The 41,431-nt window shown below is 37.2% G+C and carries 35 protein-coding genes; 29 read left to right on the top strand and 6 right to left on the bottom strand.

Annotated elements, in window-relative coordinates; translation table 11 throughout:
• Positions 1-18: 18 nt before the first annotated feature.
• The 5 genes from HMPREF9144_RS01300 (at position 19) to deoC (ending at position 4,489) form a co-directional block, all read left to right on the top strand.
• Positions 19-549, top strand: coding sequence for an adenine phosphoribosyltransferase (locus tag HMPREF9144_RS01300; protein WP_006043988.1), 531 nt, complete (start codon positions 19-21; stop codon positions 547-549).
• A gap of 266 nt (positions 550-815) precedes the next feature.
• Entirely contained in the window at positions 816-2,654 is a 1,839-nt protein-coding gene (gene uvrC / locus HMPREF9144_RS01295) for an excinuclease ABC subunit UvrC (protein WP_006043987.1), read from the top strand.
• A 27-nt stretch (positions 2,655-2,681) separates the two neighbouring features.
• Positions 2,682-3,134 (top strand): D-aminoacyl-tRNA deacylase, encoded by a 453-nt coding sequence (gene dtd, locus HMPREF9144_RS01290; protein ID WP_006043986.1) that lies wholly within the window; start codon positions 2,682-2,684, stop codon positions 3,132-3,134.
• A gap of 4 nt (positions 3,135-3,138) precedes the next feature.
• The gene (locus HMPREF9144_RS01285; protein ID WP_006043985.1) at positions 3,139-3,489 is read left to right on the top strand and encodes a nucleotide pyrophosphohydrolase; all 351 of its coding nucleotides are present in this window, start codon (positions 3,139-3,141) and stop codon (positions 3,487-3,489) included.
• Positions 3,490-3,577: 88 nt separating this feature from the next.
• Complete coding sequence (deoC, locus tag HMPREF9144_RS01280; RefSeq protein ID WP_006043984.1) at positions 3,578-4,489, top strand: deoxyribose-phosphate aldolase; 912 nt, start codon at positions 3,578-3,580, stop codon at positions 4,487-4,489.
• Between the two features lie 333 nt (positions 4,490-4,822).
• Here deoC and HMPREF9144_RS01275 read toward each other — a convergent pair whose 3' ends face one another.
• Positions 4,823-5,125: a hypothetical protein gene (locus HMPREF9144_RS01275; RefSeq protein ID WP_006043983.1), complete on the bottom strand. Its 303-nt coding sequence runs from the start codon at positions 5,123-5,125 to the stop codon at positions 4,823-4,825.
• 239 nt (positions 5,126-5,364) lie between these two features.
• Positions 5,365-6,342: a polyprenyl synthetase family protein gene (locus HMPREF9144_RS01270; protein ID WP_006043981.1), complete on the bottom strand. Its 978-nt coding sequence runs from the start codon at positions 6,340-6,342 to the stop codon at positions 5,365-5,367.
• A gap of 89 nt (positions 6,343-6,431) precedes the next feature.
• On the opposite strand from HMPREF9144_RS01270, the gene polA reads away from it, so the two are divergent.
• From polA to HMPREF9144_RS01245, 5 genes are all read left to right on the top strand, one after another.
• Complete coding sequence (polA, locus tag HMPREF9144_RS01265) at positions 6,432-9,194, top strand: DNA polymerase I (protein WP_040595463.1); 2,763 nt, start codon at positions 6,432-6,434, stop codon at positions 9,192-9,194.
• 283 nt (positions 9,195-9,477) lie between these two features.
• A complete protein-coding gene (locus HMPREF9144_RS01260) occupies positions 9,478-10,725 on the top strand; it encodes a peptidase U32 family protein (RefSeq protein ID WP_006043979.1) in 1,248 nt (415 codons plus the stop codon).
• A gap of 26 nt (positions 10,726-10,751) precedes the next feature.
• Positions 10,752-11,216 (top strand): DoxX family membrane protein, encoded by a 465-nt coding sequence (locus HMPREF9144_RS01255; protein ID WP_006043978.1) that lies wholly within the window; start codon positions 10,752-10,754, stop codon positions 11,214-11,216.
• Between the two features lie 20 nt (positions 11,217-11,236).
• Complete coding sequence (locus HMPREF9144_RS01250) at positions 11,237-11,659, top strand: SufE family protein (RefSeq protein ID WP_006043977.1); 423 nt, start codon at positions 11,237-11,239, stop codon at positions 11,657-11,659.
• 149 nt (positions 11,660-11,808) lie between these two features.
• Positions 11,809-12,366, top strand: coding sequence for an RNA methyltransferase (locus tag HMPREF9144_RS01245; RefSeq protein WP_006043976.1), 558 nt, complete (start codon positions 11,809-11,811; stop codon positions 12,364-12,366).
• Between the two features lie 36 nt (positions 12,367-12,402).
• Here the strand turns inward: HMPREF9144_RS01245 and pncB are convergent, their stop codons facing one another.
• Complete coding sequence (gene pncB, locus HMPREF9144_RS01240; protein WP_040595461.1) at positions 12,403-13,623, bottom strand: nicotinate phosphoribosyltransferase; 1,221 nt, start codon at positions 13,621-13,623, stop codon at positions 12,403-12,405.
• 134 nt (positions 13,624-13,757) lie between these two features.
• On the opposite strand from pncB, the gene cysS reads away from it, so the two are divergent.
• On the top strand, positions 13,758-15,245 hold the full coding sequence (gene cysS, locus HMPREF9144_RS01235) for a cysteine--tRNA ligase (protein WP_006043974.1): 1,488 nt from the start codon (positions 13,758-13,760) through the stop codon (positions 15,243-15,245).
• 116 nt (positions 15,246-15,361) lie between these two features.
• Here cysS and HMPREF9144_RS01230 read toward each other — a convergent pair whose 3' ends face one another.
• A complete protein-coding gene (locus HMPREF9144_RS01230) occupies positions 15,362-15,679 on the bottom strand; it encodes a heavy metal-binding domain-containing protein (protein WP_006043973.1) in 318 nt (105 codons plus the stop codon).
• Positions 15,680-16,138: 459 nt separating this feature from the next.
• On the opposite strand from HMPREF9144_RS01230, the gene mutS reads away from it, so the two are divergent.
• Positions 16,139-18,808 carry a DNA mismatch repair protein MutS gene (mutS, locus tag HMPREF9144_RS01225; RefSeq protein ID WP_006043972.1) on the top strand — a complete coding sequence of 890 codons (2,670 nt, stop codon included), beginning with the start codon at positions 16,139-16,141 and terminating at the stop codon, positions 18,806-18,808.
• Between the two features lie 82 nt (positions 18,809-18,890).
• Here the strand turns inward: mutS and HMPREF9144_RS01220 are convergent, their stop codons facing one another.
• Both HMPREF9144_RS01220 and HMPREF9144_RS01215 read right to left on the bottom strand, forming a co-directional pair.
• Complete coding sequence (locus HMPREF9144_RS01220; protein WP_040595346.1) at positions 18,891-19,931, bottom strand: glycosyltransferase family 9 protein; 1,041 nt, start codon at positions 19,929-19,931, stop codon at positions 18,891-18,893.
• Positions 19,932-19,934: 3 nt separating this feature from the next.
• A complete protein-coding gene (locus HMPREF9144_RS01215; RefSeq protein WP_006043970.1) occupies positions 19,935-20,537 on the bottom strand; it encodes a DUF4254 domain-containing protein in 603 nt (200 codons plus the stop codon).
• An 817-nt stretch (positions 20,538-21,354) separates the two neighbouring features.
• Between HMPREF9144_RS01215 and HMPREF9144_RS01210 the strand changes: the two genes are divergently transcribed.
• The 17 genes from HMPREF9144_RS01210 (at position 21,355) to comJ (ending at position 41,314) form a co-directional block, all read left to right on the top strand.
• Positions 21,355-21,591, top strand: a complete 237-nt coding sequence (locus HMPREF9144_RS01210; protein ID WP_006043969.1) for an acyl carrier protein — start codon at positions 21,355-21,357, stop codon at positions 21,589-21,591.
• Between the two features lie 253 nt (positions 21,592-21,844).
• Positions 21,845-23,107 (top strand): beta-ketoacyl-ACP synthase II, encoded by a 1,263-nt coding sequence (fabF, locus tag HMPREF9144_RS01205; RefSeq protein ID WP_006043968.1) that lies wholly within the window; start codon positions 21,845-21,847, stop codon positions 23,105-23,107.
• Complete coding sequence (rnc, locus tag HMPREF9144_RS01200) at positions 23,097-24,065, top strand: ribonuclease III (protein ID WP_006043967.1); 969 nt, start codon at positions 23,097-23,099, stop codon at positions 24,063-24,065. The genes fabF and rnc overlap by 11 nt, the downstream gene beginning before the upstream one ends.
• Before the next feature lie 133 nt (positions 24,066-24,198).
• Positions 24,199-25,302, top strand: a complete 1,104-nt coding sequence (gene ychF, locus HMPREF9144_RS01195; RefSeq protein WP_006043966.1) for a redox-regulated ATPase YchF — start codon at positions 24,199-24,201, stop codon at positions 25,300-25,302.
• An 18-nt stretch (positions 25,303-25,320) separates the two neighbouring features.
• Positions 25,321-26,163: a prolipoprotein diacylglyceryl transferase gene (gene lgt, locus HMPREF9144_RS01190; RefSeq protein ID WP_006043965.1), complete on the top strand. Its 843-nt coding sequence runs from the start codon at positions 25,321-25,323 to the stop codon at positions 26,161-26,163.
• 1,145 nt (positions 26,164-27,308) lie between these two features.
• A complete protein-coding gene (gene leuS, locus HMPREF9144_RS01185) occupies positions 27,309-30,161 on the top strand; it encodes a leucine--tRNA ligase (protein WP_040595460.1) in 2,853 nt (950 codons plus the stop codon).
• A gap of 63 nt (positions 30,162-30,224) precedes the next feature.
• Complete coding sequence (locus tag HMPREF9144_RS01180) at positions 30,225-31,208, top strand: YitT family protein (RefSeq protein WP_006043962.1); 984 nt, start codon at positions 30,225-30,227, stop codon at positions 31,206-31,208.
• A 1-nt stretch (position 31,209) separates the two neighbouring features.
• Positions 31,210-31,788, top strand: a complete 579-nt coding sequence (locus HMPREF9144_RS01175) for a non-canonical purine NTP diphosphatase (RefSeq protein WP_006043961.1) — start codon at positions 31,210-31,212, stop codon at positions 31,786-31,788.
• A complete protein-coding gene (locus HMPREF9144_RS01170) occupies positions 31,788-32,678 on the top strand; it encodes a glycosyltransferase family 2 protein (RefSeq protein ID WP_006043960.1) in 891 nt (296 codons plus the stop codon). The genes HMPREF9144_RS01175 and HMPREF9144_RS01170 overlap by 1 nt, the downstream gene beginning before the upstream one ends.
• The gene (gene porZ, locus HMPREF9144_RS01165; protein ID WP_006043959.1) at positions 32,675-34,702 is read left to right on the top strand and encodes a type IX secretion system anionic LPS delivery protein PorZ; all 2,028 of its coding nucleotides are present in this window, start codon (positions 32,675-32,677) and stop codon (positions 34,700-34,702) included. Before HMPREF9144_RS01170 ends, porZ begins: the two co-directional genes overlap by 4 nt.
• The gene (locus tag HMPREF9144_RS01160) at positions 34,678-35,670 is read left to right on the top strand and encodes an acyltransferase family protein (RefSeq protein WP_006043958.1); all 993 of its coding nucleotides are present in this window, start codon (positions 34,678-34,680) and stop codon (positions 35,668-35,670) included. The genes porZ and HMPREF9144_RS01160 overlap by 25 nt, the downstream gene beginning before the upstream one ends.
• A 516-nt stretch (positions 35,671-36,186) precedes the next feature.
• Positions 36,187-36,315: a hypothetical protein gene (locus HMPREF9144_RS13735; RefSeq protein WP_006043957.1), complete on the top strand. Its 129-nt coding sequence runs from the start codon at positions 36,187-36,189 to the stop codon at positions 36,313-36,315.
• Positions 36,316-36,361: 46 nt separating this feature from the next.
• Entirely contained in the window at positions 36,362-37,447 is a 1,086-nt protein-coding gene (gene dcm / locus HMPREF9144_RS01155; RefSeq protein ID WP_006043956.1) for a DNA (cytosine-5-)-methyltransferase, read from the top strand.
• A gap of 5 nt (positions 37,448-37,452) precedes the next feature.
• The gene (locus tag HMPREF9144_RS01150; protein ID WP_006043955.1) at positions 37,453-38,904 is read left to right on the top strand and encodes a hypothetical protein; all 1,452 of its coding nucleotides are present in this window, start codon (positions 37,453-37,455) and stop codon (positions 38,902-38,904) included.
• The gene (locus tag HMPREF9144_RS01145) at positions 38,901-39,551 is read left to right on the top strand and encodes a DNA methyltransferase (RefSeq protein ID WP_006043954.1); all 651 of its coding nucleotides are present in this window, start codon (positions 38,901-38,903) and stop codon (positions 39,549-39,551) included. The genes HMPREF9144_RS01150 and HMPREF9144_RS01145 overlap by 4 nt, the downstream gene beginning before the upstream one ends.
• Positions 39,552-40,167: 616 nt before the next feature.
• Positions 40,168-40,740, top strand: coding sequence for a DUF6707 family protein (locus HMPREF9144_RS01140; protein ID WP_006043953.1), 573 nt, complete (start codon positions 40,168-40,170; stop codon positions 40,738-40,740).
• Between the two features lie 28 nt (positions 40,741-40,768).
• Positions 40,769-41,314, top strand: coding sequence for a competence protein ComJ (gene comJ, locus HMPREF9144_RS01135; protein ID WP_006043952.1), 546 nt, complete (start codon positions 40,769-40,771; stop codon positions 41,312-41,314).
• The last annotated feature ends 117 nt before the right edge of the window (positions 41,315-41,431 follow it).

Genomic DNA, 41,431 nt, shown 5'->3' with positions numbered 1-41,431 from the left:
ATATATAACTAATTGATAATGAATAATAAGATACTACTCGAAAATTTAAGATGTATTCCCGATTGGCCTATAAAAGGCGTAAACTTTCGTGATGTAACAACCTTATTTAAGTCGCCCGAAGCACTTAAAGAGATTATAGACGAAATGTACGAAATATACAAAGACAAGGGGATTACTAAGATTGTTGGAATAGAAAGTCGTGGTTTTGTTATGTCATCTGCACTTGCTTTACGACTCGGAGCAGGTATTGTACTCTGTCGTAAACCAGGAAAACTACCTTGTGAAACCATTCAAGAAAGTTATGCAAAGGAATATGGTATCGACACAATAGAGATACATAAAGATGCTATCAACGAAAATGATATCGTTTTACTACACGATGACCTACTTGCAACAGGAGGAACAATGCGTGCAGCATGTAATCTTGTAAAGAAGTTTAAGCCTAAAAAGATTTATTGCAACTTTATTATAGAACTTAAAACAGAGTTTCCGGACAGTCGCAATACATTTGATAAGGATATTGAAATATCATCGCTACTACAGTTTTAACCATATCGTCGCGAAAAAACATATTGATATTGTTTTATTGTTGGCTAATTATTTTATTGCACAAAGAATATTGTAACGAATAAAAATAACTTTGAAGGATAAATAAGATGCCAACAAGAAAACAAAAAAAGATATTTTTATCTAGAAAACAATGATATTGCTATTTATAAATAAGAACAAATAGGAGAAAAGGATATAAGAAAAAGTTCTTTGTTCCACGTGAAACAAGAAGCATATAAGTTATCTTAGAATAAGGAAGTTAGAGAATGACAAAAGAAGAAAACGAGAAACGATTAGCATATCTCAAAAATATAGTATCGAATTTGCCCAACAAGCCGGGTACATATCAATACTACGATAAGGAGCATACTATCATTTACGTTGGAAAAGCAAAGAACTTAAAAAATAGAGTATCATCTTACTTTCATAAAGAAACTGACCGTTTCAAAACAAAAGTATTGGTTTCGAAAATATACGATATTACTTACACCGTTGTAAAAAGCGAAGAAGATGCGTTATTAATAGAAAATCAGCTCATAAAACAGTACCAACCGCGCTACAATGTATTATTAAAAGATGGCAAAACTTACCCCAGCATTTGCATAACGAACGAATACTTCCCACGAATCTTTAGTACTCGCAACATAAACAAGCGCTATGGTAGTTTTTATGGCCCGTACAGCCACGTTGGAAGTATGCATGCTATATTAGAAATACTAAAGAAACTATATAAACCACGCACGTGTCGCTACCCTATTACTAAGGAAGGCATAGAACAAAAGAAATATAAACCCTGCTTAGAATACCATCTTGGCAACTGCGGGGCACCATGTATTGGCAAACAATCGTACGAGGATTATCAACAAAATATGATACTCGCACGACAAATTTTAAGGGGTAACACACGAGAAGTACAACGTTTAATGAAGGAGAAGATGGAAGAATGCGCTGCTGATTTGCGTTTTGAAGAAGCCGAAGTGTACAAGCAACGCTATATGGCATTAGAGAATTTCGCTGCAAAAAACGAGATTGTAAGCTATTCTATTGCCGATGTTGATGTCTTCTCCATAGTAAATGATGATAGCAAGAAGAATGCTTTTATAAGCTATTTGCACGTTACAAATGGTGCAATAAACCAGAGTTTCACATTCGAATATAAACGAAAATTAGACGAAACTGATGCTGAACTGCTCAACGAAGCCATACCAGAAATTCGTGAAAGATTTAAAAGTACGGCAAAAGAGATTATTGTTCCTTTCGAATTAGACTTCCATATAAAAGACGCAATCTTCCTTATTCCACAGCGAGGCGATAAGAAACGCTTACTTGAACTATCGGAAATGAATGCTAAACAACACAAATTCGACCGTCTAAAACAAGCTGAAAAACTTAATCCAGAGCAGAAACAAACTCGGTTAATGAAGGAGTTACAAGACCGTTTAAAACTTCCTAAGCTGCCATACCAGATTGAATGTTTCGACAATTCAAATATTTCTGGTACCGATGCAGTTGCAGCCTGCGTGGTTTTTAAAGGGTTAAAGCCATCAAAAAAGGACTATCGCAAATACAATATAAAGACTGTTGTTGGTCCAGATGACTATGCATCAATGCAAGAAGTAGTGAGACGACGCTACAAACGAATGGTAGAAGAAGACGCTCCCCTACCCAATCTTATTGTAACCGATGGTGGAAAAGGGCAAATGGAAGTTGTTCGCAAGGTTATAGAGGACGAACTGAAGCTCGAAATACCAATTGCAGGATTGGCAAAAGACGACCATCACAGAACCAACGAACTACTTTATGGGTTCCCACCACAAACAATTGGTATTCCAACCAAGTCTGAACTCTTCAAAGTTCTTACACAAATACAAGACGAAGTGCATCGTTTTGCCATTACATTTCACAGGGATAAACGCTCAAAACATCAGTTACACAGCGAGTTAGACGATATAAATGGAATTGGAATCAAGACTAAAGAGCTGCTTTTACAACACTTTAAGATTATGAAAAATATAAAATCTGCTGACATTCAAGAACTTACAAAGGTTATTGGAAACGCAAGAGCAACGCTTTTATATAATTATCTACACCCTAAAACAGAATAATTAAAATAAAATAAGTACATTTGCGATATGAGAATTGTAATTCAACGTGTAAAGCATGCATCGGTAACAATTGATGGAAATATAAAATCAGCCATTCAGAAAGGTTTACTTATATTACTTGGAATTGGTGAAGACGATGACGAAAACGATGTTAAATGGCTTGTAAACAAGGTTATAGGTCTGAGAATTTTCGACGATGAGCAAGGCGTTATGAATAAAAGTGTGATGGATATAGGCGGCGAAGCTCTTGTTGTATCGCAGTTTACGCTTATGGCAAGCTATAAAAAGGGAAATCGTCCAAGCTACATTCACGCTGCCAAACACGAAATCTCAATACCACTCTACAAGTTTTTCTGCCAAGAATTAAGCCGTGCAATGAGGAAAAATGTGGGCGAAGGGGAGTTTGGTGCAGATATGAAAGTAGAACTATTGAACGATGGTCCTGTAACAATATGTATGGATACAAAGAACAAAGAGTAACAGAATGGACAACGAAATAAGCATAAAAGAAGCACAAAAACTTGTAGATGACTGGATTCATAAGTATGGTGTACGTTATTTTAGCGAGCTTACCAATATGGCATGTCTTACCGAAGAGGTGGGCGAACTGGCACGTATAATGGCTCGTACATACGGCGACCAAAGCTTTAAACAGGGCGAAAAACACAATATTGGAGAAGAAATGGCTGATATATTATGGGTTTTAATGTGTTTAGCCAACCAAACTGGTGTAGATCTAACAGAGGAATTGCAAAAAAGTTTCGACAAAAAAACAAGACGAGACAAAGACAGACACAAGCAAAACGAGAAGCTAACACAAACTGAAAACACATAAAAAACAAGTCGTTACATTAGAAAACAGGAAATAACAACACGTTTTAGATTAAGTATTTTACACAAAATAAATTAAATTACACAGTGCTATGCAGAACAATAATAGTAATATTGGATACACAAGTAAGTACGATGAAATGCTGAAACAATACAACCTCGACATAACAGACGAGGAAGTAAAAGCAGCAGTAAAGAAGATTATTGAAGAGAAAGTTGCAGAAAACAATAACGTAGAGGTCAAGAAATTCCTCCTCGGAAGTGTAGAATTAACTACTCTCAAGACCACAGACACAGAAGAAGAAGTGCTCGCAATGGTCGAGAAAGTGAACAAATTTGCACAGGAATACCCTACTCTTCCACACGTTGGAGCCGTTTGTGCTTATCCGTGCTTCACAAAACTGATTGCCGATAGCTTAGAAATAGACGGTGTAGACATAACAAACGTAACAGGAAACTTCCCATCTTCTCAAACATTCCTCGAGGTTAAGACCATCGAAACGGCACTTGCCATCAAGGACGGTGCCACACAGATAGATATTGTATTACCTGTTGGCAAATTCCTTTCGGGCGATTATGAAGATGTTTACGACCAAATTAGTGAATTGAAGCAGACTTGTGGCGATGTCCCAATGAAGGTTATACTCGAAACTGGCGACTTAAAAAATGCTCGCAACATAAAGGCAGCCGCCCTACTCTCTATGTTTGCAGGTGCTAACTATATTAAAACAAGCACGGGTAAAGAGAAAATTAGCGCAACCCCAGAGGCTGTTTACATTATGTGTACGGCTATTAAGGAGTTCTACGACAGAACTGGCGTACAGGTAGGACTAAAGCCTGCAGGAGGCATAAACAGTATTATAGATGCCGTTATCTTTTATACCATCTACAAAGAAGTTCTCGGCGAGAAGTGGCTCACCAACTATTGGTTCCGTCTTGGTACCAGTCGTCTCACCAATTTGCTGCTCAGCGACATTGAAGGCAAAGAGGTTAAGTTCTTCTAAACCAGCGTTCAAACAATACGAAAATCCTGATTTCCACGTTGAAATCAGGATTTTTTATCTCTTAAATTCAATAGAACAGCATTGCTTTATATATACATTCATCAGAAGAAACGATAACATTGCAATTGATTTTATTGGGATTTCATAAAACCAAAAATACAGCAATCTCTCTTACCATAATAGTTTCAATACAATCAACTGGACACTATTAAATATTTAAAAAGATAGGAAGTAAACATCTATCATAGACGTCTACCTCCTACCAATATTGTTTTCACTTGCAAAATGTACGATTTACATCTTTCTACAATTGCTGGTATATACCATAAAGGGTTATTTTACCGTTACAACTGTGCCACCATTCACTCCTTCAACAAAGAGAGTTAATTCTATATCCGAGGGGCTTTTACCAATATAAGCCATAGCATAAGCTTTTTTGTGGCGTGCAATAGTAGTTTTTTCGATGGTTCCCCAATTATTAATCTTTATTATAGAAGCTTCACCTCCTGTATATTTTACTTCACCATAAGTTATACCCTCAGCCTCTAACTTAGTGTTATTGCAATACATAATAAGTTCATCTGTATAGTATCTTGCTACGATTGCTGTAAGAGGATTACTTATAGAAAACATCATAAATGTTGTAAAAATCTTTCACAAACATAATATTCGTATAACGGTTTGACCATCAACGCATTGCGAAAACCACTGTTTTGCATTCCAAAAGTATGGTTTTTACACAGCAAAAGTGGGTGTTTTGTGCTCCAAAACACCCACTTTTGCAACGCCAAATGGTATCTACCGTTTCTGTATAAATAATATTTACAAAATTAAAGCATATTTCTCACAAAATAGTAAGCAGCTATGGCACATACTTAACTCTTGCGTTGAATCACAAAATCCAGGTAAGCTTTCAACGCATCTGATATTTCTTCGTTGCAGACATAGTCAGAAATAAATTGTAAAGCCTCATTGTGCAATTCCAACATCTTCTTTTCTGCATATTCTATACCTCCACTTTCTTTTGCAAAAGCTACCAACTGGGCTATTTCATCGGCACTTACTGTTCCTTCTTTCACCTTCATAGCCAAGTTGAGCATATCTTTATTACCAGTAGATTTCAACGCATAAATAATGGGTAGAGTCAGTTTTCCTTCCAACATATCGTTGCCTGTGGGTTTTCCTATCTCGGTTGAATCGTAATAATCGAATATATCATCGCGTATTTGGAATATTATTCCGATATGCTGACCGAACTGTTTTGCAGCCTTAATAGCCTCATTTGATGCCTCTCCAGCCTTTGCTCCAATCTCTGCACAGGTTTCAAACAAGGCAGCAGTCTTCTGTTTTATCACCTCGTAATACACCTCTTCCGATATCTTTTGGTTCGAAATATTAGTCAATTGCAATATTTCTCCATTCGAAAGTGTACGTCCCAATTCTGCAAGGTCGCCTACAATTTCATCAGATTTTGTATAAGCCACATTCAATAGTGCCGTCGAAAGAATATAATCGCCTACCAATACCGACACCTTATTGTTATATATGGCATTCACAGATGCCTGTCCTCTGCGTTCTCCACTCTCGTCCACAACGTCATCGTGTACTAAACTGGCTGTATGAAGAAGTTCTAACCCTACTGCAGCATGTTGTGCAACAAACGTTACTGCACCAAAATTTTTCGCTATTAGTAGTGTTAATATAGGTCGCATACGCTTCCCTCCCCTGTTACGAATATGTTCTAACACACGTGCAAGTAAGCCATCGCTGTGCGTTAACGACTTGTTAAACAGTGAGATAAATTCGTTTAATTCCTGACTAATTGGTTTTTTTATAATCGACAGATAATCCATTGGAAAACTATTTTGATACAAAAATAATGAATTATATCGGTAATTATGGTATTTTTTTAGTAATTTTACCCATAAATAAGATTTATACAATGGACAAATTGTTTCTCATCGATGCGTACGCACTCATCTTTCGGTCGTACTATGCCCTTATTCGTAACCCTCGTATCACATCAAAAGGATTGAATACATCGGCAATTATGGGTTTTTGCAATACACTAAACGAAGTTTTAACAAAAGAAAATCCAACACACATTGCAGTGGCTTTCGACCACGGACTCACTTTTCGTCACGAGGCATATCCCGAATATAAGGCGCAGAGAGAGGAAACTCCAGAAGATATAAAGCTGTCTGTTCCCTACATAAAACAAATTCTTGGAGCTATGCATATACCTATCTTACAGGTAGATGGCTTCGAAGCTGATGATATTATAGGCACTATCGCAACTCAAGCTGGCAAAAAGGGTATCAGCACATATATGCTTACACCCGACAAGGATTATGGTCAGCTCATTCAAGAAAATGTATATATGTATCGCCCACGACACGGTGGAGGATACGATATTATAGGTACGCAAGAGGTGGAAGCCAAATATGGCATTCCCACCCCAGCCCAAGTAATAGACCTATTGGCACTTATGGGCGATACAGCCGACAATTTTCCTGGCTGTCCAGGCGTAGGAGAAAAAACTGCAGCAAAGCTTATCAACCAGTTTGGGTCTATAGATAATATGCTCGAACATACCAACCAGATCAAAGGAAAGCTAAGAGAGAAAGTGGAAGCTGCCGTAGACGATATTAAAATGTCGAAGTTCTTGGCTACCATTCGTACCGATGTTCCAATAGAACTGAACTGGGACGAACTGAAGATAGAACAGCCCGATGAGGACAAGTTACGCGAAATCTTCACCGAATTGGAGTTTAAAACACTTCTTAATAAACTTGTTAAAGGTAGTAAAGAAGTGCAAAAAACCGACAATTTACAGCTTAATTTATTTGCAGAAAATACGCCCGCTGGTGCAGACGAACCAAAAAAAGCCCCTTCTCGTGGTATTTCAGAGGTACACCACAACTATAAACTTATTGAGAATGAGGCAGAAGCGAAGAATATTTGTGATTATTTGTTTACAAAAGAATATCTCAGTCTAGACACAGAAACCACTTCGACAGATGCAATAGACGCAGAATTGGTAGGTTTAAGCTTTTCTGTTGCCGAACAAGAGGCATTTTATGTGCCCATCTCAGCTAATCGTGAAGAAGCTCAAAAAATAGTAAATATATTTAAACCTCTATACGAAGACGAGTCAATTCTTAAAATTGGGCAAAACATTAAGTACGATTACGAGGTGCTGCATAAATATGGTGTTACGTTAAAAGGCAAACTATTCGACACCATGATTGCACATTATCTAATTCAACCAGAGCTTCGCCACAATATGGATTATATGGCAGAGACTCTCTTAAACTATAAAACTATTCCAATAGAAAGCCTCATCGGCCCAAAAGGAAAGCACCAAAAGAATATGCGCGACCTACTTCCGAATGAGATTTACGAGTATGCTTGCGAAGATGCAGATATAACATTGCAACTGAAAAACGTGCTAGAACCAAAACTAAAAAGTGTAGATGCCGAAAAATTATTCTGGGAAATAGAAATGCCACTCGTGCCCGTTCTTGCCGATATGGAACTACATGGTGTGCGTTTAGACACAGCTGCATTAGAAGAAACATCGCATATTTTTACACAACGTATGAAGCAATACGAACAGGAAATATACGAACTAGCAGGCGAAAGTTTCAACATTTCAAGTCCGAAACAGGTTGGCGATATCTTGTTTGGCAAACTCCAGATTATGGAAAAGCCTAAGAAAACAAAAACAGGACAATATGTTACAAGCGAAGAGGTAATGGTTAGCTTAGAAAATAAGCACCCCATTGTACACAAAATACTGGAATACAGGGGTATTAAAAAGCTCTTAAGCACTTACATAGATGCACTTCCAAAACTCATAAAACCCCAAACTGGGCATATACATACATCGTTCAATCAGGCATTAACTGCAACAGGACGACTCTCTTCGAGCGATCCGAATTTGCAAAATATACCCGTACGTACAGACGATGGCAAAGAAATACGCAAATGTTTCATACCAGAACCAGGCTGCAAGTTCTTCTCTGCCGACTACAGTCAGATTGAATTGCGCATTATGGCGCATCTTTCTGAAGACGAAAATATGATGGAGGCATTCCGCGAAGGGGTAGATATTCATCGTGCAACGGCTGCTAAGATATGGCACGAAGACCTAAACGATGTTTCAGACATACAGCGAAAGAAAGCAAAACAAGCCAACTTTGGTATAATTTACGGCATTACAACCTTTGGTTTGGCACAACGTATGGACATAACAAACAACGAAGCGAAGGAATTAATAGCCGATTACTTTAAGACTTTCCCAAAAGTGAAAGCCTATATGGACCTTTCTATAGAAGAAGCAAGGCAAAAAGGATATGCCGAAACCATATTCCACCGTCGCCGATACCTCGCCGATATTAACAGTAAAAACGCTACTGTAAGAGGATATGCCGAACGAAATGCTATTAATGCACCTATTCAAGGGTCGGAAGCCGATATTATAAAGGTGGCAATGGTGCGCATTTGGCAACGATTTAAGCGTGAAAACATTCGCTCTAAAATGATTTTGCAGGTACACGACGAACTTAATTTCTCGGTATTTCCCGATGAAAAAGAGCGTGTAGAACGCATTGTTATAGAAGAAATGCAACAGGCTTATGCACTGAATGTCCCCTTAATAGCCGATGCAGGTTGGGGAGACAATTGGTTAGAAGCACACTAAATGCTTACAGAACAAGCAATATAAACAAACAATAGCAATGTTGTGCAACTTCAACAACGTTTGCATATCCATACTTCTATACTAGTATAACAATAAATACACGTTGCTACAACCATAGTATAATGTAGCTAAAGCATGGGTGCTAAGCTTATATGGCGGCAACATTTCGCTATTATTGCAGCAGAAAACTCCAAAGGCATAAAGCTTAAATTTACTGGTTTCACTCTTAAACTATAATTATTCTCAGTAATTTGTAGTAACTTTGCCTGCCTAAAAGATAAGTATGGATATACAAGAATATGAAATAATGGCTCCCGTAGGCTCGCGCGAAAGTCTCGCAGCTGCCATTCAAGCAGGGGCAGGATCTATCTATTTCGGCATTGGAAAGCTGAATATGCGCTCGCATTCTGCCAATCACTTCACCATAGAAGACCTGAAAGAGATTGCAGAAACATGCAACGAACGTGGCATTAAGACCTATCTCACTGTTAATACTGTTATTTATGGCGAAGATATTAGTACTATGCACGAGATAGTAGACGCTGCAAAGGCTGCTAATATCACCGCTGTCATTGTCAGCGACGTAGCTGTTATGGTGTATTGTCGCCAAGTTGGAATGGAAGTACACCTATCTACACAGCTCAACATATCGAATATAGAAGCGCTTAAATTCTATGCACAGTTTGCCGATGTTGCCGTTTTGGCACGCGAACTGAATATGGATCAGGTTGCAGAAATACACCGACAGATTGAAGAACAGGACATTCGTGGACCTCGTGGCGAGCTTGTTCGCATAGAAATGTTCTGCCATGGAGCTTTCTGTATGGCTATTTCGGGCAAATGCTATATGAGTTTGCACGACTCAAACCGTTCTGCCAATCGTGGACAATGCACGCAAATTTGCCGCCGTTCGTACACCGTTACCGACAACGAGACGGGCAATCAGCTCGAAATAGACAACAAATACATTATGAGTCCTAAGGATTTGAAGACCGTTCGCTTTATAGATAAAATGATGAAAGCAGGCGTTAGGGTCTTTAAAATAGAAGGACGAGCACGCGGACCAGAGTATGTTTACGAGGTTGTAACGTGCTATAAAGAGGCAATACAGAGCGTACTGGACGGCAATTACACCGAAGAGAAGAAGAATAAATGGGACGAACGCCTATCAACTGTATTCAATCGTGGTTTCTGGGACGGCTATTATCAAGGACAACGCTTGGGTGAATGGACCAAAAACTATGGTAACAAGGCTACAGAAAAGAAGGTTTTGGTGGGCAAAGTAATGAAATACTTCTCCAAACTCGGCGTTGCTGAAATAGCTGTAGAGGCTTCTGAGATTGAGAAAGGAGAGAAAATGCTCATTACTGGCACCACTACAGGCATTCTAAAGTTTGACGCAAGCGAGATTAGATACGACTTAAAACCTGTTGAAAGAGCAGAAAAAGGGTGGCGAGTGTCTATCCCCGTGCCAGAGAAAGTACGCCCAAACGACAAAGTATATAAGCTTTTAAAAACTAATATAGAGTAAAAATACAGCACAAAAGAATAGCAATTATGATAGATCTACGACAAATTGCCAAACTATTTCTGCGCCTTACTGTAGCTGCATCTATGCTTTCGGCAGTTGCCGACCGCTTCGGTATATGGCCAAAAGATGTATGTATGTGGGGCAATATGAACAAATTTGTTACCTATACTCAATCGTTAATACCCTATATACCTGCAAATGCTATTCCGGTATTGGCTTGGATAGCCACTATATTAGAGATTTTATTGTCTATTTGTCTACTTATCGGGCTAAAGTTAAAGTGGTCTGCATCGCTCACAGGACTAATGATTCTTACCTTTGCTATTGCAATGGCAACGTCTATGGGCTTTAAAGCTCCATTAGATTATTCAGCTTTCACCGCCTCGGCAGCAGCTTTCGCTATCCTATCGTGTGGTAGAGGAATATGGGAAGTAGACAATCTGTTTGGCAATAGATATAATAGGAGAGATCGCATTCAGATGATTAGATAAATAAAAAACATACTATAAAAATGACAATAAACGAAATTCAGGACGAAGTAATAGAAGAGTTTGATGAGTTTACCGAATGGATGGATAAGTATCAAATGCTTATCGACCTTGGAAACGAACTTGAAGGACTTAGTGCAGAATATAAAACAGAACAGAACTTAATAGACGGTTGCCAAAGCCGCGTATGGCTACAATGCGATATTAAAGATGGCAAACTGGTGTTTACAGCCGATTCTGATGCACTAATAACCAAAGGAATTATTGCACTTCTCATAAGAGTTGTAAGCGGACATACACCAAAAGATATTATAGATGCCGACCTTTATTTCATTGACCGCATAGGTTTACGCCAGCACTTGTCGCCAACTCGCAGCAACGGACTGCTATCTATGGTGAAAAAAATAAAGGCTTACGCATTGGCATATAGCATAAAAAACGAATAGAAAAGCTACATCTATAGATAGAATAACCGCTATCTATGGATAGAGAAAGTTACATCTATAGATATAGAAAGTTACATCTATGGATATAAAACGCTATATCTATGGATAGAAAAAGCTACATCTATAGATAGAAATACTGTAAATAGTAGATGAGAAAGTTACGTACTATAGAAATGAATCGCCTCTCGCTTGAGGAATTTAAGCAGAGTAGGAAGCTCCCACTCGTGGTTGTACTCGACGATGTTCGGTCGCTTTACAACGTAGGAAGTGTGTTCCGCTCGTGCGATGCCTTCCGTATCGAGGCTATTTACCTGTGTGGAATAACGGCAACACCACCAAATGCAGAAATACACAAGACGGCTTTAGGGGCTGAAAACTCTGTTGATTGGCAGTATTTCAGCAGTGCCGAAGATGCCGTAATGCAGCTAAAACAAAACAATTACTACGTTTACAGTGTGGAGCAAGTAGAAGGCTCAACGCCATTACAAACTCTTTCCGAACAAATATCGCCCATAACAAACGGCGCAGATGCTCAAAAGCACTACGCCGTAGTATTAGGAAACGAAGTTAAAGGTGTGCATCAATCGATTGTAGACCTAAGCGATGGCTGCCTTGAAATACCACAATTCGGCACGAAACACTCTCTAAACGTAAGCGTTACAGCAGGCATTGTAGTGTGGGAATTTGCCCGTGCATTGTTGTTATAAGCGTTTAGGCAGCCTAAAAACAAAACAATTGCTGCCCTACCCTATCATCATTTGCAAGTAAGCACACTTCTCTGGATTACCAAGAGTCTTACCCTTGTCGCACGAAAGCTTCACACAGTCGTGCCATTCACGGTTCTCTGTTATGCGCATTCGGGTGAGTTTAACGACAATATTCATTGGTTTCACGTTCTCAACATCGCAAGTTAAGAAGGTACCCATACCATAACTGTCTTTCACCCTACCATCTACATAGTTGTGAATATCTATAGCCCGGTCTATATTTAAGCCATTGCTAAACACCACTTGCTTTGTAGCGGGGTCTATTCCAAGCTGTTTATACTTTGCAATAATCTTCTCAACCTGTTCCTCTTCTACCCCACTGTCTACACGTAGTCCATTAAACATCATTGCCATACGCTTAGAAAGGTTACTGAAAAACACCTTATCGCCAAAGCAATCGTATAGATAAATACCATTATCGCCATCGTAAACATCGCTGAATTTGCGCATTACATTGAAGTTACATTCAAATATTCCGCTTACACATTCCTCGAATTCTATAATCTGATGGCTCATTGTTCCAATAGCAACAAGGTTGTATTGCATAGCAAGATAAACGTTGCTTGTTCCTGCAAAGCGTCCCGTCCATGGGTGAAAACCATCGTTATCGGTATAGCCACCCTGTTCGTATACCTCCTTCATAGTACGAATAACCATATTTTGGTGGTCGAACGACATACGACGACGCGTACCCATATCGCTTAAAATAAGTCCATTTGAAAGTATTTTGCGTGTTTTTTCCACACAACGTTCATACTCGTACTTAGGGTTATAGGTTTCTATATCGCCTTGAAGATTGTGCATTAACTCCGAAACAATACTCAAAATGGGCATCTCCCACATAATGGTAGAGAACCATTTTCCACGCACTCGAATATCTAAATGCCCTTCTTCATCTTGCGAAACTGTAAGTTCGTGTGGATTGAAACGATATCCACGAAGAAAAGTAAAGTACCATTCGGGCAGATAATACATACGTTTCTTCATAAAAGCAATCTCTTCTTCCGTAATAATAACACGAGGCATACACCCCAATTGTTCGTTTAGCAGCTCGGCAAACCCCTTTGGATAGATAGTTTCGTTACGATCAAAGAAGGTATATTCCACTTCGGCACGAGGATAAGTCTGCATTATGTAATACTGACAACTAAATGTATAGGCATCGTTATCGGTAAAATGTTGAATTATTTGTTGCATATTCTTTTCTAAAATCTGCCTCATTGTTAAGGCTTTATCCCGTGCAAAGATAATAAAACTTAATGGATAAGTAGGCTAACTCTTATTTATTTTGTACATTTGCACCTAATTTTAATGTTTAAAGAACATCAACAATGCAAAACTTAGTTATATATAATACGTTGCATCGGCAGAAGGAACGCTTCCAACCAATAGCCGCACCACACGTTGGAATGTATGTTTGTGGACCTACAGTGTACGGCGATCCACACTTGGGACATGCACGTCCAGCCATAACCTTCGACATTTTGTTTCGCTATCTACAGCATGTTGGCTACAAAGTGCGCTATGTTCGCAACATAACCGACGTAGGACACTTAGAACACGATGCCGATGAAGGCGACGACAAGATAGAAAAGAAAGCACGATTGGAACAGCTTGAGCCTATGGAAATAGCTCAATTTTATGCCAATAGATACCACGATGCTATGCATGCGCTTAACGTTTTGCCTCCATCTATAGAGCCTTGCGCTACAGGACACATAATAGAGCAAGAGGAGTTAGTAAAGGAGATAATGGCAAATGGATATGCTTACGAGAGCAATGGTAGCATTTACTTTGATGTTGCTAAGTATGACAAGGACCATAAGTACGGTATTCTGTCTGGACGAAACCTTAACGATATGATAAACAACTCGCGCGAGCTGAACGGCGTAGGCGAAAAGCGAAACCAAGTAGACTTTGCTCTGTGGAAACGAGCTATGCCTGAGCATATAATGCGATGGCCATCGCCTTGGAGTGAGGGCTTCCCAGGCTGGCATTGCGAGTGTACTGCAATGGGAAGAAAGTATCTTGGCAAGCATTTCGATATACATGGTGGCGGAATGGACTTGGTTTTCCCTCACCACGAGTGCGAAATTGCACAGGCTGTGGCAGCCCAAGGCGACCAAATGGTGAAGTATTGGATGCACAACAACATGATTACCATCAACGGACAGAAGATGGGTAAGTCGCTAAACAACTTCATTACGCTGGAACAGTTCTTTACTGGCAACCACGAAACCTTAGAACAGGCTTACTCGCCTATGACCATTCGTTTCTTCATTCTGTCTGCTCACTATCGTGGAACTGTAGATTTCTCTAACGAAGCTCTACAAGCTGCACAGAAAGGATACGAAAAACTAATGAATGGTATAGAGGATTTGAAGCACATTCAAACCGCTAAAACAAGCGACGAGAATACAAAACAGTTTGTTTCTACCCTACGCCAGAAGTGTTACGATGCAATGAACGACGACCTTATGACACCTGCCGTTATCTCAAACCTATTTGAAGCGTGCCACATAGTGAACCTTCTTATAGACCATAAGGCGCAAATTAGCGAAGAAGACTTAAAGGAACTCAGCGAAACTATGCATCTTTTTGCTTTCGATATACTTGGTTTGGTAAACGAACGTGGTGCCAACAACGATGCACGAGAGGCTGCTTACGGCAAAGTAGTTGATATGGTGCTCGACTTACGTGCGAAAGCAAAAGCCAATAAAGATTGGGCTGTGAGCGACCAAATACGCAACGCACTTGCTGAAGCTGGCTTTCAAGTAAAAGATACTAAGGATGGTGTAACGTGGAAATTAGATAAATAGGGCTGAATAGCCAACGGAATATAAAAGCGTAAAGCGGAGTTTATCAGGGATTCTTTCGCCCTCTTAACTCCGTTTTACGCTTTTATACTTTTTATTATATGTGTTTCGTAGAACTATTATATGCGCACTGCGGTGCCCGAACAAGCCACCATAAGCATAGAACCACCCTGCCCCACTGTTTCATAATCAATATCTATGCCTACAATAGCGTTCGCACCCAATTCTTGTGCACGTTCCATCATCTCCTTAATACACGTATTTTTACCTTCCAGCAATACACTTTCGTACGACTTGCTGCGTCCGCCTACAATGTCTCTAATACCTGCAAAGAAGTCTTTCACTATGTTTGCACCAATAATAGCCTCGCCCGTTACAAGTCCTTTGTACTCTAAAATTTTGTAACCTTCAATGTTTGGTGTTGTCGTAATAATCATAATCGTATCTTTTTTTACTAAAACTGGCAGTCTTTATAACCGCCTTACTCTCTTAACGGCATATCCCTCGAAAAATTGTAACTAATCGTCTAATCGTTAAAAAAAGCAGTACCATTTGACTATAAAAATGTTATTAGCATTCAGAAAAATAGCTACAGCATAACTATCTCTGTGTTTGAGACTTACAAAAGCCATATTTTCATCGTCTAAAAGTATGGCTTTTGCAATGTAAAAGTATGGTTTTTAGGTTGTAAAAGTATGGTTTTTGCATTATAAAAACCACACTTTTAAGATGCAGTATAGTAATTACTGTTATCGTGTTACAGAATGTAAAAGGAATAAAACAGGTAGTTTGGGCATATCTAAATAAATAAGTTATCGTTTGGAAAGTAAAACGAAAATTCGTATTTTTGCATTCTGCAAATTACGATAACCAAAGGTAAGAAAGGTAAAAGCAATATGGCAAAAGACAACAAAGGACTTACTCCGATGATGCGACAATTCTTTTCGATGAAAGAAAAGCACCCCGATGCGTTAATGCTCTTTAGGTGTGGCGACTTCTACGAAACGTATTGCGACGATGCTATAGAGGCTTCTAAAATTCTTGGTATTACTTTGACACGACGAAATAATGGTGCTGCAGCTGGCGATGAGATGGCTGGGTTCCCTCATCATGCACTTGATACCTTCTTACCAAAGCTTATTCGTGCCGGGAAACGTGTAGCAATATGCGACCAACTTGAAGACCCGAAGAAGAAACGAGAGGCTTTAAAGGGACAACGAGGCTTGTCTGCCGAAGACAAGATGGTGAAACGGGGTATAACAGAACTAGTTACACCTGGTATTGCTATGGGCGACAACGTGCTAAACTATAAAGAAAATAACTTTTTAGCAGCTGTTCATTTTGGAAAAGGAGCGTGTGGCGTAAGCTTTCTCGATATTTCTACAGGCGAATTTCTTGTTGGTGAGGGTACGTTCGACTATGTTGAAAAGCTCATTGGCAACTTCTCGCCGAAAGAAGTATTATACGAACGTTCACGAAAAGCCGACTTTGACCGCTATTTTGGTACACGAATGTGTGTGTACGAAATGGAAGACTGGGTTTTTACCGACCTTTCAGCACGACAAAAGCTGCTGAAACATTTTGGAACAAAGAACTTAAAAGGTTTCGGTGTAGACCATCTGAACAACGGAGTAATAGCTGCTGGAGCTATTATGCAATACTTAGAACAAACGCAACATACGCATATTAGCCATATAACGTCGCTCGCTCGCATAGAAGAAGAGAAGTATGTGCGACTCGACCGTTTCACTATTCGCTCTTTAGAGCTTGTTGCGCCTATGCAAGAAGATGGTTTATCGCTGCTTGGAGTGGTAGATAGAACCATAACTCCTATGGGTGGTAGAATGTTACACCGCTGGCTTGTGTTTCCATTAAAGGACGTAAAGCCCATTAACGAACGTTTAGACATTGTGGAATACTACTTCCGCGAACCTGATTTCCGCCATTGTTTAGACGACCAACTACACCGTATGGGCGACTTGGAACGTATTATTTCTAGAGTAGCAGCAGGCAGAGTATCGCCCAGAGAAGTTGTTCAACTAAAGAATGCCCTATCTGCCATACAGCCAATAAAGTCTGCTTGCTTATATTCTAGTAACGAAGCGTTGAAAAGAGTGGGGGAACAGCTGAACCTTTGCGAGTCTATTCGCGACCGAATAGAACAAGAAATAATGTCCGATCCACCACAGTTGGTTGCAAAAGGAGGAGTTATTGCACATGGTTTCAATGCCGAATTAGACGAATTGCGTTCTATCCGAGAGAATGGAAAGCAAGTTTTGTTAGACATTCAAGAGAAAGAAGCTGCTAAAACAGGTATTAATTCGTTGAAAATAGGCTTCAACAACATCTTTGGATACTATCTTGAAGTGCGCAATACCTTTAAAAATAAAGTACCACAAGACTGGATTCGCAAACAAACACTTGCACAAGCAGAACGCTATATTACTCCCGAATTAAAGGAATATGAGGCAAAAATACTAGGTGCAGACGAGAAAATACTAATTCTTGAAGCCCGTCTCTTCAACGAATTAGTACAAGATATGCAAGAGTATATTCCACAAATACAAATAAATGCCAATCTTTTGGCACGGCTCGATTGCCTGTTGTCGTTTGCAAACATTGCCGAAGAGAACAAGTATGTGCGCCCTATGGTTGACGATAGTATGGTGATTGATATAAAGAAAGGTCGCCACCCCGTTATAGAAACTCAACTCCCACTTGGTGAACAATACATTCCGAACGATGTATATCTTGACAACGAACAACAGCAAATTATGATGATAACTGGTCCAAATATGGCTGGTAAATCGGCATTGTTGCGTCAAACGGCACTCATAGTACTCTTAGCGCAGGTGGGTTGCTTTGTTCCTGCAGAGAGTGCACGTATTGGTTTAGTAGACAAAGTATTTACAAGAGTTGGCGCTTCTGATAATATTTCGCTTGGAGAGTCTACATTTATGGTTGAAATGACCGAAGCTGCAAATATTCTAAATAGTGTAACGCCACGTTCTTTAGTACTCTTCGACGAATTAGGGCGCGGTACAAGCACCTACGATGGAATAAGTATAGCGTGGGCTATAGTAGAATATTTGCACGAACAACCACGCGCAACGGCACGCACTCTCTTCGCTACGCACTACCATGAACTAAACGAAATGGCGAAAAACTTCCACAGAATAAAGAACTTTAATGTGTCGGTGAAAGAAGTAAATGGTAAGATTATCTTCCTAAGAAAGTTAGAGCGAGGTGGCAGTGAACATTCTTTCGGTATACATGTGGCTGATATTGCGGGTATGCCAAAGTCGATTGTGAAACGTGCAAACATTGTTCTAAAAGAGTTAGAAGCCGACAACGCACAAGTGGGAAGTGTTGGAAAACCATCAGCAGAGAAGCTTGAGAAGAGTAGGGAAGGGGTTCAGCTATCCTTTTTCCAACTCGACGACCCTGTACTAACACAGATACGCGACGAGATTATAGGATTAGATATTAACAACCTTACTCCTGTTGAGGCTCTAAACAAACTTAATGAGATTAAACGAATAGTGCTTCCAAACAGTAAAAACTAATAGAACGCTCAGTATCTATAGTTTTCAGAACTACAATACTGTATCGCTATTTAGTTTTAATTATAGTATAAAATAAACTAAATTATAAGTTAATTCTTTCGATAATGGTATTTGGTGCGATGCTTTGCATACATTCGAAGTCGGCACGATAGCACGGTTTGTTACCAAATACAGAACAAGGACGACATTCTAATTTAGTGTTTTGCACGGCATCTTCTGTTTTCTGATTCCAACCAAGGAACCCACAGTAAGGATGTGTAGCCCCCCAAATGCTTACAACACGTGTTCCTACAAGCGATGCAAGGTGCATATTGGCACTATCCATCGATATCATAACATCTAAATGACTCATTAATACAAGTTCGTCGTGTAGTCCGTGTAGCACTTCAGACGCACAAATGCAATGCTTATATTTTGTTGCCCACATATTTAGTACTTGTTTTTCTTCTTTTCCGCCACCAAAAAAGAATATGCGCAGACTTGTATAATTGGCAGAAAGAGTATTCACAACCTCTTCCATTTTATCTTTTGGATACATTTTTCCACCGTGGGCAGCAAACGGAGCTATACCTATCCAGCGCTCACCATCAGGTTTTTCACCTATTATATTAGGGAGTTGCGACAGCTGGTTGCCACCATTTGCAAACAATGAGGTAAAAGAAATATTTATAGGATAGCCCAATTTGCTTAATACTTCGGCATAGTTATGGAACGATGTGGGCTGTTGTTCCATTACTTTATGTGTTTTTCGACATAATTTACGCTTACCACTCTTATGCTTGTCAATGTGTGCCACTTTGTATCCAGACAACAAAAAGCGTGTTCTTATGTATTTTGTACGCAACACATCGTGAAAATCGGCAATGGCTGTAGGCTGTTTTGCCTTCAGCCTACCGTATAGTTGGTTTAGTCCTTTAATACCCTTATATTCGCTTTTTAAGTCGGCTGCAATAAAATCTACATTCTTTGACAACCCTGTGAAAAAAGCTTTGGCAAACGGACGGGAGAGAACACTAATGCGCAACTCAGGATATTGCTTTGCAAGCGAATAGACCACAGGTACAGTCATAGCTACATCGCCCATTGCAGAGAAGCGCATTATAATAATGTGGTCAGTCTTCACCTCTTACTTTTTGTAGAGTACAGGATTGGTTGCAGGGTCGTTATACATCTTCATTTGGCGATAAACTTTCATAAATTTACGCCCTGCTTGAATGTCATCGAGTAACTGGTCGATAGCCGTTCCCAGATCAACTTGCTGCTCGAGTAACACGTTTAGCTTATTCTTACATCTCTTTATATGTTCTTCCGAAGCATCTGTGCGCTCTGCTTGTTCGCGCATGTGATAGATTTTCAGTGCCAATATAGACAAGCGGTCTACTGCCCAAGCTGGACTTTCGGTATTGATAGTTGCACCTTCTTGTATTTTCACGTCAGAATAGAGCTGTCGAAAGTACGAATCAATTTGCTCTACTAAATCTGTCCTGTCCTGATTAGAACGGTCTATACGACGCTTTAAACTCATTCCATCTTCTGGAGCAATGTGCGGATCGCGGATAAGATCCTCAAAATGCCACTGCACCGTATCAATCCAGCACTTCAAATACAATCTATTCTCAATTGAATCTCTCTCGTATGGATTATTTATAGGTGTGTCTACATTATCCGTGATATGGTAATCGCGGATTGCCTGATTAAAAATCTCATTACAATGGTCTGTGAATGACATATTTTTTGTTCTTTTAATTTTTCTGCAAATATAGTTCAAATAAATCACATACACAAAATAAAAACACGGCATTTTACCGGTATTGCCGTTATTGAAACAAAATATAGGTTTAATTAATGGATTAAAGTGCCTGTTAAACCGTAAGCGAAAGTATTTAATAACGCATACAATGCATACAGAATGTAGAGATTTAAAATGCTTAAACACAACACGAATAATAGAAATAAGATAGTTTCATAAGAGTATTTAGCCATCTACGAAAGGCGTGGCTGAGAAAAGTTAGGAAAACTATAAGCAGTGTTCACAGGCATTCACCATTCGGATAGATAGCTCAGATATCTATAAAAAATCGTCAGAATTTAGTTGCTCTTGTTTTAGATATCTGTCACGTTCGTCTCAGATATCTGTCGTGTTTGTCTCAGATATCTATCAGTTACGAATTAGGCATCATAAAAAACAACAACTATATGCTCTCATTTATCTATTTCGGCAAAACCATTACTAAAAAGCTATAATGCTAATTCCAACACAAAAGACATTAAATTAATTTCATTTAGCAACTAAGACTTTAAAAATAATGCATTGGCTGAATTAGAAAATAGTAGAAGTAAGGTTCTAATCATACAGCATAATGTCTTGATTTAGCGCAATATAATAGCAAAAAGTATCATTTTTATTGCACAATTATATATGTTCTGTGCAAAGTAGTATGCATTTTTGAATAAAAAATTTGCGTGTATCGAAAATTTATCTTTCCTTTGCAGCCGAATTTTATAATTTAGAAAGTTAATAATAATAATTTTAAAACTTAACAATTATGTCAGAAATTGAATCAAAGGTAAAAGCAATTATCGTGGATAAGCTCGGTGTTGACGAAGCAGAAGTAAAGCCAGAAGCAAGTTTTACAAACGATCTTGGTGCTGATTCTTTGGATACAGTAGAACTTATTATGGAGTTTGAGAAAGAATTTGGTATTTCAATTCCAGACGATAAGGCAGAAAAGATTGTTACTGTAGGCGATGCCATTGCTTATATCCAAGAGAACGCAAAGTAAGAAGATACATAAATGAAGGTTGGGAGCTTCGGCTTCCAGCTAATTTTTATCTTTACATTCACTTATTTCTTACTTAGGGTTCGTTCATTCAGAGTCTAAGACAAGAATAAGAATTAAGGAGTTAAGCCAATCGTTTTACTTATGTTTCTAAATGTATGTAGAACTAATTGCTTAACTCCTTAATTTTATATCTGAAAAGAGAGCCTTATGCGTCTCGTACTATCACGATGACAGAATTTAAACTAATAAATTAATGGAATTAAAAAGAGTAGTAGTAACAGGACTTGGTGCAGTTACTCCATTGGGAAACAACCCTGAAGAAACTTGGAAAGCAATGCTCGAAGGTAAGAGTGGCGCAGCTCCTATTACTTATTTCGATACAACTAATTTTAAAACAAAATTCGCTTGCGAAGTAAAAGGGCTAAATATAAACGATTATATCGACCGTAAAGAAGCACGTAAGCTCGACCGTTATACACAATTAGCACTCATTAGTGCCATTCAAGGTGTAGAAGATTGTGGCATCGATTTGGACAAAGTAAACAAGAATCGCATCGGTGTAGTCTACGGAGTAGGTATTGGCGGTATAAAGACTTTTGAAGAAGAAATTAGTTATTATGCTTTGCATAAAGAAGCAGGTCCAAAATTCAATCCATTCTTCATTCCTAAAATGATTGCCGACATTGCTTCTGGACACATTAGCATACGTTTCGGCTTCCATGGACCAAACTTTACAACCACATCAGCTTGTGCATCGTCTACCAATGCAATCAGTCAAGCATTCAATTTAATACGTTTGGGTAAAGCCGATATGATTGTTAGCGGTGGAGCAGAAGCAGCTATTACCGAATCAGGAGTAGGCGGTTTCAATGCAATGCACGCTCTCTCTACTCGTAACGACGACCCAGAACACGCATCTCGTCCATTTTCTGCAAGTCGCGATGGCTTCGTTATGGGCGAAGGAGCAGGTTGCTTAATTCTCGAAGAACTAGAACACGCAAAAGCTCGCGGTGCTAAAATATATGCAGAACTAGTTGGTGAAGGCGAATCTGCCGATGCATATCACATCACAGCATCTCACCCAGATGGTTTAGGAGCAAATTTAGTAATGCAAGCAGCCCTCAACGATGCAGGATTAAAGCCTGAAGACATAGACTATATAAATGTTCATGGCACATCAACCCCCGTTGGCGATGTTTCAGAAATAAAGGCTATTACGCAATTATTCGGCGATGCAGCCTACAAACTCAATATTTCGTCTACCAAAAGTATGACTGGACACTTGCTAGGAGCAGCTGGAGCTGTTGAGGCAATGGCTTGTGTACTTTCAATTCAGAACGATATTGTTCCCCCAACAATTAATCATAATGAAGAGGATAAGGACGAAGAAATTGATTACAACCTGAATTTTACGTTTAATAAAGCAGAAAAACGCGAAGTGCGTGCAGCACTTAGCAATACATTTGGCTTTGGCGGTCACAATGCTTGCGTAATATTCAAGAAATATGCTGAATAAAATTATTGATAGAATAAAGCTCCCTTTCCGCAAGGAAAAGGAGCTTTATTTGTCATTATATAATATAATAGGTGTGCTTCCGCATAATCTTTCCTTTTACAAAACAGCCCTTTTACACAAAAGTGTGGCACGAAGGAACGACAAAGGCAAACCCGTTAACAACGAACGCTTAGAGTTTTTGGGAGATGCAATTCTCGATGCTATTGTAGGAGACATTGTTTACGAACACTTTCCTGGTAAACGAGAAGGTTTTCTCACTAATACTCGTTCGAAAATAGTACAGCGCGAAACACTAAATAAGTTGGCTAACGATTTAGGAATAACGCGTTTAATTTTGTCGAGTGGACATTCTCAGTCGCACAATAGTTACCTTGGTGGCAATGCATTCGAGGCTTTAGTGGGTGCATTATATCTCGACCATGGATACACAGCCTGTATGAAGTTTATGAAGAAACAAATATTAGGCGAACTTATAAACATTGATAAAGTGGCATATAAGGAGGTAAACTTTAAGTCGAAACTCATAGAATGGACACAGAAACACAAAATTTGCCTTGAGTTTAAACCTCTTTCGTTTGGTAAAGACAAGGAAGGTAGTCCCACTTTTTCATTCCAGGTAGTATTGGAAGGTATTGCTTGTGGCGAAGGAAGCGGTTACTCCAAGAAAGAAAGTCAGCAAGAAGCGGCTAAAGTTACACTTCAATACATTCGAAAGAACACAAAGTTCGCTGATAAAATATTCAAAGCTAAACAAAAGCGTATAGCTTTAGAACAACCAGAAGACCTTAGTGTTATTGAAACAACAGAAGATAATGTATCTGTTTTGCCTCTGAAAGATGACGCAGATGATGAATCTAATACATTTACCAACATAGAAAGAGAAGATTGCTTTTCTGGTATGGTGGCAGATGAGAAAGAAAACATTATTGCTAAAGCAGAAGCAGAGGCATTCGAATAATAATAGCTATATAAAGCAGTGCAAAATAGCTTTGCAATTTACAATAAGAATATAAAATAGTGCTTTTCAAAGCTTTTAGTATCAGAATAAAGCCGTATTTTTGCACTAAAAGAATATAAATGTTATTTAGAATATGGCATTAAAATGTGGTATAGTAGGTTTGCCTAACGTTGGCAAATCTACACTTTTCAATTGTTTGAGCAGTGCCAAAGCTCAGGCAGCCAATTTTCCGTTTTGTACAATAGAACCCAACTTGGGTGTTATTACTGTTCCTGACGAGCGTTTGAACAAACTCGCTGAGATTGTTCACCCGGGGAGAATTGTACCTGCAACTTGCGAAATAGTAGACATTGCTGGTCTTGTTAAGGGAGCCAGCAAAGGCGAAGGATTGGGTAATAAGTTTCTTGGTAATATTCGCGAATGCGATGCTATCATTCATGTAATTCGTTGTTTTGAAGACGATAATATAGTTCGTGAAGGTGGGGCAGCAGTTAATCCGATTGAAGACAAGGAAATTATAGATACCGAACTCCAGCTAAAAGACCTTGAAACTATAGAATCGCAGCTTGCTAAACAGCAAAAAGTGGCTGCAGCAGGCAACAAAGATGCAAAGACTATGGTTGCTGTTCTCGAAGCTTACAAAACTGTTTTAGAGCAAGGAAAGAACGCGCGCAGTGTGCAATTCGAAACTAAAGAAGAACAACTGGCGGCTCACGACCTTTTTCTTCTTACCACAAAGCCCGTTCTTTACGTTTGCAACGTAGATGAAAACAGTGCGAAAGAGGGTAACGAATATAGCAAGCAGGTTGAGAAGATTGCTGCTGAAGAGGGTGCCGAAGCTATGATTATTGCTGCAAAGACCGAAGAAGACATTGCATCGTTGGATAGTTACGAAGACAAGAAACTCTTTCTCGACGAACTTGGGTTAGAACAAAGTGGCGTAAACCGACTGATAAAGAAGGCTTATCATCTCTTAAATCTTCAAACATTCATTACTGCTGGAGAAATGGAGGTAAAGGCATGGACATTCCATAAAGGTTGGAAGGCTCCACAATGTGCTGGAGTTATACACACTGACTTCGAAAAGGGATTCATCAGAGCAGAGGTTATTAAGTACGACGACTATCTGAAATATGGTTCAGAAGCCGCTGTTAGAGAAGCAGGAAAACTCGGCGTAGAAGGTAAAGAGTATATTGTGCAAGACGGAGACATTATGCACTTCCGTTTCAATGTATAGTTTATGGAGGAATAAAGTATGCTGAATAACTTGCTTTATATAGCCTGGCAACCCAACGAATACCTTGTGCGCATTGGCTCAGCAGGCATACGTTGGTATGGAATGTGTTGGCTGGTAGGGTTTGCTATAGCCTATTTGCTTATGCGATGGCTTTTTAAACAACACAAAATAGCTAACGAGAAGTTCGAACCAATGTTTATGTATGTTTTTCTTGGTGCATTTATAGGAGCACGCTTAGGACATTGTTTCTTTTACGAACCAAAAGAATTTTTCGACTCTTGGCAGCATTTTGTTGAAATATTCCTACCTATTAAGTTTCTTGCTGGCGGTGGCTGGAAGTTTGTTGGCTATCAAGGATTGGCATCGCACGGTGGAGTTGTAGGACTGCTTATAGCGCTTTATCTCTACATAAAACGCACTAAGCTGAACCCATGGTTAGTCCTCGACTTTATGGGTATCTGTTCTACCATTACATCGGTATTCATTCGTTTAGGAAATCTTATGAATTCGGAGATTATAGGTAGAGTTACCGATGTGCCTTGGGCGTTTATTTTTTACGATGTTGATACCTATCCGCGACACCCCGGACAACTCTATGAGGCAATTGCTTACTTTGTTTTCTTCTGGATTATATTTCTCATTTACAGGAAATATCCTAAAAAGGCTGGTACTGGTCTTTACTTTGGGCTTTGCCTTACGCTTATATTCACTTTCCGTTTCCTCATTGAATTTACAAAAGAAGTACAGGTTTCATTCGAATCGAGCTTACCTATTGATATGGGACAAATACTTAGTGTGCCGCTCATAGCACTGGGTATGTGGGCTATCATACGGTCGAAGGGGAAAGAATATAACGAATAAGGTTACTCTATAAGCAAAAAACACTTTTAAAAACAGTGCATTCGCCGTCTAGAATTCCTATTTATCTATAGGAATTCTAGATTTTTTCGTCTTTCAAATACAAACTTTTTCTATTCTAATAATGGCTCAACAGAAAGGCTGATAGGGTTCTTTGGAAAAAAGATATAGCGTTACGAACGCTACTTTTATATAACACATTGGTGAACAACATATTGGTTTCCGAGATACTATAATAACACCTAAAGTAAAATATTGCAGAATTAAAACCAAATAACTCATTAACCACAATATGCATAGTTCTTATTACTGTGGTATTGTTTCTTAACATTGTTTATTTTCTTATCGGTATCTTGTCTGTCTTTCTAACTTAACGTAGCCCGCTACGCCTACATTGCTAAGACAGACAATCTACTCAACAATAAAACAAAATATGCTTAGGCTCTAATCACAGATTTGGATTAAATAATTCGTAATCTTCAGCTAAATAATTATCTTTTAAATACGATGATGTAGAGTTATAAAGGTGGTAGTTTTTTATGATATCTAATTCGCAACTGACAGATGTCTGAAAGGAACACGACAGATATCTGTGACGAACGCAATAGATATCTGAAACGAACGCAATAGATATCTGAAACAAAAGTATCTAATATCTATCTGATTTTTCTAAGCATTTGTGATATTCCATTCGACTTGTGGGTGTATGTGGACAGACAGTAGATGCAGCTCATAAAATATCTACTCATTTTCTACCTATTTTCTATAATGCTTAAGAATACTAAGTATATATTTTCTTATTTCTTACAACAAACTTTTTTATACTATAAAAGTTATGCCTTTGCATTGCAAAACAATTGTTTTTGGTAAACGCCTCATATTCTGTACAAATCTAAAACAATAAATGCGTCAAATTATAACTAACCAAAAATTCTCTAACCAATAATCTTTAACTGTTAGTTCTTTCCTGTTCTACACCAAATTAATTTGGTAAAAGACTTGTTATACCTATTAAAATTCGTAATTTTGCAACTTGGATAGTAACGCATTGTCATATAATGAACTAAACGATAGGGTAGGGGAAGCGTCTTCGCCTTACCAGTATTATGGTTCGTAAACAACGACATCAAAATAAAACAAACATAAGAATGGAATACAACTTCACAGAGATTGAGAAGAAATGGCAGAAGAAATGGGTTGAGAACAAAACCTATAAGGTTGTTGAAGATAAGAACAAGCAAAAGTTCTATGTGCTTAATATGTTTCCATACCCATCGGGAGCAGGTCTGCACGTAGGACACCCACTCGGCTATATAGCCAGCGACATTTACGCACGATATAAGCGTTTAAAAGGTTTCAACGTGTTAAATCCAATGGGATATGATGCTTACGGACTGCCTGCCGAGCAGTATGCCATTCAAACAGGACAGCACCCATCTATTACAACCGAAAAAAATATAGCCCGTTATAGGGAACAGTTAGACAAGATAGGTTTCAGTTTCGATTGGGAGCGTGAAGTGCGTACCTGCGATCCTGAATACTACCATTGGACACAATGGGCATTCCAACGTATGTTTGATTCATACTACGACTATAATGATGGCAAAGCAAAACCTATATCTAACCTTGTTCGCCATTTTGAAGAAGAAGGAACGCTTAATCTTAACGTAGCACAAGGCGAAGAAAAAACATTCTCTGCTCGCAATTGGATAAGTATGAGCGAAAAAGAACAGCAGGAAACGCTTATGAACTATCGTATAGCATATCTTGGCGAGACTATGGTGAACTGGTGTCCTGGTTTAGGAACAGTGTTGGCAAACGATGAAGTTGTAGATGGTGTAAGCGAACGCGGAGGCTATCCGGTTGTACAAAAGAAAATGAAACAATGGTGTTTACGTGTTTCTGCATACGCACAACGGTTGTTAGACGGTTTAGAAAATGTAAACTGGACAGACTCTATGAAAGAGACACAACGCAACTGGATTGGGCGTTCGGAAGGTACGGAAGTGGTATTTAAGAGCATTACACCCACAGCCGATAATGAGGAAATAGAACACGACATTACTATCTTTACAACCCGTGCCGATACTATGTTTGGCGTAACTTTTATGGTGCTTGCTCCAGAAAGCGAATTAGTTCCAGAGCTTACAACAGCCAAACAAAAGTCAGAGGTTGAAGAATATTTAGCATACGTAAAGAAACGAACAGAGCGCGACCGTATGACCGACCGTAAAGTTACAGGTGTTTTCACAGGTTCGTATGGTATTAATCCGCTAACAGACGAGAAATTACCTATCTATATATCAGAATACGTACTCTCAGGCTATGGCACAGGTGCCATTATGGCTGTACCAGCACACGACAGTCGCGATTATGCATTTGCCAAACACTTCGGTCTTCCAATACGTCCGCTTATCGAAGGCGCTGATGTTTCAGAAGAAAGCTTCGACGCAAAAGAAGGTATCGTCATCAATAGTCCAATAAAACCAGTTGAAGGAAGTTTCTCTTTGAACGGACTTACAGTGAAAGAAGCAATAGCAACAACTAAGAAGTATGTTACAGAGAGAGGATTAGGCAAAGTGAAAGTGAACTATCGTTTACGCGATGCTATCTTCTCACGACAACGCTATTGGGGCGAACCATTCCCAGTTTATTATAAAGATGGTATGCCTTATATGGTTCCAGAAGAATGTTTACCACTCGAATTACCAGCAATAGACAAATTTGAACCTACCGAAACAGGTGAACCACCATTGGGACGAGCTAAAATATGGGCTTGGGACGAAGAGAATAAGACTATTGTAGATAAAGAATTGATAGACAATAAGACCATATTCCCATTGGAATTGAATACAATGCCGGGCTTCGCAGGTAGCTCTGCTTATTATCTTCGCTATATGGACCCACACAATAACAAGGCTTTAGTGGGAAAAGAAGCCGATGAATATTGGCAGAATGTAGACCTTTATGTAGGAGGAACAGAGCATGCAACAGGACACTTAATATACAGTCGCTTCTGGAATAAGTTCCTTTTCGACTACGGTTATAGCTGTAAAGAAGAACCATACGAGAAGTTAGTAAATCAAGGAATGATACAAGGACGTTCTAACTTTGTGTATCGCATCAATTCAGACGACCATTCTAAAGCTCCTGTATTTGTAAGTTTCGGACTGAAAGATAAATACGAAACAACACCAATCCACGTAGATGTGAATATTGTTCATGCCGATGTATTGGATATTGATGCTTTCAAAGCATGGCGACCAGAATACGAAAATGCAGAGTTTATACTCGAAGATGGTAAGTATATTTGCAGTTGGGCAGTAGAAAAAATGTCGAAGTCTATGTTCAACGTAGTCAATCCCGACGTCATTGTTGAGCAATATGGCGCAGATACTTTACGTTTGTATGAAATGTTCTTAGGTCCAGTTGAAACAAGTAAACCATGGGATACAAACGGTATAGATGGTTGTTTCCGATTCTTGAAAAAGTTTTGGAAACTGTATCAGCAAGACTTAAACGACAACGAGCCTTCTAAAGAGTCAGTAAAGAGTGTTCATAAACTTATTAAGAAGGTTTCTAACGATATAGAACAGTTCTCTTACAATACTGCAATCTCTGCTTTCATGATTTGTGTAAACGAATTAGGACAACAAAAGTGTAATAATCGTGGTCTGTTGCGCAACTTAGTTATATTAATAGCACCGTTTGCACCACACATTGCCGAAGAACTTTGGCAACATCTTGGTGAAAATAACAGCGTTTGTAACGCACAATGGCCAACATGGAACGAGGCTTATTTAACAGAAAACGAGGTTCAACTCACCATTTCTTTCAACGGGAAAGCACGCTTCCAAATGACTTTCCCTATTGATGCAAGTAAAGAAGATGTTGAAACGGCAGCATTAAACGATGAAAGAAGTAAAAAATACATAGACGGTAAAACTATTGTAAAAGTAATAGTAGTACCTAAGAAAATTGTAAACATCGTTTGCAAATAGAATAAAAGCACATTCGTTGGTTTGAAACACAGCCACGAATGTGCTAAAACACATTATTAAACTATGACAATTAATCAGCAATTAATTAGAGACGAAATAAAAGATTACATTTTACTAACTCTTGGTTTAACGCTGTATGCGGCTGCATTCACAGTGTTTCTTATGCCGTATCAAATAGTAACAGGTGGTGTTACAGGTTTATCAGCCATTATTTTCTATGCAACACAGTTTAAACTCGAAAACACTTATATGATTATCAATGTAGTATTATTGGGTGCTGCACTGAAGATATTGGGTTTAAAGTTTATGATGAAAACCATCTACGCTATTATTGTGTTATATTTTATGCTAAAGTTTGCACAACAATTAATGCCAATAGATACAAACGGACACTTCGTAAAGATATTAGGCGAAGACCAAAAGTTTATGTCGCTCATTGTGGGGTGTTGCATTACAGGTACTGGAATGGCTATGGTATTTCTAAATGGTGGTAGTATGGGTGGTACAGATATAGTTGCAGCCTGTATAAACAAATATAAAAACATTTCGTTGGGACAGGTTCTAATGGCTGTCGATATCTGTATTATTGGTAGTTGTATGCTTTTTCCACAGTTTGGAACATACATTCAGCGTTTTTATAAAGTTATTTTCGGTCTTTGCACAATGTTTATCGAATGTTCTGTACTCGATTATATAATGAATTTAAGGCGCCAATCGGTACAATTTCTCATATTTTCTAAGAAGTATGAAGAGATTGCTAATGCTATTATGCAAGAGCGCGATCGAGGAATAACCATATTAGATGGACATGGTTGGTACACTGGAAAAGATGTTAAAGTAATTTGCCTAATGGCTAAACGTAGAGAAAGCCAATCTATATTTCGTATTGTTAAGATTATAGACCCATTAGCTTTTGTCAGTCAAAGTTCTGTAATTGGTGTCTATGGGGAAGGATTCGATAAAATAAAAGTAAATACAAAGAATGCTGAGAAAGTTCTTTCGCAAGTATATCCGAATAACAAAACGGAAATAACCAACGAACAATAAAATGAAAATAGTATTTGCAACAAACAATAAACACAAGCTTATCGAAATTAAAGATATTCTTGGAAACGACTTTAATATTGTTTCGTTAAAGGATATTGGCTGCAACGTAGACATACCAGAAACTGCCGATACGCTGGAAGGAAACGCAAGTATAAAGTCGCATTATATCTACAATAATTATCATTTTAATTGCTTTGCCGATGATACAGGACTTGAAGTAGATGCACTTAACGGTGAACCTGGTGTACATTCTGCACGTTACGACGAATATACCGACCACGATAGCGAAGCAAATATGCGCAAATTGCTCCGTAAATTGGGCGATACAACGAATAGAAAAGCGCACTTCCGAACAGTAATTTCTCTAATTATTGATGGTAAAGAACATCAATTCGAAGGTAGAGTAGATGGATATATTGCTACCAAAAAATCGGGAACGGAAGGTTTTGGTTACGATCCTTTATTTATTCCAGAGGGATACGATAAGAGTTTTGCAGAACTTGGAGAAGATATTAAAAACCAAATTTCGCACAGAGCACGTGCCGTTCGTAAACTCGCTGAATATCTAAAGCAATTATAATGAGTAAAAGTTTGTCTATTCTGCTGCCCACTTACAATTGTGATTGCACTGCACTTATCAGTGAATTGCAACGACAGTGTGTTGCAGAAGGGACAAATTTCGAAATTATTGTAGCCGACGATGCATCTCCTGACAAACGGTTTATTATAAAAAACAGAACCATTTCAAACCTTGATGGCGTTCGTTATATAGAAAGAGAACAAAATGTTGGTAGGTCTGCTATTCGCAATTATCTTGTTTCGCAGTCGTCAAAGGAATGGATTTTGTTTATTGATGGAGACCTTTCGCTCAACAATGCTAAATTTATACACAACTATTTGAAAGCCGAAGGCGATGTTATTGTAGGTGGTATTAATATTGTTGAAAATGAAAAAAGATGGGGAAACAATTTAAGATACCGTTACGAACATTCTTCAAAAGAAGCTATTAGTGCCGAAAATCGCAGAAAAACACCTTATCAACATCTTAGTACTAATTTTATTGCAAACAGAAAACTAATAGGAAAAAATCCTTATAACGAAGATATAAAACAATATGGTTTCGAAGATGTGTTGCTTGGAAAACGCTTCAAAGCATTAAACGCAAAAATAAACCATATTGATAATCCTGTACTATTCAACGATTTTGAACTTAACGCAGTATTTCTTTGCAAAACCGAAGAGGCTTTACGTACACTTTCTACCTTTCAAACAGAGTTAAAAGGCTATTCTAATTTATTAAAAATAACTGGAAAGCTACAAAAAATACACATTAGCTGGATAGGAGTGTGGCTTTATAAATTTTTGCATAAATCATTAAAACACAATCTTAAAGGCAATAATCCCAGTGTTTTTTTGTTTAATATCTATAAACTTCTTTATTTCTTACATTATAATTCTATAAGGAAATGACAAAAAGAATATACATACTTATATTTACTTGCTTACTCTTCGTACTACCATTAAGTTGTTTTGCCAATGCTACAGATACATGGAAAAACTATATGGCATATAGTAATGTGCAATGGATAGAAAAAGGTGGTAATATGCTTTATGTACTTGCGTCCAACGACCTATATTCTTATAACGAAAAGGACAATAGTATTCAAACATTCGATAAAGTAAATGGACTAAACGATACCGATATTGAATTTATAGCATGGAACAATGTTGCTAAATGTTTAGTTATTGCTTATTCTGACCAAAATATAGATTTGCTCACACAAAAAGGAGAAATTATTAGCTTGTCTGATTATTACAGAAAAACTATGACAGCTAATAAAAAAATAAATAATCTATATATAGAAGGACAATATTGCTACGTTTCAACTGGATTTGGTATTTTAAAAATAAATGTTAGTAAAGCAGAAATAAGCGATACTTACAATCTTGGTTTCAATGTAAACTATACTTATATAGAAGGAAACTATATTTATGCTGCAAGTAACGAACAAGGACTTTTTCGAGCTTTGCTTTCCGATAATCTTTTAGATAGAAATAATTGGCAATGGGTAGGCAACTATGTAGCACAAAATAAAACTATTGCACCCGAATTATTAGAAAAAGTAAAAGGTTTACAACCGGGTGGTCCTAAGTATAATCGTTTTTTCTTTATGCAATATCTTAATAATCGTCTTTATACAACGGGTGGAGCATTTGAACCAGGAGCAATAGGACTGAATCAACCTGGAACAATACAGGTATTAAAGAATGGCGAATGGGATATCTATCAAGACGAATTGGATAAAATAACGGGATATTACTATCACGATATGAACTGTTTGGCAGTAGATCCAAAGAATCCTGAACATGTATTTGCAGGTGGACGAGCTGGATTATACGAATTTTTGAATGGAAAACTTAAGCGATATTTCAATAAAGATAATAGCCTTTTACGTCCTTCGGTTCATAAAGGAATTGAGCTTGGAAACGATTATGTGGTAATACAAGGATTAGTTTTCGACCGAAAAAACAATTTATGGATATTAAATAGTGGTACCAAAACTACATCTTTATTAAAGTTATCGCCAGATGGAACTATGACAGACTATTCTAAACCTCAACTTATGAATAAAGGACTTAGTTTACACGTTATGCGTCGTCCTATTCTTGATAGTCGTGGCTTAATATGGTTTGTAAATAGTCATTACGAAGCCCCTGGTTTGTTCTGTTATAATCCAGAAACCGATAAGCTAAATGTTTATAACAACTTTAAAAATCAAGATGGTTCGTCTATTATGGTTATTCAAATGCGTTGTGTTGTTGAAGATGCATATCAAAATATTTGGATTGGAACAAATGTAGGACCATTACGTCTTACTACTGAACAAATGAAAAATCCTTCTGAAGCTATTTTCGAACAAATAAAAATACCACGCAACGATGGAACAAATCTTGCCGATTATTTATTGGCTGGTGTAGATATTTCGTGTATGGCTATTGATGGTGGCGGCAGAAAATGGTTTGGTACAAACGGAAATGGTGTTTATCTTATTAGTGCCGACAATATGAAACAGGTGCAACACTTCCTAAGCGACAACAGCAAACTTATTTCAAACAATATAGAAAGTATTGCCATTAACGATAAAACTGGCGAAGTTTTCATTGGAACCGATAAAGGATTATGCTCGTATATGAGTGATGCTACAAAACCATCTGATAATCCTGGTGGAGAAGAAACTTACGCTTATCCTAATCCTGTACGTCCAAATTACACAGGATTAATAACAGTTGTTGGCTTAGCTTTTAATTCCGATGTAAAAATAGTTACCACTAATGGCGTACTTGTAGCAAAAGGTACAAGTAATGGTGGTACATTTACATGGGACGGCAACGATTTAAATGGAAAACGTGTAGCATCTGGAGTTTATATGGTGCAAACATCCGACCAAGAAGGTAATAACGGAACAGTATGCAAAATAGCAATTGTGAATTAAAACAAAATAAACGCAAACACTGGATAGACTTATTGCGAGGTTTTTGTATGGTAGCTATATTGCTCGACCATACTGAAATATATTATACAGGCGACAACATTATTGGCTACAATTATTATGTAGCCAATGTGTTAGTCGCTTTTTTCTTTCTTTCAGGCTATCTTTTCTATAAAGATACACCGTTTTCGCTGCAACTGAAACTTAAAGCCATTGCACGATACTTATTATTGCCTTATTTTATCTTCACAACCTTTATTGCAATTCCTAAAGCTTTAGCACACGGATTTGATATTCCAGAAACTTTATTCTCTGTTCTTACAGGACAAGCATCGTGGTTTATAGCGGCTCTTATTGTAGCAGAAATTGTTTTTTCCACAGTGTTATGGGCATGCAAAGGTAAAACTTGGGGATTATTAACACTTTCTCTTGTAGCATCAGTTGGTTGTTATTTTCTTTCCACACGTTATTCCAATATTTATTGGCAAATAGAAAATGCTTGTATGGCACTCCCTATCCTTTGTTTTGGCTATTTCTACCATAAGTGGGAAAATGTTTTCCACCGTTTCCACAACCTATCATCATCTTTCTTTTTATTTATACTTTTAGTAATTATAAAAGTATATGAACATACGCAAGGCATAAGTTTACTTATAGAACCTATACAAGTAAACAATTGGTATGTATTTATTTTCGATACCTTTATTTGTACCTTATTCCTTGTTAGTTTGGCTAAACAGTTAGAAAGCGTTACTTGGTTAGAATGGACAGGACGTAGAAGTATTGTTTATTATTTCTTTTCTGGTGGCATACCACTCATTGTTTCTTCTTTATTGCAACGCATCGGTATGGGTTATTCTGGCGAATACTATCGTGTTCTTATTGCTTTCCTTCTTGTTTATGCCTTTACTTCCATTATAGCGTGGGCTATTTATCGCTATTTAGGATTTATTGTTCGAAAAAATAATTGAGTACAGGAAAGAAATAAAAAAGAAAAGCAGTCGTTTGAAGAAGTTCATATTATACTTCATTAACGTACCTGCCAAATGGATTAAGACAGGAAGGAGATACGTCTTAAACCTATACACCCAAAAAGTATTATATCAAGATTTTTAAAGAATAGCTTCAAACTCTTTGCTGAATTTTATCTTCCCCATTCCCTATGGATAAGGGAACTTGTGTCCAATAACCAGCCTATTTGTGATAAGTTGAGCAAAAAATAACAAATCGAACTTTCTCGTAGGGTTAAATGAGACACAAACAAGTTTTGAAACAAACAAGGTAATTGTTTGCGGAAATAAGGTGTTATATCACCTTTACCTTCCTAATAGAGTGCTATTTTTGCAATTTTACTAATTGTCCAAAAAGATAATATAATTTATATAGGATTATAGTCTTACTGCAAGTATTGTTGAAACTTTGCTATAGAAATAGTCATGGTTTGACAATTATTTACTATCTTTGCAACAAAAACAAACATAAAACCAATGAGGGAAATCCCGATTATTGAAAATGTGTTGCGTATGAAACACGCTGAAGAAATGCTTTCGTTTTGGTTAGTTGTCCAAGAAAATGCTATAACCTCAACCGAAAATCAAGTACAAAGCGTGTATTAGAGTTGGCGAAAAACACCATGCATTAACGAAACAGAACTATAATATTATGCCTCAAATAAAATCATATAAGAAATCATTCTTAATAGGTGCTTCGCTCTTTGCAAGTGCTGGAATAGATGAACAATATTTTAAAGATGTTGGTATTAATATTGTTGCAGCTAATGAATTGTTGCCTGAACGTGCAAAACTATATCAAGCGCAATATCCAAATTCAAAAATGATTTGTGGCAATATTTTGGATAAAAAGATTTTTAATGCAATGGTAGAAGCTACACCACAAAAGTTAGATTTTTTAATAGCCTCTCCTCCGTGTCAAGGAATGAGTGTAGCAGGGAAAAACCGAACATTAAAACAAATGCTTGCAGATGAACGCAATTTCTTAGTGTTTAAAATTATTGATTTTATAAATATAAAAAATCCTGATTTTGTTTTGATAGAAAATGTACCGACATTTTTTAAAATAGAATTGCTATTTCAAGATATGCCGATGAAGATTGTAAATATACTTCAAATTTTATATGGCGCTACTTATGTTATTAAACCAGAAATATTTGATGCTTCTGAATATGGCGTTGCCCAAAAACGTACACGAGCAATTATCAAAATGCACAAGAAAGGAACAACATGGGGGGAACCTCAAAAGTTAAAACAAGTAACTGTTAGAGATGTTATTGGAGATTTGCCAAGTCTTGAAGCAGGGGAAAAATCGGATATAAAATGGCATTTTGCACGCAAACATTCAAAAAAGCATATTGAATGGATGCGTTACACGCCGACAGGAAAAACTGCTATTGATAATCCTTTACATTATCCTGTAAAAAGAGATGGAACACGAATAAATAGTTATAAAACCACATATCGTCGTATGAAATGGGACGAGCCAGCACCCACTATAACTATTCGCAATGATGCAATAAGTTCGCAGTTGAATGTACACCCTGGAAGATTGAAACCAGATGGCACTTATTCGGATGCAAGAGTGTTGACTCCTTTAGAATTGATGTTACTTTCGTCTTTGCCCCCAAATTGGAAAATTCCTGATGATACTCCTGAACTTTTGATACGCAAATGTATTGGCGAATGTATTCCGCCATTACTTATTAAACAAATTGTTTCTGAAATCAATAAATAAAAAGAATGACTCTTCAAGTTGAACATCCTAAATGGATTTTATACAGACATACGAGTGATTTTACATTATTATGTGAAGTTGCCCAAATTCTTAAATCTTATTCAAAAACCAATATAACAAAAGCAGAGAAAGAGCGACTTAATCTACGTTTACGTGAATTGGGTTTGTATAATGAACGGAATCCACAATTACCGCTTGATGCTATTAATCACAAGATAAATCAATTGTCCTATTATATGTTTGGTTATCAAGCCAAAATTGATGGAGTTGATAGATTTATGTTTAGCCCATTGGGCAATCTATTACTGAAAAATCTTAATGACAAAGAAAAGTTAGCAAAGATATTTCTAACAATGCTTTGGGCTATGCAATATCGCCACCCACACGGGGGAACTGATAAGGAGTTTCAACTTTATCCATTTAGATTGATTTACAAACTGCTTTCTGATGCAAGATTAGAAAATAAACTCTATGCTTTTGAAGTAGCTTATTCTGTTGTATTTATTAAAAATGTAACAGTGGATATTTACGAAAATCTTGTGAATCAATTACTTGGTTTACGTAAACTTTCAAACAATGACTTGGCAGTAAAATTTCAAGAAGATAGACATGCTTATGTTAATTCTGCTTATGAATGGGATTATTATGTTTCAAAACTATTTCAAAGTGCAGGAGTATTAGAGAAAAGAAATGGCGAATTGATTTGTAAGTTGCAACATGGAAATACAGCTACTTTTAGAAAGGTAACTCGCAATGTAGTTTCTATTCCTAAAAATCTTGTTTCGCTTGTGAATGAGTTAGAACAACAATATTCATATCTTGATAAACCTTTATTCCTGAATGATACAGAACGCTTACAAATAGATATTATAAAAGAAATTTATAGTTTTTATCCAGATATATTGTTATCAGCAATTGGAGAATCAAAGGAGATGAGCAAACTCCTTGAACTCCCCAAATTGATAGAGCAATATTCCAATAATCCAGAAAACGAAACGGCTTATTTATTTGAGAATATTTTGGTTGAGGGATTCAATATGTTTTATAATGTAGAAGCAAAAGGAATTGGAGGGGCAGGACATACAGATATTGAATGTTTGTATTTGACTAAAAAGAAAAAATTTGCAGTGGAAGCCAAATCAACGGCAAATAAACTATTGGGTATAAGTATAGGCAGATTGCGTGAACATCGAAAAGAGATAGGCGGAGAATATACTATTGTTGTAACGCCACGATATGTTCCAGCCACAAAACGTGATATTATAGGAACACCTATTGTTATTATTTTAGCAAGTACCTTTGCCGAATATCTTTATAATTGCATAGACCATAATGTAAGAGAAATCGATTATGAAGATTTTGATAATATTATTGTCAATAATTTGGGTAAAGATATTAGTCGTAGTATTTCCACATTAACCATTTCAAAATTTGCCGTACGTAGGAGGGAACAATGATAACTATTAGTCAAGAAGATAATATGCAATTGATGTCAAGATACCCTGATGGATATTTTGACCTTGCTATTGTAGACCCACCATATGGGATTCTCAATAAAACGCCACGTGGGGGAGACCATAAATTTAATAAAAGTGAATATGGTCAATGGGATATAAAGCCTAGCAATGAATATTTTAAGGAGTTGTTTCGTGTTTCCAAAAATCAAATCATTTGGGGAGGAAACTATTTTGGACAATTGTGGGCAAGAAGTGAGTATAATAAAGGATTTATTATTTGGGATAAAAATCAACCAGAATCATTGAATAATTTTTCTATGGCAGAAATGGCATGGTCATCGCTCGACCGTCCCTCAAAGATTTTTCATTTCAGCGTGCGTAAGAATAGAAACAAAATACATCCTACGCAGAAACCTGTTGAATTATACGAATGGCTACTGAATATGTATGCAAAGCCAACAGATAAGATATTAGACACACATTTAGGAAGCGGAACAATAGCTATTGCGTGTTATCATGCAGGAATAGACCTTACAGCCTGTGAAATAAGTAAAGAATATTTTTTAAAAGCATTAGGAAAAATTAAAGAAGTTATTCCTGAAGAAGCGATAGAATTTCAAGAAAACAATTTCTCAATTACAGAATAATAAGGACTGCGAGTTGTGTAAAATATAATGATATATGTGCTTTAGATTTTAAAAAACTATTGTTTTGTCAAAAAAGCAATAGGTTTTGCCGTGTAAATGATATATTATTGCATGAGCCATTCCCCTTCATTCGGGCGGTTTAGTTTTATTTGCAAAGATAACAAAAAAAAGAAGTGAATGCAATAATTTGGGCAAAAAAGTTAAGCCATGTGAATTATTTGCAACAATCTGTGGTTTTATATAAAGTCTTAATTATCAGATGCCCATAGTAGTAGTGGTTTCCTATTCGATTTACTTACAATGTTTTGGAGAACTTTGAAAGTAGAATTATTTATAACAAAGCACCCAAGGCTAACATTCCCAAAAGGGGCTGGCAAATATAAATTAGAACACCAATCAACTTCCTTTCTTGGGTGAATAAGAATGCCTCTTTTGGTGGAATTTTTCACGTAATAGATGTCTTTTACGTCTAAAAATTATAGATAATATTAAGTTCGATACCGAGAGAAAATTAAACTTTGCATTATCAAAATAATGTTTTAAATGAAAGATTTTATAAATTTGTACATACTTGTTGAAAACAACAGTAGGAATAATAATAACAGACTCATAAAATATGGAAACTATCTTTAATGTTATCGCTTCTAATTTAGCCAATAAAATGCCTTTTAAGTCTCTTTTTAAAGAACTTGGAGATGCAAATATAAATTCAGAACAAAAGTTGAAATATCTAATGTTTTCAGCTTATTGTTTTTACTTTGATGGTGATATAACACACACGAAAGAAATTCTATCTGATTTAGTTAATTACAGTTTTGATGGCGATTATAATAAATGGACTTGGATAGAAGGAGCCATTATGCTACAGCTGTATCTTGATAACTTTAATAATATAGAATTAAAGAATAAAGTTCTTGCAACCTTAGATTATGGCAACGATGAGTTGAAAAATAAAATAAAGAAAAAAGCTTTTGCAAGAAGAGCTAATGGGCTGTTATTGCATACAGATGAAATGTCTTCTTTAGTAAACAATAAAGAAGTAGACTTTTTAAAACTAATACCCTATTTCAGCGAACTTATTTTTATAAAGTCGTTTGGAAATGGAGAAAAATTTAAGGAAGAAGAATTGACGATTAACCTTACTTCTTTAGAGCAAAAGGTTAAATCTGTAATATCATTATACAGATAAAAATAGTATTGTTTTGAGAAAAATAATTATGATTAAAGAAAACATTTTAGTATCTCACAATCAAATTATAGTTCGTTCTATTCCATTTAATAATGACATTCAAAAATGGACGGAAGAAACTCTTGAAAGAGGAATATTGTGGAATAAAAACTATGTAATTTTAGACCCATTAGTTGATGAATCTTTTGGAAGTTGGTTTTTTATAGAAGAAAAAGATATATTACTACCTTGCGAAGATTCTATTAGGGCTGCCATTATTCCTTTTGAGGTAACCAATGTTTGTGATTTTAGTATAAATACAGTTTCGGAATCCGTTAGATTATATAAAGATACCACCAAAGATATAATTCAAGAAAAGGAAAAGGGAAATTATTATCCGCTGAATACATTAAATGAATATAACTTCGAAAAAGGTAATTATAGTATGTTATTTGAAATCTGTATGGGAAAACCTTTAGAAAGTATTGAAGAAGATGAGGTTTACTATAAGTTCACTTTTAAAAAGGAAGATAATACTATATTTAAAGTCTTAAAAGACGACCCTTATGGCTGGAATAAACAGATGAATCTGTAATAAAATAAAAAGTGTAATGGATATTAGCAATATACTCCAATCGAATTAAAAAATAAAATATAATTTGTTTACAACTATTCGGAACGCATAATAATAAAATGGCTTGAAATTTATAAT

The sequence above is a fragment of the Prevotella pallens ATCC 700821 genome, from assembly GCF_000220255.1.
Classification (GTDB): domain Bacteria; phylum Bacteroidota; class Bacteroidia; order Bacteroidales; family Bacteroidaceae; genus Prevotella; species Prevotella pallens.
The sequence above is the reverse complement of the archived record's forward strand: the minus strand, read 5'-3'. Positions and strand labels throughout refer to the sequence as shown.

Coding starts and splice junctions, on each gene's coding strand:
- rnc (WP_006043967.1), top strand. CDS start 23,097: ATGCTGAATAAAATTATTGATAGAATAAAGCTCCCTTTCCGCAAGGAA.
- dcm (WP_006043956.1), top strand. CDS start 36,362: ATGCCTCAAATAAAATCATATAAGAAATCATTCTTAATAGGTGCTTCG.
- HMPREF9144_RS01180 (WP_006043962.1), top strand. CDS start 30,225: ATGACAATTAATCAGCAATTAATTAGAGACGAAATAAAAGATTACATT.
- comJ (WP_006043952.1), top strand. CDS start 40,769: ATGATTAAAGAAAACATTTTAGTATCTCACAATCAAATTATAGTTCGT.
- leuS (WP_040595460.1), top strand. CDS start 27,309: ATGGAATACAACTTCACAGAGATTGAGAAGAAATGGCAGAAGAAATGG.
- uvrC (WP_006043987.1), top strand. CDS start 816: ATGACAAAAGAAGAAAACGAGAAACGATTAGCATATCTCAAAAATATA.
- dtd (WP_006043986.1), top strand. CDS start 2,682: ATGAGAATTGTAATTCAACGTGTAAAGCATGCATCGGTAACAATTGAT.
- HMPREF9144_RS01150 (WP_006043955.1), top strand. CDS start 37,453: ATGACTCTTCAAGTTGAACATCCTAAATGGATTTTATACAGACATACG.
- HMPREF9144_RS01145 (WP_006043954.1), top strand. CDS start 38,901: ATGATAACTATTAGTCAAGAAGATAATATGCAATTGATGTCAAGATAC.
- HMPREF9144_RS01245 (WP_006043976.1), top strand. CDS start 11,809: ATGAGAAAGTTACGTACTATAGAAATGAATCGCCTCTCGCTTGAGGAA.
- HMPREF9144_RS01275 (WP_006043983.1), bottom strand. CDS start 5,125: ATGATGTTTTCTATAAGTAATCCTCTTACAGCAATCGTAGCAAGATAC.
- lgt (WP_006043965.1), top strand. CDS start 25,321: ATGCTGAATAACTTGCTTTATATAGCCTGGCAACCCAACGAATACCTT.
- polA (WP_040595463.1), top strand. CDS start 6,432: ATGGACAAATTGTTTCTCATCGATGCGTACGCACTCATCTTTCGGTCG.
- HMPREF9144_RS01300 (WP_006043988.1), top strand. CDS start 19: ATGAATAATAAGATACTACTCGAAAATTTAAGATGTATTCCCGATTGG.
- HMPREF9144_RS01260 (WP_006043979.1), top strand. CDS start 9,478: ATGGATATACAAGAATATGAAATAATGGCTCCCGTAGGCTCGCGCGAA.
- HMPREF9144_RS01255 (WP_006043978.1), top strand. CDS start 10,752: ATGATAGATCTACGACAAATTGCCAAACTATTTCTGCGCCTTACTGTA.
- HMPREF9144_RS01285 (WP_006043985.1), top strand. CDS start 3,139: ATGGACAACGAAATAAGCATAAAAGAAGCACAAAAACTTGTAGATGAC.
- pncB (WP_040595461.1), bottom strand. CDS start 13,623: ATGCAACAAATAATTCAACATTTTACCGATAACGATGCCTATACATTT.
- ychF (WP_006043966.1), top strand. CDS start 24,199: ATGGCATTAAAATGTGGTATAGTAGGTTTGCCTAACGTTGGCAAATCT.
- HMPREF9144_RS01170 (WP_006043960.1), top strand. CDS start 31,788: ATGAGTAAAAGTTTGTCTATTCTGCTGCCCACTTACAATTGTGATTGC.
- HMPREF9144_RS01175 (WP_006043961.1), top strand. CDS start 31,210: ATGAAAATAGTATTTGCAACAAACAATAAACACAAGCTTATCGAAATT.
- HMPREF9144_RS13735 (WP_006043957.1), top strand. CDS start 36,187: ATGAGGGAAATCCCGATTATTGAAAATGTGTTGCGTATGAAACACGCT.
- HMPREF9144_RS01270 (WP_006043981.1), bottom strand. CDS start 6,342: ATGGATTATCTGTCGATTATAAAAAAACCAATTAGTCAGGAATTAAAC.
- deoC (WP_006043984.1), top strand. CDS start 3,578: ATGCAGAACAATAATAGTAATATTGGATACACAAGTAAGTACGATGAA.
- HMPREF9144_RS01215 (WP_006043970.1), bottom strand. CDS start 20,537: ATGTCATTCACAGACCATTGTAATGAGATTTTTAATCAGGCAATCCGC.
- mutS (WP_006043972.1), top strand. CDS start 16,139: ATGGCAAAAGACAACAAAGGACTTACTCCGATGATGCGACAATTCTTT.
- cysS (WP_006043974.1), top strand. CDS start 13,758: ATGCAAAACTTAGTTATATATAATACGTTGCATCGGCAGAAGGAACGC.
- HMPREF9144_RS01210 (WP_006043969.1), top strand. CDS start 21,355: ATGTCAGAAATTGAATCAAAGGTAAAAGCAATTATCGTGGATAAGCTC.
- HMPREF9144_RS01250 (WP_006043977.1), top strand. CDS start 11,237: ATGACAATAAACGAAATTCAGGACGAAGTAATAGAAGAGTTTGATGAG.
- HMPREF9144_RS01230 (WP_006043973.1), bottom strand. CDS start 15,679: ATGATTATTACGACAACACCAAACATTGAAGGTTACAAAATTTTAGAG.
- fabF (WP_006043968.1), top strand. CDS start 21,845: ATGGAATTAAAAAGAGTAGTAGTAACAGGACTTGGTGCAGTTACTCCA.
- porZ (WP_006043959.1), top strand. CDS start 32,675: ATGACAAAAAGAATATACATACTTATATTTACTTGCTTACTCTTCGTA.
- HMPREF9144_RS01160 (WP_006043958.1), top strand. CDS start 34,678: ATGCAAAATAGCAATTGTGAATTAAAACAAAATAAACGCAAACACTGG.
- HMPREF9144_RS01140 (WP_006043953.1), top strand. CDS start 40,168: ATGGAAACTATCTTTAATGTTATCGCTTCTAATTTAGCCAATAAAATG.